Source organism: Hyalangium sp. (assembly GCF_045802625.1).
Classification (GTDB): Bacteria; Myxococcota; Myxococcia; order Myxococcales; family Myxococcaceae; genus Hyalangium.
The window spans coordinates 1-40,519 of sequence record NZ_JBJMQP010000228.1 but is presented as its reverse complement, the minus strand read 5'-3'; the positions used below and the strand labels follow the sequence as shown (position 1 = coordinate 40,519).

Sequence of the window (40,519 nt, the reverse complement as noted above, 5' to 3'; positions counted from 1 at the left end):
TTGCACGTCGTGGACCACCTGGGCGCGCAGCTCCGGCGGGACCTTCTTGATGATGTCCGCGATATGGCCGGCGACCACGGAGGGAGCCGTGGGCGGGATGGGCGGCTGCGGAGACAGGGCGGCGATGTGCTCGCGCACCTGAGCCTCGTACTTCTGCGCCCGAGCGGCCGGCGAGCCGGGCGCGGGCTTCGAGGGACCGCCCACACCGGGATCCCTGAGGGTCGCCACACCGGTCAGGGTGTTCGTCTTGGTGGTGCCGTCGAAGCCATCCCGCTTGGAGACCTCCGTCTGCGGCTGGGGCGTGTTCTTGGCCGGGGGCGGCTTGGGCGCGGGCGGGGGGGGAGGAGGCGGCGGGGGAGGAAGGCGGTTGGAGGGATCCCAGAACATGGTGGGCACCTTGGAAAAGAAGGGTTGAGAAAAACCGTGTTCCGCTTGTACGCATAAGCATGGAATGCGGTTACAGCGGGCCGCTGTCTCAACCCCCGCGCTCGCCTCCTCCGCTGTTGGCTCGCGGCGAAGTGGCTACGAAAGTCTTACCGGTAAGACTTTTGTAGGGCTCAGGAGTTCGGAACGAACCCGGTGCGCCCGAAGTCGCTGAGGATCTCCTGGGCGCCGCGCGAGAGCAGCTCGTCCGCGAGCGCATCTCCCAGCGCGTGGGCATTGGCGACCGGGCCACGCACCTCGCCCGCCACCACCTTCGAGCCATCCGGCCGGCCCACGAAGCCGCGCAGGTGCACCACGCCCTCCGCCACCGTCGCGTGGCCCGCCATGGGCACCGTGCAGCCACCCTCCAGCTTCGCCAGAAACGCCCGCTCGGCCGTCACCGCCACTCGCGTCACCGCATCCTCGAGCGGCGCGAGCAGTGCCCGAACCTCGGCGTCCGCCGTGCGGCACTGGATCGCGAGCACGCCCTGCCCCACCGCCGGCAGGCTCACGGCGGGCGACAGCACCTCGGTAATCTCTCGCTCCAGGCCCAGGCGCTTGAGGCCCGCGTAGGCCAGCATCGCGCCCGCGAGCCCCAGGTCCTTCGTCTTCTGGAGCCGCGTCTGCACGTTGCCGCGCAGGCTGACGATCTCCAGGTCCGTCCGCCGCGAGCGCAGGATGCAGCTGCGGCGCAGCGAGGAGGTCCCCACCCGCGCGCCCTGGGGCAGCTTGTCCAGCGTGAGCCCCGTGGGGCTGCAGAACGCGTCCCGAGGATCCTCGCGCGCCGGCACCGCCGCGAGCATCAGCCCCTCGGGCAGCACGGACGTCATGTCCTTGAGGCTGTGCACGGCGATGTCCGCGCGCCCATCGATCAGCGACTGCTCGATCTCCTTCACGAACAGCCCCTTGCCGCCCACGGCGGACAGGGGCGCCGAGAGGAATCGATCTCCCTCGGTGGTCATCTCCACCAGCGACACCTGCAGGCCGGGGTGACGCTCGGCGAGCAGCGCCGCCACATGGCGGGCCTGCCAGAGCGCGAGCGGGCTCTGACGGGTGGCGATCCGGACAGCCTTGCTCATCGCTTGCCCCCGCTCGCGGCGGTGGCAGCAGCGCTCTGCTCTTCAGCGGCGGGTGCCGGCACGGACTCCTCCACGAGGCCGAACAGCTCGGCGGCGGCGCCCGCCAGCCGGTTGCTCTCCTCTTTCTCGGAGCCCACGGCGCGCAGCCGCGCGGTGGGCTCGTGCAGCAGCTTGTTGACGATGGCGCGCCCCATGGCCTCGATGCTCTTCTTCTGCTTCTCGGTGAGCCCCTCGCCCACCGCCGCCAGCGTCTTCTCCACCTCGGCCTTGGCGATCTGCTCGGCCCGCTGCCGCAGCCGCGCCAGCACCGGCACCCCGTCGCGCACCGCCCGGTCGCGCATGAAGCGCGACACCTCCTGGATCACCAGGACGCCCGCCTTCTGGGCCTCCTCGGCCCGCGCCGCCTCGTTCTCCGCGACGAACTTCTGGATGTCGTCCACGTCGTAGGCCATCACCCAGTCCAGCTCGGCCACGTCCGGGGCGATGTCCCGAGGCACCGCGAGATCCACCATGAACAGCGGCCGGAACCGGCGCGCCTTGCCCACCGCGCCCACGTTCTCCTTGGTGAACAGGGCCACCGGCGAGGCCGTCGAGCACACCACCGCGTCCGCTTCCTTCAGCAGCACGGGCAGCTCCTCGAAGGGCCGGGCCGTGCCGCCCACCTCCGCCGCCAGCGCCTCGGCGCGAGCCAGCGTGCGGTTGGTGATGATCAGCCGCCCCACCTTCGCCTGCTTCAGGTGCTTGGCGGCCAGCTCGCCCATCTCCCCCGCGCCCACCACCACCGCCGTCTTGTCCGACAGATGATCAAACACCTTCGCGGCCAGCGCCACGGCCGCCGAGGCCATCGAGGTCGCTGACCGGCCAATCGCCGTCTCGGTGCGCACGCGCTTGGCGCAGCTGAACGCCGCCGCGAACACGCGCGTGAGCCCGCCGCGCACCGCGCCCGCGCCCTGCCCCAGCTCGAAGGACTCCTTCACCTGTCCGAGGATCTGCGCCTCGCCCACCACCATGGAGTCCAGGCTGGAGGCCACTCGGAACAGGTGCTCCAGCGCCCCGGCCCCGTGGTGCTCATAGAGGTGATCGAGCGTCTCCGGGCCTCCCAGCCGGCTCAGCTCCTCGCGCGCCAGCGTGGCCGCCCGGGCGAGATCCGGCGAAGTCACATACAGCTCCACCCGGTTGCAGGTGGAGACGAGCAGCGCCTCGGTGGGAGCCTGCGCCAGCCGCTGGAGCACCTCCACCTGCTGAGGCTCCGCCAGCGCGAGCCGCTCACGCACCGTGAGAGGCGCCGTCCGGTGGGAGAGGCCGATGCAGATCAGCTCCATGGCTAGCGCATCCCCCCGGCGGTGAAGTCATAGGAAGAGAGGAAGGACACGAGCACCAGCCCGAAGCCCGCCATGGTCAGCAGCGCCACGCGCCGCCCGCGCCAGCCCACGAACACCCGCGCGGCGGCCAGCCCCGCGAACAGCCCCCACGCCACCAGCGTTGCCACCACCTTCGCATCCATCATCCACGTGAGCCCCTGGCTGGAGCCCGCCACGAAGAACGCGCCCGTGGCCAGGGTGATGGACAGCGCGATGAAGCCCACCACCACCAGCCGGCGGTTCAGGGTGTCCAGGAACTCGAGCGAGGGCAGCCGCGAGAACAGCAGCCCGAAGCGCTTGCCCTTCACCTGCCGCTCCATCAGCAGGTACATGACGCCCACGCCCGCGGCGACGGCGAAGGCCGCCATCCCCACCAGCGCGATGGAGATGTGCAGCGGCAGCAGCGGCTGGCGGAGCTCCGGCGACAGCGGAGCCTGTCCCCCCTGCAGCAGCACCCCGGGCACCAGGGTGGCCACCGCCAGCGGGGTGATGAACGCGCCGATGACGGGCTTGCGGTAGCGCACATCCAGCACCAGCCCCAGGGCCAGCAGCAGGAAGGCCAGCGAGGAGAACCCCTGAGCGGCCCCCACGGGCATCCCACCCTGGGCCCCCAGCACCGGGAACAGAGCGGCCCCATGGAGCACCAGCCCCAGGGCCACGAGGATGCGCCCCACCATGGCGAGCGCGGCCCACTGGCGCGCCAGGTAGGTGAGGTACACCAGCGCGGCGAAGCCGTAGGAGTGGCAGGCGAGCGAGACCAGGGTTTCGTTCATGGCGGCAGCGAGATAACCCCGAGCAAGCCTCGGGTCAGCCCATCTTGTTGAGGATGAAGGCGGCCAACAGGTCCGTCTCGTTGCTCGGCTTCTTGTCAGCCGGGCGCGGAGGGGCGGCGACCTCCGTCACATACCCTGGGACGACCTCGTAGGCCGACTCTCCCACAATCACCGAGTCCGCCATCTGCTCGGCGCCCAGACTGGCCAGTTGGGGCTCGGTCTTCACCTTGGCCACCAGCTTGTGGGTGTCCTCACCGGACACCAGCTGCACGAAGTGCACGGCCGGCACCGCCGGGAAGCTGGCGCCCCCCTCCACCATCACCACCAGCTTGCCGTCCTTCAGGTCGGCTTTGTCCGCCAGGGCCCACTCCTCGAGTTGAGCCTGGGGCAAGAAGAGCTTCATCACGTCCGCCATCTTACATCACCCGGACCCGAGGAGCCCGTCTCTCGTAGCGCCTGCCTGCCTGAAACGCCCCCGCCCCGTCCGCATCTGACCGGTCGGGAGCGGTTGGGACCGGCCGATCCTTGCAGGGCCTGGGGGGTGCGTACTAGAGGACGCGCCAGGGACAGGCCCCCGCAGCCGAACGGCCTGTGAAGGAGACACCCATGGCAGGTGACAACGTGAAGAGCATTGGGGACGGAGACTTTTCCAAGGAAGTGCTCCAGTCCGACACGCCGGTGCTCGTGGACTTCTGGGCCACCTGGTGCGCCCCGTGCCGGGCCATCGCCCCGGCCGTCGAGGACCTGGCGAAGCAGTACGAGGGCAAGGTGAAGTTCACCAAGCTCAACATCGACGACAACCAGGACACCCCGCAGCAGTACGGCATCCGCTCCATCCCCACGCTGCTCGTCTTCAAGGGCGGCAAGGTGGTGGGGCAGATCGTCGGCGCGGTGCCGAAGACCCGCATCGAAGACGCCATCACCAAGGCGCTCTGAAGCAGTCACTCCCCTCGGGTGAGGCCCGCCTCGCCCGGGGGAGTCCGCGGTGACGACAGGAACGTCCGGCCCGGCGTTCGGAGTGCTCGAGCAGACCTGGCTCGCGCTCCTGGTAGCGATTGTGCCGCTCCTGATTGTGGAGATGACGGCTGTACAAACACGTCGTCTTCGGTGAACCATCCCCCTTAAGGGGTATTGGCTTCCGGCGGCTCACAGGCCATGCAGTACGAGTCCAAACGAACCCACCGGGTAGGCCCCCGACCTCCGTACGTCATGCGGTCAGTTGGTACCCGCTGTCCCTTTTGGACAGAGTCAAGAAAAACCCCTCAACCACGTGTTGACAGACTTCGCGTTAAAGGCCAAATAATCAGTTCAGTCTTTGCTTCAGGTTTAACCCGTCATTCCAGACCTTCAGGAGTCACGCATGCCCCGTCCCCCTCGCAGGCCCCCCACCTCTTCCTCAAGTACCCCGCTGCCCCCCGTGTTCCTCATGTTCGCGGAGGTGCTCGGAGACGCGATTGGCCGAAGCTTCGCGCGCGCCATCCACACCAACGGGTTTAGCGGCGGGCTGGGCGCCACGACGGCCGCAATGGCAGCTCCAATTCGTCGGCGGGGCCGTCCCCCCAAGGCGCTCTCAGCCGGCCCCGTCCCCACGGATCGCCTCTGCACGGTGCCCGGCTGCGGGCGCGAGTCCCGCTCCAAGGGCCTGTGCTCGGCGCACTACCAGGCCGAGCGGCGCCGTCAGCTGGCTGGCAAGAGCTCCTGAGCGAGGCTCACTCGCCGCGCCACGGATCGCCCGGGGAGGTGGCCTTGAGCAGCTCCCACGCGGCGAGCACGTCCACCACCCGCTCCAGCTCATTGGGCAGCGAGCGGGCCCGGCGTGACTGAAGGTACTCCTCGGCGAAGGTCCTCAGCCGCATGCCGAGGAAGAGCCGGGCCAGGGACACCTCCGTCTGGCCGGAGAACTCCACGAAGCGGATGCCGAAGCCCGAGCGTCCATCGCCGCCCGTGCGCTCCTCGCGGACGATCTCGGTGCGGGCGAGCACCGGCTCGGCGCCCTCCTCCAGGGAGAAGCGCACCTGGAGCTCCGTGCCCAGCGGCAGGAAGAAGGTGCTCTCCAGGAAGGCGCCACTCACGCTCACGTTCTGGGAGAGGAGGGTCGCGGAGAACGTCCGCTGCCCGCCCTCTTCCCGCCAGACCTCGAAGCGCGTGGCGACGCGGGCTCGTGGAAAGTGCCGGTGCTCCGGCTCGTTGCCCGCCTGGGTCTCGATGATGGGCGCGAGCGCGGGCGTTGCACTGCTCCGCCCCACCGGACGCCGAAGCTCCTCCGGGCGTGCTCCGCCTCGCCGCGTGTCCGGTTGAGGCACGGAGACCCGAGGGACATTGACGCCCGGGCGGCGGCTCTCGCGGGCCGGGCTGGCGGACGGCTTGCCTGGAGCCTCGTCGGGAGCGGAGCCCTCACCGGGCCTCGTGTCCGGCCCCGGGGCTTCAGCGGCGCCCTTGGCGGCCGGCGTGGAAGCCGGAGCCTCTTCGGGGGTGCGCGTGGCCCCTGCCGGACCCTTGCCCTTCTGAGCACCCTTCCTCTGCATCGTCGCCTCCGCGCCCCGGAAAGAGTCCCAGCTCGGGGCAACGGCGATTCATACACCCATCGCCACCGTGCGCGCCTTCTGATTCAGAACATGTGGCGGCGCATGCTGATGTTGGCCAGCAGGCCCAGGCTGAGCATCATCGACATGATCGACGAGCCGCCATAGCTCATCAGCGGCAGGGTGATGCCCGTCACCGGCAGCAGGCCAATCACCATGCCGATGTTCTCGAACACCTGCCAGAAGATCATCGCGGTGACGCCCACGGCCACGAAGGCGCCGAACCTGTCTCGGGCGCTGAACCCCACCGCCAACGAGAGAGAGAACAACCCCCCATAGAGCGCCAGCAGCACCAGACAGGCCACGAAGCCGTGCTCCTCGGCCCACACGGAGAAGATGAAGTCCGTGTGCTGCTCGGGGAGGAAGGACAGGCCCGTCTGCGTGCCCTCGCGCCAGCCCTTGCCCGTCATCCCGCCGCTGCCCACGGCGATCTTCGACTGGGCGGCGTGGTAGCCGCTGCCCTTGAGGTCCGCCTCTGGATCCAGCCACCCGGAGATGCGCTGGCTCTGGTGCTTCTTGAGGTGGCTGCGCAGGAAGGTGAAGTGCGGCTCGGGCGTCTCGCGCACGTAGTCGTTCCAGATCACCCCGCCGACGGCCACCAGGCCCGCCAGGATGATCGCCACCAGGTACCAGCGCACCTTGCCGAAGAGGATGACCGTGATCGACGACAGCAGGATCATCATGCACGTGCCCAGGTCCGGCTGGACCAGCACGAGCACGGCGGGCACGCCCACCACCGCCAGCGGCTTCCACAGCCGCAGCAGCCCATAGGCCTCCTGGTTGGGCCGGAAGTCGTCGTGGTAGACCTTGGCCAGCATCAGCACCACGCCGATCTTCATGAACTCGGCGGGCTGGATGCGCAGCGGGCCGAGCACGAACCAACTCTCGGCGCCCTTGGCCTTGTGCCCCATGAAGTGCAGGGCGATCAGCGCCAGGATGTTGCCCACGTAGATGGGCACCGTCATCCGCTGGATCCAGCGGTAGTCCACCAGGCACACGCCCAGCGCGGCGGCGAGCCCCACGCCCATGTAGATGGCCTGGCTGGACCAGGCGCTCTCATGCGGAGGCCGGGCCGCCGAGGCCAGGTTCCACACGCCCAGCGCGCAGATGGCCAGGATGCAGAAGATCAGTGCCCACGGGATGTGGGGCACCATGCGTCGTTCAATGCTGAGCTGCATTCGAGGTGCCTGCGTGCGGAACGCCGCGGGTGAGCATGACGTCCTCCAGCTTGGGCGCGGGAGGCAGCGTCAGGACATAGGGTTGATTGGCGCGCTGCTGCGGCGAGTTCGCGTCCTGTTCCTTCAGATCGAAGTACTTCTGGATGACGGCCATGGCGGTGGGAGCCGCCTCCACGCCGCCGTGACCGCCGTGCTCGTTGAGCACCACCACAGCCAGCTCCGGCTTGTCCGCGGGCGCGAAGCCGGCGAACCACGCGTTGTCACGCTGGAAGAAGTTCATCTGCTCCTTCTTCAAGCGCACCGAGCCGATGGTGGCCACCTGGGCCGTGCCCGTCTTACCCGCCACGACGATGTCCTTCAGGCGCTTGGAGAAGGCGGTGCCACCCGCCTCGTTCACCGCCGCCACGAGGCCTTCCACGATGGCCTTGCGATGCGCGGGGTTGATGTCCACCTGCCGCACCACCTGCGGGTCGTAGGACTCGACCACGTGGCCGTCCAGATCCTCGATGCGCTGCACCATCTGCGGCTTGTACAGCGTACCGCCATTGGCGATGGCCGCGTACACCAGCGCCAGCTGCAGCGGCGTCACGTTGTCATCGCCCTGGCCGATGGCGCTGTTGAGCGCCATGCCCTTGGTGTAGCCGCCCGGCGAGAGCCGATCGTGGTAATCGGAGGTGGGCATGATGCCGGGCACCTCGCCGAGCACGCCGATGCCGGTGGGGCTGCCCAGTCCCAGCTCCTTGCCCATCGCCGCGATGGGATCCAACCCGATGGTGTCCGCGACCTTGTAGAACCAGGTGTCACACGACCACTGGAGCGCCTGCTTCGCGTTCACCGGCCCGTGGCCGCTGTCCTTGTGGCAGCGCCAGGTGCGCGCGCCCAGCTTGTAGCCGCCCGGGCAGTTGACCGTCGTCTCCGGCCGGAAGAGCCCCGACTTGAAGGCCGCCAGCTGGGTCACCACTTTGAACGTGGAGCCCGGGCTGTAGTGCGCCGCAGCCACGCGGTTGATCATCGGCTGGAGCGGATCCTTCACCAGCGCCGCCATCTGCGCCGGGGTGACTCGGCCCGTCAGCAGGTTGGGATCAAAGCCCGGCCGCGACACCAGCGCCTTGATGTAGCCGGTGTTCACGTCGATGGCCACCACCGCGCCCGCCACGCCTGGGAAGGCCCGCTCGGCCTCCTCCTGCAGCCGCATGTCGATGGAGAGCACCAGGTTGCTGCCCGCCTGCGGAGGAACGACCGAGTTCTCCCCCAGCTTGTCGTTCAGCTCCTCGATGGTCTGCCCGCGCGCGTTCACCACCTCCTTGCGCACCCCGTCCACCCCGCGCAGCCGCGACTCGAAGTAGCGCTCCAGGCCGCGCCGGCCGATGTAGTCGCCCAGCGCGTACTTCGCCCCATCCGCGTCGAGCCGATCCAGCTCTTCCTGGGTGATCTCGTTCATGTACCCCAGCACGTGCGAGAGCACCGTCTCCGAGCGGTAGTTGCGGTGCGGCACCGGCACCACCTCCACGCCGTCCAGGATGTCTCGCCGCGCGTTGATGCGATCCAGCTCGTCCCGCGTCAGATCGATGCGCACCGCCACCGGCTGGAACGGAGCGTTGCGCTTCGCCGTGCGGATCTGCTCATCCACCTTGAGGCGCTGCTCCACGTCCCAGCCGAGCAGCTCGGCCAGCTTGGGCAGCACCACCTTGGAGCAGTCCGTGCAGAAGGCCGGAGTGACGAAGGCATCGAACGAGGGGCGGCTGTCCACCAGGATGGTGCCGCGGGCGTCCTTGATGACGCCACGGTCCGCGCGCAGGCGGACCTCCTTGACGAAGTTGGCCACGCTCTTGGCGGAGTACTCCTCGCCGCGGATGATCTGCAGGCGGTAGAGCTGCAGAGCCAGCACGCCCATGGCGCCCACCATGGTCAGGCCCAGCCAGAGGAAGCGGCGCTTGAGATCGCGCCCCGGCGGCGTGGTCTTTCCCAGAGCCGAAGGTGTCACAGCAGCCCTCCTCCCATCTGCGTGCGCTCCTGCCGGGCCTCGAGCCTGCGCAAGAGCGGATACAGCGCCAGCGCCGCGAGCCCCGTGAGCGCCACCTGCAGCGGCAGCCCCGGCAGCACCGCCGTCGCCGAGCCATCCTTCACCGTCAGCCAGCTGAAGAAGGCCGACAGCAGCCCGTGGCCCACGTCCGCGCCCATGGTGAAGAGCACGAAGGCCACCGGGCCGCGCACGTCCAGCAGCGAGTCCACCAGCCGGCCAGCCAGGAAGGTGAACACGCCCAGGAAGGTGAACAGGCCCGTGGGCTGGCCGCTCATGAGATCCAACAGGTAGCCCACCGCGAAGGCCGAGCAGGCGCCCTCCAGCAGCGAGGCCCGCAGCGCCAGGAACGACAGCAGCACCACCGTCACGTCAATGCGCGAGAGCACCAGCCCGGCCCGCTGCACCACCACGGACTCCAGCGTGAGCAGCAACAGCGCGAGCACCACGGTGACCAGGAACTTCATCGCGTCCCCTCCACCATGGGCGCTCCCTCGCGATAGGGGCTGCCCACCACCAGCACCTCCTCGAGCCTCGTCGTGTCCACCGCGGGCAGGATGTCCGCGCGCTGGAACATGCCGTGCTCCTTCTTCTCGAGGTTGGCCACGCGCCCCACCACCAGCCCTGGCGGGTACACCCCGTCCGTCCCGGCGGTGATGATCATGTCCCCATCCTCCACGTCCTCGGTGCGCAGCATGTTCTCCAGCTTGAGCGGCCCACTGCCCGCGCCCGCCGCCGTGCCTCGCGCCCGCGAGCGCTGCACCCGCACGCCCACCCGGCTCTGGGGATCCGTCACCAACGCCACGTCCGCGTAACCTCCCGTCGTGCGGATGACCTGGCCCACAATCCCATCGGGCGTCACCACCGACATGCCTTGGAACACGCCCTGCCGCTCCCCGCTGCTGATCCGCACCGACAACAGCTTCGCCACCGGATTGACGCCCACCACCCGGGCGGGGATCTCCGGCCCAGGCTCTCTCTCGGTGTACGCCAACAGTTGTTTCAGCCGCTCATTCTCGGCTCGCGCCTCGCCGAGCGCCTGTACGGCTGCCCGCAGCTGCATGTTCTCCAGTCGCAGCGCGTCATTCTCCTGCCGCACGCCGCGCAGGTCCACGTAGTGGCTCACGGTGCTCACCCCGGCATCGATGACGCGGTTGAGCCCCGACTGCAGCGGGGACGTCATGCCGATGAGGGCACGATCCAGGAAGTTCGGCTGGCGGCCCCGCCGCCCGGTCACCAGGAAGGCGACCAGCGGGTAGAGCAGCAGCACACTCACGAAGATGAAACGGCGATACCGCCGGAGGAGCGACAGCACTGGGGCGAGGTCCCCGTGTAGGGAAAGAGGGGCAGGAAGGAGAGGAAGCGGCTAAACACTGTAAATCGCTTGCATTTTCTGGGGGCTTATCCTAGGCAGTCAAGGCCCTGTACCGGGGGCGGTGAGAAACTGTCCACCTACCGGCCGGGCATCCAACAAACCCGCGCCGCGACTCCTTCCACGAAGGCAGTTTCCGCGACGCCTTGCACGAAGAAACGATAGCAACATGGAAGGTCTGAACCCCCGGAAGGTCGTCTCGCTGGTGTTCATTATCGGCATTGCTGTGGTGTTCACCCTGAACTTCGGGCCGGGGAGCTTCAGCAAGTCCAGCGGCTTCCACGCGTCGCAGTCCAGCAACGCCGCGGCGACGGTGAACGGCAAGGAGATCCCCCTGCGGGACTTCCAGCGCGCCTACGCCATGCAGATCAACAACCTGCGCAACCGCGGCAACCCCATCCCCGAGTCCGTGGCGCGCCAGTACATCGCGCCCCAGGTGCTGCAGCAGCTGGTGGACGTGGAGCTGGTGTCGCAGGCGGCCAACCGCTACGGCATCGTCCCCGCGGACTCCGAGCTGGCGGACATCATCCACCGCAACACGGACTTCCAGAAGGAGGGCGAGTTCGACTTCAACCACTACCGGCAGGTGCTGCGGGACTACTACCGCATCACCGAGAGCCAGTATGAGGATGACCTGCGCCACCAGCTGGCGGCCCAGAAGATGATCCAGGTGGTGCGCAACGGCGCCGTCGTCTCGGATGACGAGGTGAAGGCCCGCTACGAGAAGGACGCCAACCAGGCCAAGCTCGTGTTCGCGCGCTTCCTGCCCACCATGTACGCGGACAAGGTGCCCGCGCCCTCGGCCACGCAGCTGGACGAGTTCAAGAAGGCGCACGCCAAGGAGCTCTCCGACTATTACGAGACCAACCGCTTCATGTACCAGCAGCCCGAGCGCGTGAAGGCGCGGCAGATCCTGGTGAAGCTGCCGGCGGACGCCACCGCGCAGCAGAAGGCGGACGCGAAGGCGCGCGCCGAGGCCATCCGCAAGGACATCGTCGAGGGCAACAAGGACTTCGCCGCCGTGGCCAAGGAGCGCAGCGAGGATCCGGGCACCAGGCAGGCGGGCGGGGACCTGGGCTACGTGGAGCGCGGCAGCCTGGAGCCGGCGCTGGCCGATGCCGTGTTCGCGCTCGCGGCCAACAGCGTGTCCGAGCCCATCGAGACGAAGCTGGGCTACCACGTGGTGAAGGTGGAGGAGAAGCAGGCGGCGCAGGACAAGAAGCTGGCGGACGTGGAGAACGACATCGCCACCACGCTCTACAAGCAGGCGCAGGCCAAGGAGCTGGCCAAGGCCGAGGCGGAGAAGGCGCTGGCCTCGGTGAAGGGCGGCAAGAAGATCTCCGAGCTGTTCCCGGCGGAGAAGCCGGGCCAGCCGGCGCTCCAGCGCTTCGAGACGGAGACGCACCCGGAGGCGGTGGAGACGGGCAGCTTCACGGCCGGCGGCGAGAATGTGCCCTACCTGGGCCCGGCACCCCAGCTCATCGCCGCGGCGTTCGCCGCCAAGGGCCCGCAGGTGCTGGATCAGGCCTTCCCCGTGGGCGAGGGCTTCGTGGTGGCCGAGGTCACCGATCGCCAGAAGGCCAGCGACGAGGAGTTCACCAAGAAGAAGGACGAGCTGCGCGAGCAGGCCCGCCGCGCCAAGCAGATCGAGATGGAGGAGTCCTTCCTCAAGGCGCTGCGCAAGCAGGCCACCGTGGTGAACAACACCACCGCCATCGAGGGCGTGACCGGGAACGGGTGAGTTCCCGCCCACGCTGAGGCACTCGGGCCGGTGGTGAGCGCTTGCTCCCACCGGCCCTTTGTTTTGCTCACCCGGCGCCTCGCCTCGAGGCCGTCACGGCTCGTCGCCCATCTCTTGCGGGTACACGATGGGCTTGTCGAGGCTCCTGGAGATCTCCGGCAGGAGCTCTTGCACCGTCGAGCGAGCGCTCGCCGCGACCAGGTTGTCCGCGCCAATGCTCTGCTCGAACTGGAACAGGTTCGTCGGATCGTACTTCCGCTTCACGAAGACCAGCACCGGGTAGTACTCGGCCCAGTAGCGGCGCTGCCAGTCCGTCACGTAGGACTTGGGGTAGTTCTGGTAGGCCTCCTGGTTGGTCCACGGCTGGCCAATGTCGAGCCAGCGATCCATGAACGCGAACGCCTGGGCCTGCTCCTCCGCCGAGTCCCAGTACGTGTTGAGGTACGTGTTGAAGTCGGCGCGGCGGTGGATGTACGCGTTGAAGCCGCGGCTGCGCTCGTTGATGGCCGCGCCCGCGCCCTCGATGACCATCTGCGGGGCGAACTTCACCTGCGTCCGCGCGCTGCGCATATGGTCCACGAACAGGCGCCACCCGGCCTGCCCCAGGGGCTTGTCGTAGTACCGCGTCTGCTTCTCCTGCGGAGGGAACGCCGCCACCGTGGACACGACGGTCCGCGGCACCACATCCGGCTCCTCCGCGTAGCCCATGAGCTTGTTGTTCATCCTGAAGAACGAGCCCATGTCCTCCCACATCACCTGGCAGCCCGGCGCGGCCACCAGCTCGCTGAGCAGCTGGCGCCACAGGCCCCGCTCCCCGCGGTACATGGCGCGCACGGACAGGGAGGGCCCCTCCCAGTTGTCGCCGAATTCGATCAGCGCCAGGTGGCCCAGGCGCCGGTCATGGTTGGAGCCCATGTATTGCCGCTGGAAGATGTCGAGCGCGTGCGCGCCCTGCGCCGCCTCCTCGTCCGTCCCCAGCCGCCACTGCAGCAGCACCGCCCCCACGTCCTGCAGCGGGTGGAGCCGATAGGTGACGCGCGTGACGATGCCGAACTGGTTGCCCGTGCCGCCGCGCACGGCCCAGAAGAGATCCGCGTTGTGGGCCTCGTTGGCGAGCACCACCCGGCCGTCGGCCAGCACCACCTCCACCTCGGTCACGAGATCACAGTTCATCCCGTACATGCGCGAGCCGAAGCCGAAGCCACCACCCTGCATCATCCCGCCGATCGACACATCCGGGCAGCTCCCTCCCGGAGCGAACAGTTCATAGTCCTGCGTCGTGCGGTAGAAGTCGCGCATCTGGACGCCGGGCCCCACGTGGACGAGCCGCTGCTGCGGCTGGACGAAGATGTTGTTCAGGCCGCGCAGATCCAGCATCAGCCCGCCCTCGACGGTGCAGTAGCCCGCGGTGCTGTGGCCTCCCGTGCGCGGCCTCCACTGGAAGGACGGGTTCGACTCGCGCTGCTGGCGGATGAAGCGCATGAAGGAGCGCACGTCGTGCAGGGACTCGCAGACGGCGATGGCGGCCGGGCGCACGTGCTCGAAGTTCGGGTACGCCACCGCGCGCAGCTCGTCGTAGCCCGGGTCCCACGGGAACACGAGCCGCCCGCTGGTCTCCCACATGAGCTCGATCGCCTGCTGGCGCGTCATCTGGAACTTCGCGAAGTCTGCTTCAGGCCGCTTGGCCCACTCCGCGAGGCGTTTGGTGATCTCGCTTCTCTTGGCGTCGTAGTTGAGTTCCATGGATTCAGCGGACTCGCTGCAACACATTCGGGTCGTCGGAGACCCGCTCCGCGAGGCAGACATCGTCTCGCCCCTGAGCCTTCGCCGCATACATGGCGAAGTCCGCCGCGCGAATCAGCTCGGTGGTCGAGCTGGCGTGGTCCGGGAAGGTGGCCACGCCCAGGCTCGCGGTGAGGCGCAGCTCCAGCCCCTGGCTCTGCATGAAGCGCCGGGAGCGGAACGCATCCCGGATGCGCCGGGCCGTGATCATCGCCCCCTCGGGCGCCGTCTCCACGAGCATCAGCGCGAACTCGTCGCCGCCGTAGCGGAACACCTGATCGAGCTGGCGGCTCGAGGCGACCAACAGCTCGCCTACCTCCTTGAGCAGCGCGCTGCCGACCAGGTGGCCGTGGGTGTCGTTGACGCTCTTGAAGTGATCCAGATCCAGGAACACCAGCGACAGCGGGTGGTGGAACCGCTGCGAGCGCTTCACCTCGTGATCGAGCTGCGCGCGCAGGTGCCGGGCGTTGAAGCAGCCGGTGTGCTCGTCGGTGATCGTCAGCTCCTGCACCCGGCGGAAGTTGCGCGCGTTCTCGATGGCGATGGCCGCGTAGTCCGCGATGGCCGTCAGCGTGGTCAGATCATCCGCGGTGAAGGGCGGATCGCTGGGGCCGTTCACCAGCTCCATCACGCCCAGCACGCTGCCCCGGGCGATGAGCGGCACCGCCAGGATGGAGCGCGTGCGGAAGGCGGAGGCCTGATCGAAGCGCGGAGCGAACGAGGGATCTCCGCCCACGTCATCCACCAGCCGCGCCGTCGCCGTGGAGAACACCGTGCCGGCGATGCCCTCGCCCGGGAGCACCTGGAGCGACTTGAGGGCCTCGGCGCCCTCCCCCACCACCACCTCGAAGTAGAGCTTCCCCGTGCGCTCGTCCTGGAGGATGAGCGACCAGTTGCGCGGGTGGAGCAGATCGCTCACCTTCTGCATCACCAGCTGGAGCACCTCCTTCAGCTCCAGCGTGGAGGTGAGCGCCTTCGCCATCTCGTTGAACGCGGCCAGCTGCTCCACCGTCCGCTTCATGGCCGACAGGAGATCAGCGGGGTTCATCCGAGGTCCACTCCGAGGCACAGTTCTGCTAAGGGCTTCCAACCTTCCACCATGCGCACTCTAGAGGATCCCACGTCCCTCGTCCTTGCTTCCGCCTCTCCCCGGCGGCGTGATCTGCTCTCCCAGCTGGGCCTGGCCTTTCGGGTAGCCGCGGCGGATCTGGATGAGACCCCCCTGGCCGGCGAAGCCGCGGACGCCTATGTGCTGCGGCTGGCCCGGGCCAAGGCCCAGGCGGTGGCCCAACGCTTCCCGGGCACCTGGGTGCTGGCGGCCGACACCACCGTGGCCCTGGGGACGGAGCTGCTCGGCAAGCCGAGCGGCCCCGGCGAGGCCCGGGACATGCTCACCCGGCTCTCCGGCCGCGCCCATGCCGTCTATACGGGGGTAGCGCTCGCGGGGCGAGCCGAGGCCTCCACGGTGGTACGTACCGGCGTCACGTTCCGGACACTCTCCGCGGGAGAGATCGACTGGTACGTGAGCACGGGTGAGCCACTCGACAAGGCGGGCTCGTACGCCATGCAGGGCAAGGGCGGTTTCCTGGTGGCCGCGGTAGAGGGCAGCCCCACCAACGTCATCGGCCTGCCGCTGGGGGAGACCCTGGAGCTGCTGGCCCGCGCGGGCGTTGCCCTTCCCTGGAGGGTTTCATGAGCGAGGTGGCGGAGCGGCTGGCCCAGATTCGAGCCCGGGTGGCCGCGGCGTGTGCTCGCGCGGGGCGTCCCGTGAATTCCGTAACGCTGCTGGCGGTGTCCAAGCTCAAGCCCTCGGAGCTGATCCGCGAGGCGTACGCGGCCGGCCAGCGGGACTTCGGCGAGAACTACGCGCAGGAGCTGCGGGACAAGGCCGCGGAGCTGGCCGGGCTGGAGGGGCTGCGCTGGCACGCCATCGGGCCGCTGCAGACGAACAAGGTGAAGTACGTGGCCAAGGCGGCCCATGCCTTCCACGCGCTGGATCGGCTGGACGTGGCGAAGGAGCTGTCCAAGCGCCGGGCCGACGCGCCCCTGCCCTGCTACGCCGAGGTGAACATCGGCGGCGAGCAGAGCAAGAGCGGGCTGGCGCCCGAGGCGCTCGGAGCGTTCCTGGACGAGGTGCGCGCGCTGCCCGGGCTGCGGCTGGAGGGGTTGATGGCGCTGCCTCCGCCCACCGAGGACGAGCAGCAGGCGCGCGGCCACTTCCGGCGGCTGCGCGAGCTGGCCCGCACGCACGGGCTGGCGGGCCTCTCCATGGGGACGACGCACGACTTCGAGCTGGCCATCGAGGAGGGCGCCACCCTGGTCCGCGTGGGCACCGCCATCTTCGGCGAGCGGGCCTAAAGCCCGCCCCGGACCCTCCGGCGGCTACAGCTCCTTGAAGCGCATGCGGCCCGAGTCGGTGAAGGTCACCAGGAAGTCATTGCCGCAGTAGTTGCAGCGCAGCTCGGCCCCGTCGGTGATGGGCTCGTCCGTGGGGTTGTTGGCGTTGCACGACGGACAGTCGAACTCCTTGATCGCCTTGCCCGACTTGCCCTTCTTCCCCTTGTCGTCGTCATCGCTCGCGTCGAAGTCATGCATGGCCTGGCTCCTCCTCTGTCTGGGCCCGGCGCACCGGGCTCCGTGCCGCGCAGGCTACCAGCGGTGTCCCTGGGGCGCTCCATCTCGTTCACGCCGGGGGTGGGGCTCCCACGCGGCGGCGCTGCCCTTCCGCTCGCTGTCCAGGGGTGTAGGCGGGCCTCGGGGGGTCTCTACTACTCACGCCTACCCAGAGGAGTGCCTCCCGTTGAATGATGGGAGCTGCCCTGTCGTCCAGGGAAGTGCACGCCAGTGGGATGGTGGAAGCCGGAGCGGTTGGCGGCGCCAAAGCGGACTACCTACATTCGCCCGGCCTTTCACCAAGGCAGGGCGGGACCCCGAGTCCAGGAGCACAACATGCACAGGCGGTTCAGCGATGCGATCGTGGCCCTGCTGTCAGCGATGATGTTCTCCCGTGTGGCCACGGCCCAGGAGCTCCACCAGGCGTTCGGTCCCGGGGAGCAGTCGCTGTATCGCGTCCAGTACCTCGGGGTGACGGCGGGCACGGCGCAGATCACCGTCGGCGCGCCGATGAAGCAGTGGGGCCAGCAGGTGTGGCCCATCATCTCGCTGGCGAAGTCGGACCCTGTGATTGGCGCGTGGCCCATCAAGGACAAGTTCGTCACCTACTGGCACGCCGGAGGCCAGCGCTCGCTGGGCAGTGACTTCTTCGTGGACGAGAACAACAAGCGGCGCCGCCAGCGCATCCAGCTGCAGGACGATGGCCTCACCGCGCACGTCATCAAGCAGCAAGAGGGCGCCGAGCCCGTCGAGGCCACCCACGAGGTGCCCGCCGGAGCCATGGATCTGGCGAGCGCCATGTTCGCGCTGCGCAACCGGGAGCTCGTCGAGGGCCAGGAGTACACCTACCCGGTCTTCACGGGCCTGAAGAGCTTCTTGCTGCGCGCGAAGGTGGACGGACGGCAGCGGATGAAGACGGCGCTCGGGGAGCGCGAGGTCTTCCGCGTGAAGTTCCAGACGGAGTTCTCCGGGAAGCTCCAGGCCCAGCGCGACATCGTCGCGTACATCACGACGGACCCCAGCCACGTGCCAGTACGCATCGAGGCGGACTTCGTGCTGGGCTCCATCGTGGCGGAGCTGTCCGAGTACAAGCAGGGCCGTCTGGTGGCGATGAACGACGAGACAGGCGGCTAGGCCGCGGAAGGTGGGGGTATGGGAGCGGGATGGGCGTGGGCGCTCACGGCGGTGCTGGCCGCATCGCCGGGGCCGAAGGTGGTGTCCTCGCTGGTGAAGGTGAGGCCGGGCGTCTCGGTGGAGGGCTCCTCCGAGGCCCGGCTGAGCGTGGCGCGCGGCGAGTGTGAAGGCACGCAAGTGGTGCTCCCCGGCAACGTCCGCCGGGTGACGGCGGCTCCCCTCTCGCTGAAGGGGCCCGGGGCCGCGCTGCCCGCCTCGCTGTGGCGCGAGGCCTTCATCGATGTGAAGACTCCCTCCAATAGCCAGGGTGCCACGGGGCCCTGGCCGGATCCGCTCGTGCCGGTGGAGACACCGGGAGAGCCCTCGCTGCCCGCCATCCTCTACGTGGAGGTGTGCACGCCCGAGGCGCAAGAGCCCGGGACGTACCATGGCGAGCTGCGCGTGAAGGCGGACGGAGTCGCGGTGCCAGCGGTGCCCTTCACCGTGGAGGTCCAGCCCTTCGTGCTGCCGGCGACGGCCTCGCTGCCGACGAGCTTCGGCATCTCGCTCTACAGCATCGCCAAGGGCCACGGGCTGTCTCCGGAGTCTCCCGAGGCCCGGAAGCTGCTGCGCGCCTACGCTCGGACGCTGCTGGAGCACCGCCTCAGCGCGCATGGCATGAGCATGACGCCGCCGCCGGTGCGCTTCGAGGACGGCCGCGCGGTGGTGGACTTCCGCGCGTATGACGAGGAGCTGACGCCCTTCCTCGACGGGAGCATCCTTCCCTCGGGCGCGCGCTTCACCACCGCCGAGGTGCGCGACTCCCGCCAGTGCAGCACCGACTCGGAGAAGGTGGCGTACTACCGCGCCTTCGCCGAGCACTTCCGAAGCAAGGGCTGGACGGCGCAGCTCTTCTTCTACACCAAGGACGAGCCCAAGCCGGAGGACGTGCCGCTCGTGAAGGCGCAGTCCTCGCGGGTGCGCGCGGCGGGCCATGGCATCCCCGTGCTCGTCACCGCGCCGCTGGATGACTCGCTGCGTGACTCCGCGGACATCCTCTCGCCCACCCTCAACTGCTTCTTCCCCCGCCCCGGGCCGCAGACCTGCCGCAACGTGCTGCCCATCGACAAGCTGCGGGCCAAGCTCCCGGCGGGGGCGCGGGTGTGGTGGTACCAGAGCTGCAACTCACAGGGCTGCACGGGCGGCCCGGCGGCGGATCCCACCATCGAGCGCGTCTACAGCGGCTGGGCCTCGTACATGGTGGATCACCCGGCCACGCTCAACCGGGCCATGGGGCCGCTGGCCTTCCTCGCCGGCGTGGACGGCGAGCTCTATTACGACACCGTCTTCGCCTACAACACGAAGGATCCGTGGAAGGATGTCTTCGAGTTCGGTGGCAACGGCGACGGCACCCTCTTCTACCCTGGGACTCCGGAGCGACTGGGCACCCAGGGGCATCAACCCGTGGTGTCCCTGCGGCTCAAACAGATCCGCGATGGCCTGGAGGATTATGAGTACCTGCACCTGCTGGCGCGGCTCGGGGATGAGGAGTCCGCCCGGTCGCTCGCGCGCAGGCTCGCTCGCTCGGGCTATGAAATCGAGCAGGATGTCGAAAAATGGGTACAAGTCCGGCAGGACCTGACCACCCGCCTGCGCAAGCGCTGGGAGTCCTCCGAATATGCGAAGCGCCCTGGCGTCCGACCTTGAAACCCGTTTCCCCGCCTTCCTGAGAGCAGGATGAACCGCATGCGCTCCATTCTCCTGGCCAGCCTCGTTCTGGTGGCCACCGCCGCACAGGCCCAGAAGCCCGCGGGCTCCGAGGCCTCGGCCCAGGACGTTCCACCGTCGCAGGACATGGCCCCGCCGGCCACTCCGGCCGAGCCCGTGCCCGCCTGCCCCAACCCGCTGCCCGCGCTGCACACGCCCCTGGCCTTCATGCCCGGCGAGCTGCTCGAGTTCGATCTGGACGCCCTGGGCGCGCAGGCGGGGAAGCTGACCATGAAGGTGCAGCCCATCGACAAGGGCTCCCTGCCCATCCAGGTCGAGGCGCAGACCAACACCTTCTTCTCCAAGGTGCGGCGCGTGAAGGGCGTGAGCACCAGCTACCTGCACCCGCGCACGCTGCGGCCCTCGCGCTACACCGAGGACGCCACGGAGAACGAGGTGCACCGCAAGGTGGATGTGGCCTTCGGCGCCAAGGATCGCTCGGTGAAGGTGGACTACCTGATCGACGCCAAGCCGCCGGGCCACTACGACTACACCTACGACAAGGACGGGCTGGATGTGGCCGGCGCCATCTACCTGATGCGCCAGCTGCCCATGAAGGAGGGCCTGCCCGTGTGCTTCGACGTGTACGGCATCCGCCGGCTGTGGCGGTTGAGCGGCACGGTGGTGAAGCGCGAGCACATCTCGTTGCCGCTCGGCCAGTTCGACGCGTGGTACCTGAACGGCACCGCGGTGCGGATCGACAAGCCCACGCAGAAGCGCGAGGTGCACGTGTGGATCTCCGACGACGCGCGCCGCCTGCCGCTGGTGGCCGTGGGCACCCTGGATCTGGGCGCCGTGCGCGCCACGCTCACCGCCTACACGCGCCCGGGCGAGAAGGAGAAGCGCGCCCAGAAGGGCAAGGAAGAGCTCAAGTGGTAACCAGCGGCCGCGAGCGCTGACCGATGGTGGACCCTGCTCCCCCGCGTGGGGAGCTTTTTTTGCCCCCAATTTGATTCCGATTTGCAAAATCAAAAGCGCTTCGGGTAGGGTTCGCGCCATTCCGATGCGCTCCCCTCGCCTGGCTCCCGCCCTGTTGTGTGCCGCCGCCGTGCTTGGCGCCTTCCCCGCCCGCGCCGAGGAGCCGGAGCGCAAGCCCGAGGAGAAAGCGCCCGCGGAGCCGGGGCGCGTGCTGGCGCCGTACCCGGCGAAGGCGCACGAGGGCTGGGACAACGACGGCGACGAGGACGACGAGGACGAGAAGAAGAAGCGGCCCCCGCTCCACCTGAGGTTCGGCGGCTACGGGGATCTGCAGTTCGCCTACTTCAACTACGGGGAGAACCAGAACCGCGAGGGGGGCTCGCAGAAGGACTCGCGGCTGGCGTTCGACACCACGCGGCTGGTGCTGGAGTTGGAGGGCGGCCTGCCCCAATACGGGCTCGAGGCCGAGATCGAGATCGAATTCGAGCACGGCGGCACGGGGTCGGCGACGGAGCTCGAGTACGAGGAGTTCGGCGAGTACGAGCAGGAAGTCGAGAAGGGCGGCGAGGCCCTGGTCGAGGAGTTCTACCTGAAGAAGAATTTCGGGGAGCACTTCTCGGTGCAGGCCGGGCGCTTCTACGTGGCGGTGGGCACGCTGAGCGCGTGGTACCGGCCCACGGACTACCTGGGCACCCTCCGCGATGAGGCGGAGACGCTGATCATCCCCAACACCTGGGACGAGATGGGCGTGCAGGCGCAGGCGAAGCTGGAGGGCGGCCTGACGCTGACGGCGCAGGTGGTCAACGGGTTGGACTCCACCGCCTTCAGCTCCCAGCACTGGGTGGCGCTGGGGCACCAGCACCGCTTCGAGCTGAACCGCGCCACGGATCTCGCCGCGGTGCTGCGCGCGGACGTCTCCCGCTTCGAGGGGTTCGTCTTCGGGGGCTCTGCCTACTACGGGGACACCACGCGCAACCGCCCCAAGCCGGACCTGGTGAAGGCGTGCGAGGAGGCGAATGATCGCGAGGTGGCGCCGTGCGGCTACGTCTCCGCGCCGCTGCTGCTGCTGGACGCGCACCTGTCGGTGGACCGGGGCCCGTGGCGCGCCAAGGCGATGGCCATGTGGGGCTACCTGCAGAACGCGGATGACATCTCCGCGCGCAACGCGCGCCTGTCCACCCTGCTGAACGTGCTGCGCACCCCGGTGGCCGAGCACGCCCTGGCCATCTGGGGCGAGCTGGGCTTCAACATCGCCCCGAGCCTCGGGCTCGGCAGTGACCACCGGCTCGAGCCCTTCGTGCGCTTCGACTACGCGGACTCGATGTTCCACCCGCGCACCGAGCTCTTCGACAACCCGCGCTTCACCCGCTCCATCTACACGGTGGGCACGTCGTACACCCTGGCCCGAGTGGCCTTCGCCAAGCTCGACTTCAGTCACCGCCGCCTCGGTGACTCCTCACGCTTCCGGCCCGAGAACACCGTCCGGGTCTCGACCGGCTTCGACTACTGATCCCTGGAGGATGACCTCATGACACTCTCGCGCTTCTCCTTCCGTTCCCTCACGCTCGCCGGCGCGCTCGCGTTGGCGGCCTGTGGCTCCGAGGGTGGTGGCCAGACCCAGCCCTCGTTCGATCCGGAGATCATCACCCACTTCACGGATGACGTGGTGGTGGCCACCTACCAGCAGCTCGCCACGCGGTTGGGCGAGTTGGACACCGCGGTCCAGGCGTTCACGGCAGACCCCACCGACGCCAGGCTGAACGCGGCCCAGGAGGCCTGGCTCGCGGCGCGTGTCCCCTGGGAGCAGAGCGAGGCCTTCCTCTTTGGCCCGGTGGAGTCCTACGGTTACGATCCAGCCATCGACAGCTGGCCGGTGAACCGCTCGGATCTGGACGCGGTGCTGGCCAGCAATGACGCCTTCACCCCTCAGTACGTGCACAACCTCCAGGAGACGCAGAAGGGCTTCCACACGGTGGAGTACCTGCTCTTTGGCCAAGGCCGCACGAAGAAGACCGGGGACTTCACCCAGCGCCAGTTCGACTACCTCAAGGCCATCTCCGCCGAGGTGAAGGGCATTGGAGCCGCGCTGGCGAACTCCTGGACGCAGTCGGTGGATGGCCACCCGCCGTACCGGGAGGTGCTGGCCAACGCGGGCCAGGCGGGCAACTCCGCCTACCCGTCCGTGGAGGCCGCGGCCCAGGAGATGGTGGGCGGCATGATTGGCATCCTCGACGAGGTGGCCAACGGGAAGATCGCCGATCCGTACGACGCGAAGGATCCGGAGCTGGTGGAGAGCCAGTTCGCCTACACCTCGCTCACCGACTTCGCCAACAACATCCGCAGCGTGGAGAACGGTTACCTCGGGCACCTGCCGGGCGCGACGCCGCACGGGCGCACGCTCTCGGATCTCGTGCAGTCCGAGAAGCCAGAGCTGGATGCGCTCGTCCGCCAGGAGCTGACGGACGCCATCACGGCCCTGGGCCAGATCCCTGAGCCCTTCCGCGATTCGATCCGGAATCCCGCCGCGGCGGACAAGATCGAGGCCGCGCAGGCCGCCATCCGCAAGGCCCAGTCCACGTTCGAGCAAGAGATCAAGCCGCTCACCTCTCGGTGAGTGCGTTGGGGGGACACACCATGCGACGGATCTTCACGCTGTGCGCCACGGTGGCGCTGTTCTCGGGCTGCGGCGAGCCGGAGCCTCCTCGCGCGGGCGGGGCGACCACCATTGATGATCGCACCTCGCTCGCCTATGCCCAGCCGGCACCGAACCTCTCCGAGGAGGATCTCGCGCGCCACCGCGCGGGCGATGCGGCCTTCGCGGCGGTGTTCGTCCCCGGGCCGGCTCCGGTGAACCCGGGGCTCGGGCCCATCTACAACAACAACTCGTGCAACGGCTGCCACCTGCGCAACGGCCGGGGCATGCCGGTGATGGGCCCCGGGCCCCAGCGCACGCAGCTGCTCGTGCGCGTCAGCCTGCCCGAGGGTACGCCGAACCACCTGAATGGCGCCGTGCCGGTGCCAGGCCTGGGTCTTCAGATCCGGGATCAGGCCGTCTATGGCGCCACGCCCGCGGCCTCCGTCACGCTGTCGTGGGAGGAGAGCTCGGGCACGTATGGCGACGGCACGGCTTACGGCCTGCGGAGCCCGCGCATCCACATCGCTCCGAGTGATGGCTCCACTCCGCCCGCGGACATGCTCACCTCGCTGCGCCTGCCGCCTCCCGTCTTCGGGCTGGGGCTGCTCGAGGCCGTGGACGTGTCCACGCTGCGTTCTCTGGAGGATCCGGACGATCACAACAAGGATGGCATCTCCGGGCGGCTCAACCAGGTCTGGGATGCTCGGGCCCAGGCGCTGGCGCCGGGGCGGTTCGGGTTGAAGGCCAACAGCCCCAACCTGTTCCAGCAGTCGGCCGACGCCTACTTCAATGACATGGGCATCTCGAACTCGCTCAACCCCGAGTCCGATGGCTCGTTCGAGCTGCCGCAGGAGACGCTGGAGGCCGCGATCTTCTATGCGCAGTCGCTCGGCGTGCCGGGACGCACGGGCCTCGAGGACGCGGAGGTGCAGCACGGCGAGGAGCTGTTCAAATCGGTTGGGTGCGAGCAGTGCCACCGCGACACGCTGAAAACTGGAGACAGCCCGCTGCCGGAGCTGGCCCACCAGGAGATCCACCCGTACACGGACCTGCTGCTCCACAACATGGGCGAGGGGCTCGCGGACAGGCGGCCGGATGGAGCGGCGGACGGCACCGAGTGGCGAACCGCGCCGCTGTGGGGGCTTGGGCTGACGCAGACGGTGCTCCCGTACGCGAGCTACCTGCACGATGGCCGCGCCCGGACGCTGGAGGAGGCCATCCTCTGGCACGGCGGCGAGGCCGAGCACGCTCGGGAGAAATTCCGCACGTTGCCGGCGAAGGATCGCGCGGCGCTGGTGAAGTTCCTGGGCTCACTCTGAGCCCGTGCCGGCCTGTTACAGCTTCGAGGGCTGCGCGGGTCTGGCTTTGAGTAGCCCCGCGCGGTCCAGCAACTCTCGGACCCGCTCGGCCAGGGCGACATGCTCGGGGTTGGAGGCCGTAAACAGCTCGGGGGTGAGGAGGATGAGCGTGCCCTGATCCTCCACGGGCTCGATGCGCACCGGCGCGGGGAGCGGGGGCACGCGGCCCAGTCGGCGCGAGAGGTAGGTCACCCAGCCTACCCATATGTCCGGGGACTTCTTCTCGATGATGTCACGGTGGACGTTGGAGACCGCCGCACCCCAGTCTGGGTCCCACGCGGTGGCAAGCGCCCGCAGCGCTTGAGTCTGAAAGGCGGTGGTCAGGACCCGCTCTGAGCCAGGCCCTTCATCAGGCGCTCTGAGAACACACCGGTTGCTCACTTGCTCCCAATACCCCCCGCAGCCAATGCTCAGCCAGGCGTCGTTCCCTCCCTGGCGCCCATTCCACAGACCCAAATTGAAGCCCAGATCTTCCATGGGCTGGCGCCGGTCGTCGCGCATGAGATTGCGCTGGATGTACTTCTGGAGACTGGAGAGTTCGAGTTCCAGCGGGCGCGTCAGCGACTGTTTGAGGGACTTCGAGCCCTTGAACCAACTGGCGAAGAGCGGATCCACTGGCGCCAGCAACTGGACCAGAGTCGCCAGACGCCGAGCGCACGCTTCAGCGTCCTCCTTCCGGGCCCCCCAGTAAGCGCCGATGTAATACGTCTCGATCATAGAGCGATGCTTATTGCAGCGCGGGTGTGTAGACCACCTCAATCCCCCGCACCTTCTCGCCCTTCAGTAGCTCGCGGATGGCGTCTGCCGCCTTCTGCTCCGCCACGTGCCAGCGGATGGGCACGCCCGAGGCTGCCTTAAGCTGGCGTTGGGCCTGCTTGATGAGTTGCCTGGCCCCTGATTCCTTGAACCAAGGTTTGGGCGTGAGGTTGTCGTTGAACTTGTTGGCGTAGCCAGGCCCCTTCGCGTCCAGCAATGTCCCGTCCTTGAAGCCATCGAGCTTCACCCCGCCGCTCTTCAAGTCCTTGCCACCCACCCAGTACGCCTCGCTGGTCGAGTGACCGGTGATCTGCTCCTGGTAGCGCGCCGAGCGCTTGCTCATGGATTCGTTAGCCGGTCCCCATTCTCCGGGACCTTCCGGAGCCGCGGGCTGCCCCTTGGCCGCGTCGCCAGCGCGATGGAGGATGATGGCCGCTCCCGGCCCGCCGCTCAGCGCCGTCACCACGCGCCCGGCTGGCACCACCACCCGCTCCACCACCAGCGCCCCTTCCACCGTCAACGTGAGTGCGGGCACGGAGAGGGACTCCAGCCCACGGCCCACCGCCCCCACCGTCCGGGTGGTGCTTCCCGCCGCTCCGTACGTGGACAGCAGCGTGGTGCCCAGCTTCGACAGCGCGCGGATCTGCTCTCCGCGCGTCATCAACCGGAAGCGCTCCAGGTACTCGGGCGAGGTCTCCAGGAGAGCGGCCAGGGCGGAGGGCAGGTGCTTCAAGTCCTCGGCGCTCTGCATGGGGTGGCTCACCAGTTTGCCGATGGACAGCGCCAACTCCACGTAGGAGGCCTCGGCTCCGTCCAGCGTGCGGCTGATAATGTCCGCGTCGTCGTACACCTCGGCCAGCACGCCGGAGGCTTTGTTGTCCCGCAGCTGCTCATCCACTGCGAAGAAGGCCATGCCGTTGCGGCCCGAGTAGAAGCGGCCCACTTCGAAGGCGTGAGCCCGGAAGGCGCCGTCCTTCCACTCCACCTCGGCCACGTGCTGCTGCGTCTGTCCGGTGAGCGCCCACGCCAGGTAACCATCGGGCCTCAGCACCGCCAGCCCTTGGAAGCGCTGCACCCGCTGGAGCAGCACCTCCCGGGGCAATTCCTCTTCTGCCTCCATGGCTTCGCGCAACAGGTAGGAGGCCACCAACCGAGGACCGAACTGGGCCAGGGGGACGGGCTTGTCCAGCAACTCGTCATAGAGAGCCGCTGCGTCCTCGGGGGTGAGGGGCGCCTCGGGCAGGGGTAGCGCCTCGGGGTTGTCCAGCCCGGCCAGCACCAGCACTGCGTCGAAGGCGTCCAGAGCCCGGACGCCGCCCAACACCGCCCGCGTCACCATCCCCGTGGGGCCACCGCCAGCCACTGCCGCGAGAGCGGACGTGGGCTGTAGCTGAGCCTTCTCGCGTGCCGCCGTGTTCGGCATGGGCTGTGGGGTGGCGGGCCGGTAGCGCAGGTTTTCGAACTCCACCCTCGCGCCCAGGGGAATGTCCGCTTTGCCGCTGGCGCAGCCCGCCAACACTCCCCAGAGCACCAGCATCCCCCAATGCCGAGTACCGCAGCGATGGAGCAGGTGGAAGCGGCCTGAGCTCATGTGTTCTCCCCCCTCCGCTCACCAGGACCCATGCGGAGTCAGTGAGCAGTAGAAACCGCTGCTGGCAGGAAGACCACGCCCCGCTGGGTGACGCCGCGTGAGCCTCCCGCCTCCCACTGATTGAGGATGTAGGCTCCCTGCAAGCTGGAGGAGGCCATCCTCTGGCACGGCGGCGAGGCCGAGCACGCTCGGGAGAAATTCCGCACGTTGCCGGCGAAGGATCGCGCGGCGCTGGTGAAGTTCCTGGGCTCACTCTGAGCCCGTGCCGGCCTGTTACAGCTTCGAGGGCTGCGCGGGTCTGGCTTTGAGTAGCCCCGCGCGGTCCAGCAACTCTCGGACCCGCTAGTCGCCAGACGCCGAGCGCACGCTTCAGCGTCCTCCTTCCGCGCTCCCCAGTAAGCGCCGATGTAATACGTCTCGATCATGAGACTGCCCCAGTTATGGGACAGCTTGCTCCGCCCGGCATTACGCAGAGCGGCCTGGCGTCGTGGTGACGTGATCAGCGGACAGCTTGTGCTCCAGGGATGCGGAGTCCTGTGTCATGGGGCCGCCCACGCCCTTGTGTATCTTGGCCTGAGCCGACAGGCTGCGGACCTCGGCGATTGCTTCGGCTGCTCCGTAGGGCGCTCCCAGCTCGGCCAGCCCCTTGCGCAGCTCCTCCTCCAACGCCGCCGCGGACGGGTAACGATCCTCCGGGCTCCGCTGGAGCAACGTTCGCAAGATGGAGCGCAGCGGGGGGGAGACTTCTTCCGTGAGTTCCTCCACCTCCTGGGCCGAGTACGTGGCCGCTCGCAGAATGTACTCGTCCACCTGCTCGGGCAGGTTGGCCAGCATCGCCGTGGTGAGGGCGGCAAACACCTGGGGCCGCACCTCGGGGGTGAGCGCCGCCTCCATGTCCTCGGCGCGCAGGGTGGCGGTGCTGTAGAGGCCCTTCCAACTCACCAGCTCCAGCAGCACCAGACCGAGCGCGAACAGATCCGAGCGCGCATCCATCGGCTCGCCCAGCAGCGCCTCGGGCGCGGCGTAATAGGCTTCCCCTCGCGGCCTCGGCAGAGACGTGGCCACCCGGCCCGGCAGCAGCGAGCGCGCCAGCGAAAAGTCCGCCACGCTGATCCGGCCGTCCGGCCGCAGGGAGATCCGGGCGGGGTTCACGTCGCGGTGGATGATGCCCAGCGGGCGCCCCTGCTCGTCCGTGCGCGAGTGGGCATGGTGCAGGGCACTGGCCACCTCGGCGCCCACGTAGAGCGCGAAGGCCGCGGACAGGCGGGCCCCGCGCAGCATCGCCTCAGTGACCAGGGTGTTGAGCGTCATCCCCGGGACGCGCTCGGAGAGGACGTAGAGCACGCCTTGCGCCTCGGCCCGCCCGAAGATGCGCGCGATGTTGGGGTGCTCGAGATAGGAGGCCAGCCGCACCTCCTCCTCCAGCCGCGAGCGGATCCGGGCGAGCGCCTCGGGCCCGTACAGGTGCGAGGTGGCTGGCAGGCTGCGGACGATGTACTGGCCCTCGGGGCCCTGGCGTGAGTACTGCTGCACGAGCATCACCGTCTCGCCGTGGTTCATCAGCGCCAGCTCGCGCACGAACGCATACGAGAACCCGCCGTGAGAGAAGAGGATCACGCCCTCGGGGCGCTGGGGACCTTGGGCCATGGCCATGGAATGGAAGCTCCTAGAGGCGCGAGCGGAGTGCCGCGCGACAGCACCACACTACCCCGTACGTTGGGGTCAAGTGAACAACGGAGCAGGTTGTCAGGACACAATTCCGCCGCCCCCCTCCACCGCCAAGGGCGCCTGCCGGAGCGTGTCTACTCCTTCAGGCCCTCCCATGCCCTTCTCGGGACCACAGTCGCCATGCTTTGCGCCTTGACTGTGTCGCCCTTGGCTTCCAGCACCGGGATGGGGTTGAAGGTGGCGAGACACACCGGAAACTTCCCTCTGCCCTGGATCTCGACGTGGTCGTAAAAGCCGATGAGCCTACCGAGGGGATATTCTTTCGACTTCTCGGTGACATAGAGCCTGCCGCTGAGCAGCATACCGGCCGGGAACAGATCTCTCCCGAACTGATCCGTAACGACACCCACCACTGGCCCAAGAGTCAGCCAGTAAGAGCCATCGTCCGGGCCTCTTTCGTCAAGCCTGATCCTGATTCTTGACTCGTACGCACCAAAGCGCCAGCCCAGTTTCTTCATGGCTGCAACGGCCCCGGGCGGGCACTCGAAGTTCTCGGGGGGTCTGAATTGGGCGGACGCGCACCCTTGGGCGAGGGCAACTGCCAGGGGCACGGCCTTGCACCAGGCCGGGGAGCCGGGCTTGCCTGGATCGGAGGCTGCTTTCGGCGCGCGTACGGTACGTGCTGACGGGAGAGCAGCTGGCGGCTTGAGCTTCACGGTGGGTCCTTCCTCCGGTGCAGTGGCAGGAGTTGTGGGAGCTGGGCCGAGCGCTGGCGCTGGAGCGGGCGTGGACCCAGGCGAGGAATTCATAGAGGGCAGTGCGGGGCCAGGACTTGGGACTCCTGGCGCAGCCGGCAGCGGAGGCGAGGGGCTGTGTCCACGCGCCAGTCCCACGGCCGCCGCCGCCGCCAGCATGACGGCAGCCACCACGCCCGTGAACACCCATGGCTTGCGACCCCGGTACTTCGCTGGCTCGGCCTGCCTGCCTTGGCCGGGGGCGGGCTGTCTCTGCGCCGAGGGCGGATGTACCTCCCCCGCGTACTCCGGCCCCTGGTGCCCTGCCAGCTCCGTCAGTTTGCGCCGGAGTGTCTCGAAGCTCTCCGGCCGTCGCGCTGGATCGTGCGCGAGCAGCCCCTCCACCAGCACGCTCAAGGCTTCCGGTACGCGGGGGTTGACCTGCCGGGGCGGGAGCAGGTTCGCCAACGGATCCGCGAAATCGGGCCGCGGGTGGTCCTGGGCCGGCAGCGGGTCCGTCAGCAACTCGTAGAGCATCACCCCCACGGCGAAGAGCTCATCCGCCACCTGGAACGGGTAACGCGCCCCACGCTTGCGCCCCCGCTGGTGGAGAAACTTCCGCGCCTCGGGCGCGCGGTAGCGCTCAGTGCCCGGGGGTAACGGCGTGGTGGTCAGCTCCTCGGCGTTGACGTAGGTCGCACAGCCCAGATCGATGATGAGGGGCTCCCCGTCGCTCTTGCGGATCATCACGTTGGACAGCTTCAGGTCCCGGTGAAGCACGCCCCGCGCGTGCATATAGGCCACGGCCTCGGCAATCCGGGAGAAGACGTGCACCAGCTCGCGGAAGGTGGGGTGCATGCGCTCCAGCCAGTCGCCCAGCGTCCAGCCGTCCACGTACTCCAGCACCAGGTACACACGGCCATCCGGCAAGTACCCGAACCCCCGCGCCTTGATGAGATTGGGGTGGTCCATCATCAGCAGGGTGGCCACCTCGCGCAGCGCGCGTGCATGCGTCCTGCCCGTGTCGCCGCTCTGCTCGCGGTGCAGGGCCACCTTGAGCGCGACCGCCTTGCCGTGCTTCTCGGCCTGATGGACGGCACCGAAGCCGCCGGTGCGCAGGGCCCGGACGATCTGCCACCCGTCCACGAGAGTGCCAGGTTGCAGCTCCACCGCTCCAATCATTGATGACCCTCGTTGGCTGGCGGCAGCTTCACCGTGGGAATCGAAAAGGGAGGAGCCCCCTCCGCGCCATGCAATTGCAGGGTGAATTCCGTGCCTGCTCCCTCTGGCGGGATGTCCGCTGCCACGAGCACCCTCACCGAGGTAGGGTCCTCCGGGTCTGGAACTGTCTTCACGGCCCGCACCGGCACCTCACCAGTCTTACCCATCAACGTGGCGCGGGTCAGCTTCCACGCTTGGTGCCCAGGAGGAAGCGTGATCTTCACGTCCACCAGCCCCCAGTTCCACGCGCGATAGGACACTCCATCGTGCGACTTAAAGCCACGCTCGGTTTCGGTGAAGTCAGTAAACGTGGCGGTTCGGATGCCCTCCTGGTCGATGAGGCCAGAGATGACGGCGTCCACGGGCCCCATGGCGGCGGCACATGGCGCGCAGGCGGCCTGACACCCTGCGTCCCGCCGCTCGCTCACAGCCACGTCGATCTCCGTGTCCACCTCGGCGGGAGTCGCAACGAGCGTGAACTCGGCCAGCTCGAAGGAGGTTCCCTCCGCCAGCGGTACACGCATCGTCCAGCGTTCACCGGCCTGGGGCTCGCTCAGGGGTTGGATGATGATCGACCGCTCACCCGAGTCCACGATCTGGATCCGCCCCCTGTCCACCTCGACGGCCTTACCCCGGACGGGGACACCGAACAGGAACACCGTGCGAATCCCCTGAGCGACATGCACCTCCAGGGGAGTGCCGGAGAGGGTCACGGAGCGCTCTCGCCGCTCACGGGCTGGCGCGGGCTGGGTTTGCGCTCCTGTTCCTCCCAGGATGAGCACCAGGGCCACCGTCGCAGATACGGACAAGGGTGCGTAACCTCCCAGGTAGGCACCCTACTACCCGGGGCGATTCCTCGCTACCACGGTGAGGCAGTCGAGGCGCCGCGCTTCTTCTGCTCGGGAGCGCGGCGCTTCCACTTCGCTCAGCTGTCCCCGAGCGGCAGCGGCAGCTGGCGCATCATCCCCGCGGCCTGCGAGAGCCGGCGCCGGACCTGGGTCACCACGCGATCCAGGACCTCGAGCCGCTCGAGGACGAGCTGATCATCTCCCACGGAGACGAGCGTGAACGGCGAAGGCCGCTCCATGCGCATGGCATCGAGCACGTCGGCGAAGTGGCACTCCACGTCTCCCAGGGCATCGAGCCCCTCGCGGAGATCATCCCCCAGGAGATCCACCAGCACCGACGCATCCGTACGCGCAGGCAGCACCCTCGCCAGGTTCTCCATCGCCTCGCTCAGCGGGTTCTCGCTGGTGGGGCGCGAAGTCGCGGGCACGGCAAAGGCTGTGACGGACATCGACATGCGCTGAAGCTACAGGCACGTAGCGAACGGTCAATTTTTCGCCCGCTCCGTGCCTGCTCGCGTCAGATGGAGGGAGGCACTCCCGTACCGCCCGGCGAGGCGGGCGGGCTCGAGGGAGGCGTCACCAGCGTCGTGCCCGAAGTGACTGGAGCCGAAGTGGCCGCTCCAGGCGTCACGTTGCCCGGGGCGGGAGCTGTGATCAGCGCCGGTGGGGGCGCTGCATTGAGCGGCGCGGGCGTGCCGAGCAGCGGCGGCGCGGACGCGGCGGTGAGCGGCGCGGGAGAGCCCAGCAGCGGCGGCGTGGGAATCGTCGTATCCGAGCCGATCGGCGGCGCGGTGGCGACGATGCCCGGACTCACCTGGCCCGTGCCCGCGAAGTTGGTGAAGTTCGGCGGAGAGATCGGCACGGTGAAGGTCCCCGCGGTGGACAGCGTCGGAGGCGTCGTGCCGAGCGCCACACCCGACTCCGCGGCGCCACCGGGAGCCGGAGCCCCCGTAGGCACCGGCTGCTGCGCCGCGAGCGCGGAGCCCGGAGCGGGCGTGCCCGGCATGACGCCCGAGATGTTCGCGGCAGGCGTCGGCGCGCCCGTGGTGGGGAAGGTGCCGCTGATCGTATCCGGCGTCACCGCCCCAGGCCCCACGAGCGTCGCGGTCGTCACCGGCCCGCTGATGGGCTGCCCGGGCACTCCCGGCACCGCCGTAGACGCCGTCCCCACGCGAGTCGCCTCCGTGCCCACGCTCACGCCCGGCACGGCGAGCGGCGCCGGTGAGAGAGGCCCGCCCAGCGTCCCCGGGCTCACCGGAGTCACCGGGCCGCCCGGAGTCCCCGTCACGGGCGCCGCGTTGAAGTCGAAGCCGGCACCGCCAGTGCCCTGGGCCTGCTGCGGCGTCGGAGCCGACGGCACGAACGTACCGTTCTGCCCCACCCCGCCGAACACCGCCATGGGGCCCATGGAGTCCACCGTCATCACGCTCGGCAGCGCCGCCACGGACTTCACCGTGCGCCCACCGAGCTCGATCTCCACATCGTCGAAGGAGAACTGGATGAAGCCGCGCGGCTCGGCGGACGGAGGCAGGTTCCACGCGAGCACCTCGAACTCCGTGTCCCCCTCGCGCGCCACCGGGAGCGGCTGGTGGGACTCATCATCCGTGAACGCGCCGTGGGACAGCGCGTTGGCCTGGATCACCGCGGTGTCGGTGAGGAGCTGGCCATTGCGCCAGACGCTCCCCACGCCCCACACGGCGATGGCCGCGTGCACCCGCGTCGTGAACGGCCAGCCCAGGCCACTGGAGCCATTCATGTCCCGATCCAGGATCACCCCGCCGTCCACGGGGTAGCCCGGCCGAGGCACAGACGAGGGAGCAGCCGCGCCCCCGGAAGCCTGCACGGGCGGAAAACCGGGCTCGTTGAGCTCCACCCGGTACTCCGTCCCTCCCAGCCGGAACTGAGCCTCCAACCGAGCCTTGTCTCCGTAGGTCGCCCCCGGCGTGCCCACCCGGTCCTCGACGGTCAGCGTCGCCGAGCCGAGGCCTCGCTCATAGAGGTTGGGGTACGGGGTTGTCCCCTGGGCGAAGAAGCCCACCGAGGACGTCGTCCGAGCACTGGCCTCATGGCCCTCGAACGTGAAGTCTCCTGCCGGCGCAGCGGCCAGGAGACCTGCCACCATGACACCTAGAAGAGAACCCGCCATCGCTGCCTCCCTTCCACACAAGGTAGGCAGCGGTGCGGGGGAATGCAGGCGCCGCTAGATCAGGCCGCGCGCCCGGCGGATCTGCTCCACCGTCTTGTTGTACTCGATGTCGAAGGCGCTGGTGCCCTCCTGCAGGTGCTTCAGGCGGGAGCGGGCCTCCTTGTCGATCTCGTCGTCCACGTCCAGGTGCTTCTTCATCACCTGGTGGATCTTCGAGCGCAGGACATTGTCGGCGGCGAACACTTCCTCGACGTTCCGGCTGATCAGCAGGAACTCGATCATCTGATTGATGACGTATTCGATCCCCTCGTCACCCATCTTGAAGCCGCGCACATCCGCCATCTCGCGCTTGACCTGGTTGAACTTGGAGTAGTCGTACCCGCGACGCTCCAGCGCCTCGCGTGTCGCCTGGTTCACACGCTCCTCGTTGGCCAGGTACTCGCGCATGATGGCCGACAGATCCATCTCCGCGTCGGCCACCCGCATCGGCTCCACCTCGATATCCCCGTCCTGCATCAGCAGCTGGATGCACTCCCGCGAGATGATCGGGATCACCTTCGGATAGAGCCTCATGTGTCGCTCCCTCACCCTCTTTTGCGTACCGTCTAACGCGATCGCTATAAATCAGCGCCGCGCCCAGCCGCAATGAAAAACCCCGGAAACCGCATGGTTCCGGCTTACTTTTCTCTCGAAATTCCCGAGCAGAAAATTAATCACGCCGAACCGGCTGGCGACCCTCCTTCGGAGGATTTTTCGTCCACGGCGGCGCCAGCGTCGGCCAGGGAGGCCTCCCGGATGGGGTCGGCCTCGTCCTCTTCGGGGTGGCCGTGAAGGGCGGCGTGGACCCGCTCGGCGACCGAGGGACCGACCACCTCGGCCAGATCCTCGATGGTGGCCTCCTGCACCCGCTTGAGTGATCCGAAGTGGCGCAGCAGTGTCTTGCGGCGGACCTCTCCCACCCCGGGGATGTCCTCCAGGGCAGAGCGGATGCGGCTCTTGCGCAGATCCTTGGCCTGGTAGGTGATGGCGAAGCGGTGGGCCTCGTCGCGCATGCGGGTGAGCATGAACATCTCGGCGGAGTTCTGCGGGAGGATGATCGGATCCTTGCGGCCGAGCACGAAGACGCGCTCAGGGCTGCGAGCGCTCTCCTCGTCGCGATCGAACACCTCCTGGTCGCGGCTCTTGGCCAGGCCTACAACGTCCACCTTCTCGACACCCAGGTCCTTCATGGCGGCGTGGGCGCTGGCGAGCTGGCCCTTGCCGCCGTCGATGACGAGCAGATCCGGCAGATCCTTCTCCTCCAGGCCGCGCTTGAGGCGGCGGGAGAGCACCTCGTACATGCTGGCGAAGTCGTCCTGCTTCTCGAGCGTCTTGATCTTGAAGCGGCGGTAGCGGGACTTGTCGGCCTCGCCATCGGTGACGGCGACCTGGGAGGCGACGATGCTGGAGCCCTGGAAGTGCGAGATGTCGAAGCACTCCATGCGGCGCGGGTAGTTGCGCAGGTTGAGCTTCTGCTGGAGCTTGGAGAGCGCCGCGTCGGTCTCGTCCTTGGAGCGCTTGCGCTCGATGAAGGCCTGCTCGGCGTTCTTGGCGGCCATGAGCACCAGCTCGTGCTTCTCGCCGCGCTTGGGCACCATGACGCGGACCTTGGCGCCCTTGCGCTCGGAGAGCAGGGCCTCCAGGCCCTCCAGGCTCTCGGGCTCGAGCGGCAGCAGCACCTCCTCGGGCACGAAGCTGCCCTGATCGTAGTAGAGGTTGACGAAGGAGGGCAGCAGCTCCTCGTCAGGGAACTCCTGGCTGCCGAAGGGGAAGGCCTGGCCGCCGTTGAGCCGGCCCTGCCGCACCCAGAGGACGTAGAACATGATCCGGTCACCCTGGCGGTACAGGGCGAAGACGTCCTGATCCTTGAAGTCGGTGGTGGCCACCTTCTGGCGCTCGAGGCTGCGCTCGATGGCCAGGAGCTGATCCCTCAAGCGCGCGGCCTCCTCGAACTTCAGCTCGGACGCGGCGCTCTTCATGCGGCCCTTGATTCCATCCACCAGCTCACTGGCCTTGCCCTCCAGGAAGAGCACCACCTCGTCCACGCTGCGGCGGTATTCCTCGGGCGGCACCGGGTAGACGCAGGGCGCCGGGCAGCGGCCGATCTGGTAGAGCAGGCAGGGGCGCTTGCTGTTGGCCATCACGTGGTCCGTGCAGGTCCGCAGGCGGAAGTAGCGGTTGATGAGGCGCAGGGTCTCCCGGATGGCGCCGGCGCTCGAGTAGGGCCCGAAGTAGCGCGCCCCATCCCGCTCGTACTTCCGGACGACCTCCAGCCGCGGGTAGTCCTGGGTCCGGTCGAGCCGCAAGGAGATGAACTGCTTGTCGTCCTTGAGCAGGACGTTGAAGCGCGGCTTGTGCTTCTTGATCAGCTCGTTCTCGAGGAGGAGCGCCTCCTTCTCGTTGTGGACGAGCACCGTCTCGATGTCCTCGAGGATCGAGTCGAGCATCGACACGAAGACGCGCGTATCCCCGGTCCGGGTGAAGTACGAGCGCACGCGGTTGCGCAGGTTGATGGCCTTGCCCACGTAGATGATCTGGCCGCGGCGGTCCTTCATCAGGTACACGCCGGGTTCGGTGGGCAGTGCGTCCAGCTTCTCCTGGAGCCGGGCGTCCATGGTGGGCTAGCGCCTCCTCCGGCCCTTGGCCGCGTTGCCTCGCCGGCCCTTCATGGGGGTGTCCTTCTCGGCGGGCTTGGGCGGGGCGGCCAGCAGCGAGCGGCTGGGCGGCTTGAGGCCCAGATCCATCTCCTTGAGCAGGACGATGCGGTCGCGGAACTGGGCGGCCTTCTCGAACTCCATCTCGTCGGCGGCGCGCTGCATGTCCTTGGTGAACTCCCCGATGAGGCGCTTGATCTCCTGGGGGATGAGCAGATCGTTCTCGGCATCGGCGGCCATGGGCAGGGCCATGGGGTCGGCGTCGTAGTGCTGGGCGGACAGATCCAGGATGGCGCTCTTGACCGAGCGCGGGGTGATGCCGTGCTCCTGGTTGTAGGCCTTCTGCACCGCGCGGCGGCGGTCAGTCTCCTCGATGGCCTTCTTCATCGAGTCGGTCATCTGATCCGAGTACATGATGACGTGGCCGTTGAGGTTACGGGCCGCGCGCCCCATGGTCTGGATCAGCGACACGTGGCTGCGCAGGAAGCCTTCCTTGTCGGCATCGAGGATGGCCACCAGGGACACCTCGGGGATGTCGAGGCCCTCGCGCAGCAGGTTGATGCCCACCAGCACGTCGAAGAGGCCCTTGCGCAGGTCTCGGATGATGGCGGTGCGCTCGATGGCGTCGATGTCCGAATGCAGGTAGCGGACCTTGACGCCCACGTCCGTGAAGTACTCGGTCAGGTCCTCCGCCATGCGCTTGGTGAGCGTCGTCACCAGCACGCGCTCCTGGCGGGAGATGCGGACGCGGACCTCCTCCAGCAGATCGTCCACCTGGTTGGAGGCGGGGCGGACCTCGACCTCGGGATCCGTCAGGCCGGTGGGGCGGATGATCTGCTCCACCACCACGCCCTTGCTCTTCTGCAGCTCGTACTCGGAGGGGGTGGCGGAGACGAAGAGGGCCTGCTGCACCATGCCTTCGAACTCGTTGAACTTGAGCGGGCGGTTGTCCAGGGCGCTGGGCAGGCGGAAGCCGTACCCCACCAGCGTCTCCTTGCGCGAGCGATCGCCGCGGTACATGGCGCCGATCTGCGGAATCGTCTGGTGGCTCTCGTCGATGATGACGAGCATGTTGCGCGGGAAGTAGTCGATCAGGCACGGGGGCGGCTCGCCGGGAGCGCGGCCCGAGAAGTGGCGCGAGTAGTTCTCGATGCCATTGCAGAAGCCCACCTGCTCGATCATCTCGAGATCGAACATCGTGCGCTGCTCCAGCCGCTGGGCCTCCAGCAGCTTGCCCTCGCTCTTGAAGGCCTGGAGCCGCTCGGCCAGCTCGTCGCGGATGGTCTGGAGCGCGCGCTTGCGGGTGTCCACCTCCGTCACGTAGTGGCTGGCGGGGAAGACGACGATCTTCTCCAGCGCGCCCAGCGTGAGGCCGCGCAGCGGATCGAACTCGGTGATCTTCTCCACCTCGTCGCCGAAGAAGCTGATGCGGACGGCGCGCTCCTCCTCGTAGGCGGGGAAGATCTCCACGGTGTCACCGCGGGCGCGGAAGGTGCCTCGGTGGAAGTCGAAGTCGTTGCGCTCGTACTGGGCCTCCACCAGCCGGCGCATGAGCGCGTCCCGGCCCAGCTCGGCGCCCAGGTTCACGGTGATGGCCATGTCCACGTAGGAGCGCGCGGTGCCCAGGCCGTAGATGCAGGACACGCTGGCCACGATGATCACGTCATCGCGGATGCGCAGGCTGTGGGTGGCCGAGTGGCGCATCCGTTCGATCTCGTCATTGATGGACGAGTCCTTCTCGATGAAGGTGTCCGACGAGGGGACGTAGGCCTCGGGCTGGTAGTAGTCGTAGTACGAGACGAAGTACTCGACGGCGTTGCTGGGGAAGACCTCCTTGAACTCGCCATAGAGCTGGGCGGCCAGGGTCTTGTTGTGGGCGATGATGAGCGTGGGCCGCTTCACGTTGGCGATGACGTTCGCCATGGTGAAGGTCTTTCCCGAGCCGGTGACACCCAGCAGGGTCTGGTACTGATCCCCGCGCACCACCCCTTCGGTGAGCTCGGCGATGGCCCTCGGCTGGTCGCCCTCCGGCTTATGGTCACTGACGATCTGGAAGTCCGGCATGGCCCGGACATTTAACACCCGACAGCACAGCAGGCTGGCACTTCCTGCATGCCTGCCCGCCAGCGGACGGACGCGGGGCTACTTCGCCCCCTTCGCCTCCAGAGCTTCGGCCGCCTTGAGGGACTCCAACCGGGGGGCCTCGAACTCGTCTCCCTTGTTCCAGTAAGGCCCCTCGGGCGCCCGAGCCACATGGGCGCCCAGGAGGAAGTACAGGCGCACGTCCTCCACGGCTCCGCTCAAGTCCCACTCGGGGCGCAGCTCATCCGAGGGCTGGTGGTAGTGCTTGGCCTCCCACTGCTCGCGCTGCTGCTTGCCCCACCCTTCCGGCCGGCCGATGAAGTCCATGCCGCTGCCGAAATACGCCGCGGGGATCCCCAGCTTCGCGAACGCGAACTGATCCGAGCGGTAGAAGAAGCCCCGGTCGGAGAGCTGATCCGCCTTCACGGTGCGGCCCTGCGCCTTGGCCAGCCCGGTGATGATGGGATCGAGGCTGGACTTGCCCAGGCCGATGACGGTGACGTCTCGCGTGCGCCCGAGGATGTTCACGCCATCGATGTTGAGGTTGGTGGCGATGCGGCCCGGGGGAACGGGCAGGTGCGCGGAGAGGTACTGCGAGCCCAGGAGCCCCTGCTCCTCCGCGGCCACGGCGGCGAAGAGGACGGTGCGGCGTGGGGGCTTCGGCAGGGCCTGGAAGGCTCGCGCCACCGAGAGCAGGGCCGCCACGCCGGACGCGTTGTCCACCGCGCCGTTGTAGATGGCATCCTCGCCGGGCTTGGCGTTCCCCTTCATGCCCAGGTGATCGTGGTGCGCGGTGTAGAGGACCACCTGCTGCGCCAGCTTCGGGTCGCTGCCGGGCAGCACTCCCAGCACGTTGGCGGTGGGGCGGCGGCGCACCTGGGTCGAGAACCGGGTGGAGACCTTCACCCCGAGCGGCACGGGCTGGAAGTCGCGGTTCTGCGCCGAGGCCACGAGCGCGTCCAGGTCCTTCCCCGCGAGGTGGACGATGCGCTGGGTGGCCTCCTCGGTGGTCCAGGCCTTCACCTGGAGGCGCGGCCCGGAGGTGGCGGGCAGCTCGAACTGCTCGCCGGACCAGGAGGTCTGCACCACCTGCCAGGGATAGCCGGCGCTTGGAGTGGTGTGGAGGATGATGGCCCCGGCGGCGCCCACCTTCGCGGCCTGCTCGTACTTGTAATCCCAGCGCCCGTACCAGAGCCGCGTCCGGCCCGCGAAGAGCTGCGGATCATCCGCTGGATCGCTGTTGAGGATGAGCAGCGTCTTGCCCCGCAGATCCATCCCCTTGAAGTCATCCCAGGCGTACTCGGGAGCGACGATGCCGTAGCCCACGAAGACCAGCTCCGAGCCCTCCAGCTTCGCCTCCGGCTCCTGCACGCCGGACACGGCGATGAAGTCGTCATGGAACTTCAGCTCGGTATGCGCGGACGCGGTGGAGAAGGAGAGCTGCTCCGGGTGGCCGGTGATGCCCACGAGCTCGAAGGGCTGCAGGTAGCTCCCGTCCTCGCCGCCCGGCTTCAGCCCGGCCGTCTCGAACTGGGAAGCGATGTAGGCCTGCGCGAGCTCATCCCCGCGAGTGCCGGGCCCGCGCCCCTCGAGCAGATCATGCGCGAGGAAGCGCACGTGGCCGCGCAGCAGGTTGGCGTCGATGGCCTGTGAAGCGGCCTTCTCCGCGGGAGTGGTGAGCGGCACGCCCTGCGCGAGGGCGGGCAGCGCGTGAAAGATGAAGAGCAGGGCCAGCAGGCGCTTCATGAAGCAGAGCCCTAACATGAAGCTCCGCTCCTCGGCAGGCTCAATCGCAGCCCGAGGAAGCGGCCGCGAGGTGGGTCCCCTGCCCGGTCATGCCGGCTCGGTGGTCGGCGGCGCCACCTTCCACGTGGTGCCGCCCGCCGTGTCCATGATCTCCACGCCCTTCGTCTTCAGCTCCGTGCGCAGCCGGTCCGCCTCGGCGAAGTTCTTCGCCTTGCGCGCCTCGTTGCGCTGGGCGATGAGCCGCTCCACCTCCGCCACGTCGATGCCGCGCTCGCGCACGGCCCGCTCTCGCCGGCGCAGGAGCCACTGCCCCGGCTCA

34 protein-coding genes and 4 pseudogenes are annotated in these 40,519 nt (G+C 68.4%); 12 read left to right on the top strand and 26 right to left on the bottom strand.

The window, feature by feature from the left end:
* The 5 genes and pseudogenes from ACJ8AT_RS35885 to ACJ8AT_RS35865 all read right to left on the bottom strand — a co-directional run.
* Positions 1 to 387, bottom strand: a pseudogene (locus tag ACJ8AT_RS35885) (hypothetical protein); the annotation flags it as partial.
* Between the two features lie 170 nt (positions 388 to 557).
* On the bottom strand, positions 558 to 1,502 hold the full coding sequence (gene hemC, locus ACJ8AT_RS35880) for a hydroxymethylbilane synthase (protein ID WP_407742474.1): 945 nt from the start codon (positions 1,500 to 1,502) through the stop codon (positions 558 to 560).
* Positions 1,499 to 2,824, bottom strand: coding sequence for a glutamyl-tRNA reductase (gene hemA, locus ACJ8AT_RS35875; RefSeq protein ID WP_407742473.1), 1,326 nt, complete (start codon positions 2,822 to 2,824; stop codon positions 1,499 to 1,501). The genes hemC and hemA overlap by 4 nt, the downstream gene beginning before the upstream one ends.
* Before the next feature lie 2 nt (positions 2,825 to 2,826).
* Positions 2,827 to 3,636: an inner membrane protein YpjD gene (locus ACJ8AT_RS35870; RefSeq protein WP_407742472.1), complete on the bottom strand. Its 810-nt coding sequence runs from the start codon at positions 3,634 to 3,636 to the stop codon at positions 2,827 to 2,829.
* Between the two features lie 34 nt (positions 3,637 to 3,670).
* Positions 3,671 to 4,051: a hypothetical protein gene (locus ACJ8AT_RS35865; protein WP_407742471.1), complete on the bottom strand. Its 381-nt coding sequence runs from the start codon at positions 4,049 to 4,051 to the stop codon at positions 3,671 to 3,673.
* Between the two features lie 191 nt (positions 4,052 to 4,242).
* Between ACJ8AT_RS35865 and trxA the strand changes: the two genes are divergently transcribed.
* A complete protein-coding gene (gene trxA, locus ACJ8AT_RS35860) occupies positions 4,243 to 4,572 on the top strand; it encodes a thioredoxin (RefSeq protein WP_407742470.1) in 330 nt (109 codons plus the stop codon).
* 424 nt (positions 4,573 to 4,996) lie between these two features.
* Positions 4,997 to 5,338 (top strand): hypothetical protein, encoded by a 342-nt coding sequence (locus ACJ8AT_RS35855; RefSeq protein WP_407742469.1) that lies wholly within the window; start codon positions 4,997 to 4,999, stop codon positions 5,336 to 5,338.
* A gap of 7 nt (positions 5,339 to 5,345) precedes the next feature.
* On the opposite strand, the gene ACJ8AT_RS35850 is transcribed toward ACJ8AT_RS35855, so the two are convergent.
* From ACJ8AT_RS35850 to mreC, 5 genes are all read right to left on the bottom strand, one after another.
* On the bottom strand, positions 5,346 to 6,161 hold the full coding sequence (locus ACJ8AT_RS35850; RefSeq protein ID WP_407742468.1) for a PilZ domain-containing protein: 816 nt from the start codon (positions 6,159 to 6,161) through the stop codon (positions 5,346 to 5,348).
* Positions 6,162 to 6,244: 83 nt separating this feature from the next.
* Positions 6,245 to 7,372: a rod shape-determining protein RodA gene (gene rodA, locus ACJ8AT_RS35845; RefSeq protein WP_407742467.1), complete on the bottom strand. Its 1,128-nt coding sequence runs from the start codon at positions 7,370 to 7,372 to the stop codon at positions 6,245 to 6,247.
* A gap of 7 nt (positions 7,373 to 7,379) precedes the next feature.
* Positions 7,380 to 9,380: a penicillin-binding protein 2 gene (gene mrdA / locus ACJ8AT_RS35840; RefSeq protein WP_407742466.1), complete on the bottom strand. Its 2,001-nt coding sequence runs from the start codon at positions 9,378 to 9,380 to the stop codon at positions 7,380 to 7,382.
* Positions 9,377 to 9,883, bottom strand: a complete 507-nt coding sequence (locus ACJ8AT_RS35835) for a hypothetical protein (protein ID WP_407742465.1) — start codon at positions 9,881 to 9,883, stop codon at positions 9,377 to 9,379. The genes mrdA and ACJ8AT_RS35835 overlap by 4 nt, the downstream gene beginning before the upstream one ends.
* Positions 9,880 to 10,731 carry a rod shape-determining protein MreC gene (gene mreC / locus ACJ8AT_RS35830; protein ID WP_407742464.1) on the bottom strand — a complete coding sequence of 284 codons (852 nt, stop codon included), beginning with the start codon at positions 10,729 to 10,731 and terminating at the stop codon, positions 9,880 to 9,882. Before mreC ends, ACJ8AT_RS35835 begins: the two co-directional genes overlap by 4 nt.
* A 226-nt stretch (positions 10,732 to 10,957) precedes the next feature.
* Here mreC and ACJ8AT_RS35825 point away from each other — a divergent pair, with 226 nt between their 5' ends.
* Positions 10,958 to 12,529, top strand: a complete 1,572-nt coding sequence (locus ACJ8AT_RS35825) for a SurA N-terminal domain-containing protein (RefSeq protein ID WP_407742463.1) — start codon at positions 10,958 to 10,960, stop codon at positions 12,527 to 12,529.
* 93 nt (positions 12,530 to 12,622) lie between these two features.
* Here ACJ8AT_RS35825 and ACJ8AT_RS35820 read toward each other — a convergent pair whose 3' ends face one another.
* Both ACJ8AT_RS35820 and ACJ8AT_RS35815 read right to left on the bottom strand, forming a co-directional pair.
* The gene (locus ACJ8AT_RS35820) at positions 12,623 to 14,272 is read right to left on the bottom strand and encodes an FAD-dependent oxidoreductase (protein ID WP_407742462.1); all 1,650 of its coding nucleotides are present in this window, start codon (positions 14,270 to 14,272) and stop codon (positions 12,623 to 12,625) included.
* Positions 14,273 to 14,276: 4 nt separating this feature from the next.
* A complete protein-coding gene (locus ACJ8AT_RS35815; protein ID WP_407742461.1) occupies positions 14,277 to 15,359 on the bottom strand; it encodes a diguanylate cyclase in 1,083 nt (360 codons plus the stop codon).
* Between the two features lie 51 nt (positions 15,360 to 15,410).
* On the opposite strand from ACJ8AT_RS35815, the gene ACJ8AT_RS35810 reads away from it, so the two are divergent.
* Positions 15,411 to 16,007, top strand: a complete 597-nt coding sequence (locus tag ACJ8AT_RS35810; protein WP_407742460.1) for a Maf family protein — start codon at positions 15,411 to 15,413, stop codon at positions 16,005 to 16,007.
* Positions 16,004 to 16,669, top strand: coding sequence for a YggS family pyridoxal phosphate-dependent enzyme (locus ACJ8AT_RS35805; RefSeq protein ID WP_407742459.1), 666 nt, complete (start codon positions 16,004 to 16,006; stop codon positions 16,667 to 16,669). The genes ACJ8AT_RS35810 and ACJ8AT_RS35805 overlap by 4 nt, the downstream gene beginning before the upstream one ends.
* Before the next feature lie 24 nt (positions 16,670 to 16,693).
* Here ACJ8AT_RS35805 and ACJ8AT_RS35800 read toward each other — a convergent pair whose 3' ends face one another.
* Complete coding sequence (locus ACJ8AT_RS35800) at positions 16,694 to 16,906, bottom strand: hypothetical protein (protein WP_407742458.1); 213 nt, start codon at positions 16,904 to 16,906, stop codon at positions 16,694 to 16,696.
* Between the two features lie 354 nt (positions 16,907 to 17,260).
* Here ACJ8AT_RS35800 and ACJ8AT_RS35795 point away from each other — a divergent pair, with 354 nt between their 5' ends.
* The 6 genes from ACJ8AT_RS35795 (at position 17,261) to ACJ8AT_RS35770 (ending at position 24,676) form a co-directional block, all read left to right on the top strand.
* Positions 17,261 to 18,058: a DUF3108 domain-containing protein gene (locus ACJ8AT_RS35795; protein WP_407742457.1), complete on the top strand. Its 798-nt coding sequence runs from the start codon at positions 17,261 to 17,263 to the stop codon at positions 18,056 to 18,058.
* Between the two features lie 18 nt (positions 18,059 to 18,076).
* Positions 18,077 to 19,744, top strand: a complete 1,668-nt coding sequence (locus tag ACJ8AT_RS35790) for a DUF4091 domain-containing protein (RefSeq protein WP_407742456.1) — start codon at positions 18,077 to 18,079, stop codon at positions 19,742 to 19,744.
* A 30-nt stretch (positions 19,745 to 19,774) separates the two neighbouring features.
* Positions 19,775 to 20,683 carry a DUF3108 domain-containing protein gene (locus ACJ8AT_RS35785; RefSeq protein ID WP_407742455.1) on the top strand — a complete coding sequence of 303 codons (909 nt, stop codon included), beginning with the start codon at positions 19,775 to 19,777 and terminating at the stop codon, positions 20,681 to 20,683.
* Positions 20,684 to 20,807: 124 nt separating this feature from the next.
* A complete protein-coding gene (locus tag ACJ8AT_RS35780) occupies positions 20,808 to 22,232 on the top strand; it encodes a hypothetical protein (RefSeq protein ID WP_407742454.1) in 1,425 nt (474 codons plus the stop codon).
* Positions 22,233 to 22,250: 18 nt separating this feature from the next.
* Positions 22,251 to 23,336 carry an imelysin family protein gene (locus ACJ8AT_RS35775; protein WP_407742453.1) on the top strand — a complete coding sequence of 362 codons (1,086 nt, stop codon included), beginning with the start codon at positions 22,251 to 22,253 and terminating at the stop codon, positions 23,334 to 23,336.
* 20 nt (positions 23,337 to 23,356) lie between these two features.
* Positions 23,357 to 24,676 carry a di-heme oxidoredictase family protein gene (locus ACJ8AT_RS35770; protein WP_407742452.1) on the top strand — a complete coding sequence of 440 codons (1,320 nt, stop codon included), beginning with the start codon at positions 23,357 to 23,359 and terminating at the stop codon, positions 24,674 to 24,676.
* A 15-nt stretch (positions 24,677 to 24,691) separates the two neighbouring features.
* On the opposite strand, the gene ACJ8AT_RS35765 is transcribed toward ACJ8AT_RS35770, so the two are convergent.
* Both ACJ8AT_RS35765 and ACJ8AT_RS35760 read right to left on the bottom strand, forming a co-directional pair.
* Complete coding sequence (locus tag ACJ8AT_RS35765; protein ID WP_407742451.1) at positions 24,692 to 25,432, bottom strand: immunity 52 family protein; 741 nt, start codon at positions 25,430 to 25,432, stop codon at positions 24,692 to 24,694.
* A gap of 10 nt (positions 25,433 to 25,442) precedes the next feature.
* On the bottom strand, positions 25,443 to 27,062 hold the full coding sequence (locus tag ACJ8AT_RS35760) for a Tox-REase-5 domain-containing protein (protein ID WP_407742450.1): 1,620 nt from the start codon (positions 27,060 to 27,062) through the stop codon (positions 25,443 to 25,445).
* Positions 27,063 to 27,206: 144 nt separating this feature from the next.
* On the opposite strand from ACJ8AT_RS35760, the pseudogene ACJ8AT_RS35755 reads away from it, so the two are divergent.
* A pseudogene (locus ACJ8AT_RS35755) lies at positions 27,207 to 27,320 on the top strand (di-heme oxidoredictase family protein); the annotation flags it as partial.
* Between the two features lie 98 nt (positions 27,321 to 27,418).
* Here the strand turns inward: ACJ8AT_RS35755 and ACJ8AT_RS35750 are convergent.
* From ACJ8AT_RS35750 to cysS, 11 genes and pseudogenes are all read right to left on the bottom strand, one after another.
* Positions 27,419 to 27,487, bottom strand: a pseudogene (locus ACJ8AT_RS35750) (Imm52 family immunity protein); the annotation flags it as partial.
* A 40-nt stretch (positions 27,488 to 27,527) separates the two neighbouring features.
* The gene (locus ACJ8AT_RS35745) at positions 27,528 to 28,715 is read right to left on the bottom strand and encodes a serine/threonine protein kinase (RefSeq protein WP_407742449.1); all 1,188 of its coding nucleotides are present in this window, start codon (positions 28,713 to 28,715) and stop codon (positions 27,528 to 27,530) included.
* Between the two features lie 149 nt (positions 28,716 to 28,864).
* Positions 28,865 to 30,646 (bottom strand): serine/threonine protein kinase, encoded by a 1,782-nt coding sequence (locus tag ACJ8AT_RS35740; RefSeq protein WP_407742448.1) that lies wholly within the window; start codon positions 30,644 to 30,646, stop codon positions 28,865 to 28,867.
* Positions 30,643 to 31,494 (bottom strand): DUF2381 family protein, encoded by an 852-nt coding sequence (locus tag ACJ8AT_RS35735; RefSeq protein ID WP_407742447.1) that lies wholly within the window; start codon positions 31,492 to 31,494, stop codon positions 30,643 to 30,645. Before ACJ8AT_RS35735 ends, ACJ8AT_RS35740 begins: the two co-directional genes overlap by 4 nt.
* Before the next feature lie 116 nt (positions 31,495 to 31,610).
* Positions 31,611 to 31,988 carry a hypothetical protein gene (locus ACJ8AT_RS35730; protein ID WP_407742446.1) on the bottom strand — a complete coding sequence of 126 codons (378 nt, stop codon included), beginning with the start codon at positions 31,986 to 31,988 and terminating at the stop codon, positions 31,611 to 31,613.
* Between the two features lie 62 nt (positions 31,989 to 32,050).
* Positions 32,051 to 33,655, bottom strand: a complete 1,605-nt coding sequence (locus ACJ8AT_RS35725; protein ID WP_407742445.1) for an elastin — start codon at positions 33,653 to 33,655, stop codon at positions 32,051 to 32,053.
* 78 nt (positions 33,656 to 33,733) lie between these two features.
* Positions 33,734 to 34,252, bottom strand: coding sequence for a DUF507 family protein (locus ACJ8AT_RS35720; protein WP_407742444.1), 519 nt, complete (start codon positions 34,250 to 34,252; stop codon positions 33,734 to 33,736).
* A gap of 140 nt (positions 34,253 to 34,392) precedes the next feature.
* Complete coding sequence (gene uvrC, locus ACJ8AT_RS35715) at positions 34,393 to 36,333, bottom strand: excinuclease ABC subunit UvrC (protein WP_407742443.1); 1,941 nt, start codon at positions 36,331 to 36,333, stop codon at positions 34,393 to 34,395.
* A gap of 6 nt (positions 36,334 to 36,339) precedes the next feature.
* The gene (gene uvrB, locus ACJ8AT_RS35710; protein WP_407742442.1) at positions 36,340 to 38,436 is read right to left on the bottom strand and encodes an excinuclease ABC subunit UvrB; all 2,097 of its coding nucleotides are present in this window, start codon (positions 38,434 to 38,436) and stop codon (positions 36,340 to 36,342) included.
* Between the two features lie 78 nt (positions 38,437 to 38,514).
* Positions 38,515 to 40,218 (bottom strand): M28 family peptidase, encoded by a 1,704-nt coding sequence (locus ACJ8AT_RS35705; RefSeq protein ID WP_407742441.1) that lies wholly within the window; start codon positions 40,216 to 40,218, stop codon positions 38,515 to 38,517.
* A gap of 69 nt (positions 40,219 to 40,287) precedes the next feature.
* Positions 40,288 to 40,519 (bottom strand): annotated as a pseudogene (gene cysS, locus ACJ8AT_RS35700) (cysteine--tRNA ligase); the annotation flags it as partial.

Coding starts and splice junctions, on each gene's coding strand:
- hemC (WP_407742474.1), bottom strand. CDS start 1,502: ATGAGCAAGGCTGTCCGGATCGCCACCCGTCAGAGCCCGCTCGCGCTC.
- hemA (WP_407742473.1), bottom strand. CDS start 2,824: ATGGAGCTGATCTGCATCGGCCTCTCCCACCGGACGGCGCCTCTCACG.
- ACJ8AT_RS35870 (WP_407742472.1), bottom strand. CDS start 3,636: ATGAACGAAACCCTGGTCTCGCTCGCCTGCCACTCCTACGGCTTCGCC.
- ACJ8AT_RS35865 (WP_407742471.1), bottom strand. CDS start 4,051: ATGGCGGACGTGATGAAGCTCTTCTTGCCCCAGGCTCAACTCGAGGAG.
- trxA (WP_407742470.1), top strand. CDS start 4,243: ATGGCAGGTGACAACGTGAAGAGCATTGGGGACGGAGACTTTTCCAAG.
- ACJ8AT_RS35855 (WP_407742469.1), top strand. CDS start 4,997: ATGCCCCGTCCCCCTCGCAGGCCCCCCACCTCTTCCTCAAGTACCCCG.
- ACJ8AT_RS35850 (WP_407742468.1), bottom strand. CDS start 6,161: ATGCAGAGGAAGGGTGCTCAGAAGGGCAAGGGTCCGGCAGGGGCCACG.
- rodA (WP_407742467.1), bottom strand. CDS start 7,372: ATGGTGCCCCACATCCCGTGGGCACTGATCTTCTGCATCCTGGCCATC.
- ACJ8AT_RS35835 (WP_407742465.1), bottom strand. CDS start 9,883: ATGAAGTTCCTGGTCACCGTGGTGCTCGCGCTGTTGCTGCTCACGCTG.
- ACJ8AT_RS35825 (WP_407742463.1), top strand. CDS start 10,958: ATGGAAGGTCTGAACCCCCGGAAGGTCGTCTCGCTGGTGTTCATTATC.
- ACJ8AT_RS35820 (WP_407742462.1), bottom strand. CDS start 14,272: ATGGAACTCAACTACGACGCCAAGAGAAGCGAGATCACCAAACGCCTC.
- ACJ8AT_RS35815 (WP_407742461.1), bottom strand. CDS start 15,359: ATGAACCCCGCTGATCTCCTGTCGGCCATGAAGCGGACGGTGGAGCAG.
- ACJ8AT_RS35810 (WP_407742460.1), top strand. CDS start 15,411: ATGCGCACTCTAGAGGATCCCACGTCCCTCGTCCTTGCTTCCGCCTCT.
- ACJ8AT_RS35805 (WP_407742459.1), top strand. CDS start 16,004: ATGAGCGAGGTGGCGGAGCGGCTGGCCCAGATTCGAGCCCGGGTGGCC.
- ACJ8AT_RS35800 (WP_407742458.1), bottom strand. CDS start 16,906: ATGCATGACTTCGACGCGAGCGATGACGACGACAAGGGGAAGAAGGGC.
- ACJ8AT_RS35795 (WP_407742457.1), top strand. CDS start 17,261: ATGCACAGGCGGTTCAGCGATGCGATCGTGGCCCTGCTGTCAGCGATG.
- ACJ8AT_RS35790 (WP_407742456.1), top strand. CDS start 18,077: ATGGGAGCGGGATGGGCGTGGGCGCTCACGGCGGTGCTGGCCGCATCG.
- ACJ8AT_RS35785 (WP_407742455.1), top strand. CDS start 19,775: ATGAACCGCATGCGCTCCATTCTCCTGGCCAGCCTCGTTCTGGTGGCC.
- ACJ8AT_RS35780 (WP_407742454.1), top strand. CDS start 20,808: ATGCGCTCCCCTCGCCTGGCTCCCGCCCTGTTGTGTGCCGCCGCCGTG.
- ACJ8AT_RS35775 (WP_407742453.1), top strand. CDS start 22,251: ATGACACTCTCGCGCTTCTCCTTCCGTTCCCTCACGCTCGCCGGCGCG.
- ACJ8AT_RS35770 (WP_407742452.1), top strand. CDS start 23,357: ATGCGACGGATCTTCACGCTGTGCGCCACGGTGGCGCTGTTCTCGGGC.
- ACJ8AT_RS35765 (WP_407742451.1), bottom strand. CDS start 25,432: ATGATCGAGACGTATTACATCGGCGCTTACTGGGGGGCCCGGAAGGAG.
- ACJ8AT_RS35760 (WP_407742450.1), bottom strand. CDS start 27,062: ATGAGCTCAGGCCGCTTCCACCTGCTCCATCGCTGCGGTACTCGGCAT.
- ACJ8AT_RS35745 (WP_407742449.1), bottom strand. CDS start 28,715: ATGGCCATGGCCCAAGGTCCCCAGCGCCCCGAGGGCGTGATCCTCTTC.
- ACJ8AT_RS35740 (WP_407742448.1), bottom strand. CDS start 30,646: ATGATTGGAGCGGTGGAGCTGCAACCTGGCACTCTCGTGGACGGGTGG.
- ACJ8AT_RS35730 (WP_407742446.1), bottom strand. CDS start 31,988: ATGTCGATGTCCGTCACAGCCTTTGCCGTGCCCGCGACTTCGCGCCCC.
- ACJ8AT_RS35725 (WP_407742445.1), bottom strand. CDS start 33,655: ATGGTGGCAGGTCTCCTGGCCGCTGCGCCGGCAGGAGACTTCACGTTC.
- ACJ8AT_RS35720 (WP_407742444.1), bottom strand. CDS start 34,252: ATGAGGCTCTATCCGAAGGTGATCCCGATCATCTCGCGGGAGTGCATC.
- uvrC (WP_407742443.1), bottom strand. CDS start 36,333: ATGGACGCCCGGCTCCAGGAGAAGCTGGACGCACTGCCCACCGAACCC.
- uvrB (WP_407742442.1), bottom strand. CDS start 38,436: ATGCCGGACTTCCAGATCGTCAGTGACCATAAGCCGGAGGGCGACCAG.
- ACJ8AT_RS35705 (WP_407742441.1), bottom strand. CDS start 40,218: ATGTTAGGGCTCTGCTTCATGAAGCGCCTGCTGGCCCTGCTCTTCATC.